This window comes from Thermoanaerobaculia bacterium, assembly GCA_018057705.1.
GTDB lineage: Bacteria > Acidobacteriota > Thermoanaerobaculia > Multivoradales > JAGPDF01 > JAGPDF01.
On record JAGPDF010000032.1, the window covers coordinates 1 to 42,138 of the forward strand.

Annotated in this window: 55 protein-coding genes and 2 tRNA genes; 8 read left to right on the forward strand and 49 right to left on the reverse strand. The window is 64.4% G+C overall.

Annotation, left to right across the window (positions count from 1 at the left end; all coding sequences use genetic code 11):
- Positions 1 to 817, forward strand: an 817-nt coding sequence (locus KBI44_11495; protein MBP9145101.1) for a hypothetical protein, incomplete at its 5' end; no start/stop codon positions are given.
- 6 nt (positions 818 to 823) lie between these two features.
- On the opposite strand, the gene KBI44_11500 is transcribed toward KBI44_11495, so the two are convergent.
- From KBI44_11500 to rpsL, 37 genes are all read right to left on the reverse strand, one after another.
- Positions 824 to 1,222 carry a PIN domain-containing protein gene (locus KBI44_11500; GenBank protein ID MBP9145102.1) on the reverse strand — a complete coding sequence of 133 codons (399 nt, stop codon included), beginning with the start codon at positions 1,220 to 1,222 and terminating at the stop codon, positions 824 to 826.
- A gap of 3 nt (positions 1,223 to 1,225) precedes the next feature.
- The gene (locus KBI44_11505; protein ID MBP9145103.1) at positions 1,226 to 1,513 is read right to left on the reverse strand and encodes an AbrB/MazE/SpoVT family DNA-binding domain-containing protein; all 288 of its coding nucleotides are present in this window, start codon (positions 1,511 to 1,513) and stop codon (positions 1,226 to 1,228) included.
- A gap of 372 nt (positions 1,514 to 1,885) precedes the next feature.
- Complete coding sequence (rplQ, locus tag KBI44_11510) at positions 1,886 to 2,509, reverse strand: 50S ribosomal protein L17 (GenBank protein ID MBP9145104.1); 624 nt, start codon at positions 2,507 to 2,509, stop codon at positions 1,886 to 1,888.
- 12 nt (positions 2,510 to 2,521) lie between these two features.
- Entirely contained in the window at positions 2,522 to 3,526 is a 1,005-nt protein-coding gene (locus KBI44_11515) for a DNA-directed RNA polymerase subunit alpha (protein ID MBP9145105.1), read from the reverse strand.
- A 32-nt stretch (positions 3,527 to 3,558) separates the two neighbouring features.
- Positions 3,559 to 4,188, reverse strand: coding sequence for a 30S ribosomal protein S4 (gene rpsD / locus KBI44_11520; GenBank protein ID MBP9145106.1), 630 nt, complete (start codon positions 4,186 to 4,188; stop codon positions 3,559 to 3,561).
- 139 nt (positions 4,189 to 4,327) lie between these two features.
- Entirely contained in the window at positions 4,328 to 4,741 is a 414-nt protein-coding gene (gene rpsK, locus KBI44_11525; GenBank protein MBP9145107.1) for a 30S ribosomal protein S11, read from the reverse strand.
- A gap of 12 nt (positions 4,742 to 4,753) precedes the next feature.
- A complete protein-coding gene (rpsM, locus tag KBI44_11530; protein MBP9145108.1) occupies positions 4,754 to 5,137 on the reverse strand; it encodes a 30S ribosomal protein S13 in 384 nt (127 codons plus the stop codon).
- 9 nt (positions 5,138 to 5,146) lie between these two features.
- Positions 5,147 to 5,260: a 50S ribosomal protein L36 gene (gene rpmJ / locus KBI44_11535; GenBank protein ID MBP9145109.1), complete on the reverse strand. Its 114-nt coding sequence runs from the start codon at positions 5,258 to 5,260 to the stop codon at positions 5,147 to 5,149.
- Between the two features lie 35 nt (positions 5,261 to 5,295).
- On the reverse strand, positions 5,296 to 5,514 hold the full coding sequence (gene infA, locus KBI44_11540; GenBank protein MBP9145110.1) for a translation initiation factor IF-1: 219 nt from the start codon (positions 5,512 to 5,514) through the stop codon (positions 5,296 to 5,298).
- Positions 5,515 to 5,549: 35 nt separating this feature from the next.
- Positions 5,550 to 6,299 (reverse strand): type I methionyl aminopeptidase, encoded by a 750-nt coding sequence (map, locus tag KBI44_11545; GenBank protein MBP9145111.1) that lies wholly within the window; start codon positions 6,297 to 6,299, stop codon positions 5,550 to 5,552.
- Between the two features lie 2 nt (positions 6,300 to 6,301).
- On the reverse strand, positions 6,302 to 6,847 hold the full coding sequence (locus KBI44_11550) for an adenylate kinase (protein MBP9145112.1): 546 nt from the start codon (positions 6,845 to 6,847) through the stop codon (positions 6,302 to 6,304).
- 40 nt (positions 6,848 to 6,887) lie between these two features.
- Entirely contained in the window at positions 6,888 to 8,270 is a 1,383-nt protein-coding gene (gene secY / locus KBI44_11555) for a preprotein translocase subunit SecY (protein ID MBP9145113.1), read from the reverse strand.
- Positions 8,267 to 8,704, reverse strand: coding sequence for a 50S ribosomal protein L15 (gene rplO / locus KBI44_11560; protein MBP9145114.1), 438 nt, complete (start codon positions 8,702 to 8,704; stop codon positions 8,267 to 8,269). The genes secY and rplO overlap by 4 nt, the downstream gene beginning before the upstream one ends.
- Positions 8,701 to 8,892, reverse strand: coding sequence for a 50S ribosomal protein L30 (gene rpmD / locus KBI44_11565; protein ID MBP9145115.1), 192 nt, complete (start codon positions 8,890 to 8,892; stop codon positions 8,701 to 8,703). The genes rplO and rpmD overlap by 4 nt, the downstream gene beginning before the upstream one ends.
- An 88-nt stretch (positions 8,893 to 8,980) precedes the next feature.
- Positions 8,981 to 9,478 (reverse strand): 30S ribosomal protein S5, encoded by a 498-nt coding sequence (gene rpsE / locus KBI44_11570; protein ID MBP9145116.1) that lies wholly within the window; start codon positions 9,476 to 9,478, stop codon positions 8,981 to 8,983.
- 44 nt (positions 9,479 to 9,522) lie between these two features.
- Positions 9,523 to 9,882, reverse strand: coding sequence for a 50S ribosomal protein L18 (locus KBI44_11575; protein MBP9145117.1), 360 nt, complete (start codon positions 9,880 to 9,882; stop codon positions 9,523 to 9,525).
- 56 nt (positions 9,883 to 9,938) lie between these two features.
- Positions 9,939 to 10,478, reverse strand: a complete 540-nt coding sequence (gene rplF, locus KBI44_11580) for a 50S ribosomal protein L6 (protein ID MBP9145118.1) — start codon at positions 10,476 to 10,478, stop codon at positions 9,939 to 9,941.
- A 16-nt stretch (positions 10,479 to 10,494) separates the two neighbouring features.
- On the reverse strand, positions 10,495 to 10,902 hold the full coding sequence (rpsH, locus tag KBI44_11585) for a 30S ribosomal protein S8 (GenBank protein MBP9145119.1): 408 nt from the start codon (positions 10,900 to 10,902) through the stop codon (positions 10,495 to 10,497).
- Positions 10,903 to 10,912: 10 nt separating this feature from the next.
- Positions 10,913 to 11,101: a type Z 30S ribosomal protein S14 gene (locus KBI44_11590; protein MBP9145120.1), complete on the reverse strand. Its 189-nt coding sequence runs from the start codon at positions 11,099 to 11,101 to the stop codon at positions 10,913 to 10,915.
- A gap of 10 nt (positions 11,102 to 11,111) precedes the next feature.
- Positions 11,112 to 11,735, reverse strand: coding sequence for a 50S ribosomal protein L5 (gene rplE, locus KBI44_11595; GenBank protein MBP9145121.1), 624 nt, complete (start codon positions 11,733 to 11,735; stop codon positions 11,112 to 11,114).
- A 13-nt stretch (positions 11,736 to 11,748) separates the two neighbouring features.
- Complete coding sequence (gene rplX, locus KBI44_11600) at positions 11,749 to 12,072, reverse strand: 50S ribosomal protein L24 (protein ID MBP9145122.1); 324 nt, start codon at positions 12,070 to 12,072, stop codon at positions 11,749 to 11,751.
- Positions 12,073 to 12,098: 26 nt separating this feature from the next.
- The gene (gene rplN, locus KBI44_11605) at positions 12,099 to 12,464 is read right to left on the reverse strand and encodes a 50S ribosomal protein L14 (GenBank protein ID MBP9145123.1); all 366 of its coding nucleotides are present in this window, start codon (positions 12,462 to 12,464) and stop codon (positions 12,099 to 12,101) included.
- Between the two features lie 2 nt (positions 12,465 to 12,466).
- Positions 12,467 to 12,754 carry a 30S ribosomal protein S17 gene (gene rpsQ, locus KBI44_11610; protein ID MBP9145124.1) on the reverse strand — a complete coding sequence of 96 codons (288 nt, stop codon included), beginning with the start codon at positions 12,752 to 12,754 and terminating at the stop codon, positions 12,467 to 12,469.
- A complete protein-coding gene (locus KBI44_11615) occupies positions 12,755 to 12,949 on the reverse strand; it encodes a 50S ribosomal protein L29 (GenBank protein MBP9145125.1) in 195 nt (64 codons plus the stop codon).
- Positions 12,950 to 12,976: 27 nt separating this feature from the next.
- Positions 12,977 to 13,396 (reverse strand): 50S ribosomal protein L16, encoded by a 420-nt coding sequence (rplP, locus tag KBI44_11620; protein ID MBP9145126.1) that lies wholly within the window; start codon positions 13,394 to 13,396, stop codon positions 12,977 to 12,979.
- A 15-nt stretch (positions 13,397 to 13,411) separates the two neighbouring features.
- The gene (rpsC, locus tag KBI44_11625) at positions 13,412 to 14,062 is read right to left on the reverse strand and encodes a 30S ribosomal protein S3 (GenBank protein ID MBP9145127.1); all 651 of its coding nucleotides are present in this window, start codon (positions 14,060 to 14,062) and stop codon (positions 13,412 to 13,414) included.
- 2 nt (positions 14,063 to 14,064) lie between these two features.
- The gene (gene rplV, locus KBI44_11630; GenBank protein ID MBP9145128.1) at positions 14,065 to 14,493 is read right to left on the reverse strand and encodes a 50S ribosomal protein L22; all 429 of its coding nucleotides are present in this window, start codon (positions 14,491 to 14,493) and stop codon (positions 14,065 to 14,067) included.
- A gap of 12 nt (positions 14,494 to 14,505) precedes the next feature.
- Positions 14,506 to 14,805: a 30S ribosomal protein S19 gene (gene rpsS, locus KBI44_11635; GenBank protein MBP9145129.1), complete on the reverse strand. Its 300-nt coding sequence runs from the start codon at positions 14,803 to 14,805 to the stop codon at positions 14,506 to 14,508.
- A 15-nt stretch (positions 14,806 to 14,820) separates the two neighbouring features.
- The gene (gene rplB / locus KBI44_11640) at positions 14,821 to 15,648 is read right to left on the reverse strand and encodes a 50S ribosomal protein L2 (GenBank protein MBP9145130.1); all 828 of its coding nucleotides are present in this window, start codon (positions 15,646 to 15,648) and stop codon (positions 14,821 to 14,823) included.
- Positions 15,649 to 15,666: 18 nt separating this feature from the next.
- Complete coding sequence (locus KBI44_11645) at positions 15,667 to 15,957, reverse strand: 50S ribosomal protein L23 (GenBank protein ID MBP9145131.1); 291 nt, start codon at positions 15,955 to 15,957, stop codon at positions 15,667 to 15,669.
- The gene (gene rplD / locus KBI44_11650) at positions 15,954 to 16,577 is read right to left on the reverse strand and encodes a 50S ribosomal protein L4 (GenBank protein MBP9145132.1); all 624 of its coding nucleotides are present in this window, start codon (positions 16,575 to 16,577) and stop codon (positions 15,954 to 15,956) included. Before rplD ends, KBI44_11645 begins: the two co-directional genes overlap by 4 nt.
- Positions 16,578 to 16,644: 67 nt before the next feature.
- Entirely contained in the window at positions 16,645 to 17,274 is a 630-nt protein-coding gene (gene rplC / locus KBI44_11655; GenBank protein ID MBP9145133.1) for a 50S ribosomal protein L3, read from the reverse strand.
- Between the two features lie 49 nt (positions 17,275 to 17,323).
- A complete protein-coding gene (gene rpsJ, locus KBI44_11660; protein ID MBP9145134.1) occupies positions 17,324 to 17,641 on the reverse strand; it encodes a 30S ribosomal protein S10 in 318 nt (105 codons plus the stop codon).
- Positions 17,642 to 17,681: 40 nt separating this feature from the next.
- The gene (gene tuf, locus KBI44_11665; GenBank protein MBP9145135.1) at positions 17,682 to 18,887 is read right to left on the reverse strand and encodes an elongation factor Tu; all 1,206 of its coding nucleotides are present in this window, start codon (positions 18,885 to 18,887) and stop codon (positions 17,682 to 17,684) included.
- Positions 18,888 to 18,923: 36 nt separating this feature from the next.
- Positions 18,924 to 20,999, reverse strand: coding sequence for an elongation factor G (gene fusA / locus KBI44_11670; protein ID MBP9145136.1), 2,076 nt, complete (start codon positions 20,997 to 20,999; stop codon positions 18,924 to 18,926).
- Positions 21,000 to 21,167: 168 nt separating this feature from the next.
- Positions 21,168 to 21,638: a 30S ribosomal protein S7 gene (rpsG, locus tag KBI44_11675; GenBank protein ID MBP9145137.1), complete on the reverse strand. Its 471-nt coding sequence runs from the start codon at positions 21,636 to 21,638 to the stop codon at positions 21,168 to 21,170.
- A gap of 12 nt (positions 21,639 to 21,650) precedes the next feature.
- Entirely contained in the window at positions 21,651 to 22,025 is a 375-nt protein-coding gene (gene rpsL, locus KBI44_11680) for a 30S ribosomal protein S12 (protein MBP9145138.1), read from the reverse strand.
- 254 nt (positions 22,026 to 22,279) lie between these two features.
- Here rpsL and KBI44_11685 point away from each other — a divergent pair, with 254 nt between their 5' ends.
- Genes KBI44_11685 through KBI44_11705 form a run of 5 tightly spaced genes read left to right on the forward strand, consistent with a single transcriptional unit; the run spans position 22,280 to position 25,545 of the window.
- On the forward strand, positions 22,280 to 22,702 hold the full coding sequence (locus KBI44_11685) for a winged helix-turn-helix transcriptional regulator (protein ID MBP9145139.1): 423 nt from the start codon (positions 22,280 to 22,282) through the stop codon (positions 22,700 to 22,702).
- Complete coding sequence (locus KBI44_11690; protein ID MBP9145140.1) at positions 22,699 to 23,136, forward strand: arsenate reductase ArsC; 438 nt, start codon at positions 22,699 to 22,701, stop codon at positions 23,134 to 23,136. The genes KBI44_11685 and KBI44_11690 overlap by 4 nt, the downstream gene beginning before the upstream one ends.
- A 1-nt stretch (position 23,137) precedes the next feature.
- The gene (gene arsB / locus KBI44_11695) at positions 23,138 to 24,247 is read left to right on the forward strand and encodes an ACR3 family arsenite efflux transporter (protein MBP9145141.1); all 1,110 of its coding nucleotides are present in this window, start codon (positions 23,138 to 23,140) and stop codon (positions 24,245 to 24,247) included.
- Positions 24,244 to 25,281, forward strand: coding sequence for a permease (locus KBI44_11700; GenBank protein MBP9145142.1), 1,038 nt, complete (start codon positions 24,244 to 24,246; stop codon positions 25,279 to 25,281). The genes arsB and KBI44_11700 overlap by 4 nt, the downstream gene beginning before the upstream one ends.
- Before the next feature lie 33 nt (positions 25,282 to 25,314).
- Positions 25,315 to 25,545 carry a thioredoxin family protein gene (locus KBI44_11705; GenBank protein ID MBP9145143.1) on the forward strand — a complete coding sequence of 77 codons (231 nt, stop codon included), beginning with the start codon at positions 25,315 to 25,317 and terminating at the stop codon, positions 25,543 to 25,545.
- A gap of 94 nt (positions 25,546 to 25,639) precedes the next feature.
- Here KBI44_11705 and rpoC read toward each other — a convergent pair whose 3' ends face one another.
- From rpoC to KBI44_11760, 11 genes are all read right to left on the reverse strand, one after another.
- On the reverse strand, positions 25,640 to 29,821 hold the full coding sequence (rpoC, locus tag KBI44_11710; protein MBP9145144.1) for a DNA-directed RNA polymerase subunit beta': 4,182 nt from the start codon (positions 29,819 to 29,821) through the stop codon (positions 25,640 to 25,642).
- A gap of 37 nt (positions 29,822 to 29,858) precedes the next feature.
- Positions 29,859 to 34,112: a DNA-directed RNA polymerase subunit beta gene (rpoB, locus tag KBI44_11715; protein MBP9145145.1), complete on the reverse strand. Its 4,254-nt coding sequence runs from the start codon at positions 34,110 to 34,112 to the stop codon at positions 29,859 to 29,861.
- A gap of 184 nt (positions 34,113 to 34,296) precedes the next feature.
- On the reverse strand, positions 34,297 to 34,680 hold the full coding sequence (gene rplL, locus KBI44_11720; GenBank protein MBP9145146.1) for a 50S ribosomal protein L7/L12: 384 nt from the start codon (positions 34,678 to 34,680) through the stop codon (positions 34,297 to 34,299).
- Between the two features lie 79 nt (positions 34,681 to 34,759).
- The gene (gene rplJ, locus KBI44_11725) at positions 34,760 to 35,287 is read right to left on the reverse strand and encodes a 50S ribosomal protein L10 (protein ID MBP9145147.1); all 528 of its coding nucleotides are present in this window, start codon (positions 35,285 to 35,287) and stop codon (positions 34,760 to 34,762) included.
- 11 nt (positions 35,288 to 35,298) lie between these two features.
- Positions 35,299 to 36,000, reverse strand: a complete 702-nt coding sequence (locus KBI44_11730) for a 50S ribosomal protein L1 (GenBank protein MBP9145148.1) — start codon at positions 35,998 to 36,000, stop codon at positions 35,299 to 35,301.
- Positions 36,001 to 36,163: 163 nt separating this feature from the next.
- Positions 36,164 to 36,589: a 50S ribosomal protein L11 gene (gene rplK, locus KBI44_11735; GenBank protein MBP9145149.1), complete on the reverse strand. Its 426-nt coding sequence runs from the start codon at positions 36,587 to 36,589 to the stop codon at positions 36,164 to 36,166.
- A 17-nt stretch (positions 36,590 to 36,606) separates the two neighbouring features.
- Entirely contained in the window at positions 36,607 to 37,191 is a 585-nt protein-coding gene (gene nusG, locus KBI44_11740; GenBank protein ID MBP9145150.1) for a transcription termination/antitermination factor NusG, read from the reverse strand.
- A 20-nt stretch (positions 37,192 to 37,211) separates the two neighbouring features.
- Complete coding sequence (gene secE, locus KBI44_11745; GenBank protein ID MBP9145151.1) at positions 37,212 to 37,424, reverse strand: preprotein translocase subunit SecE; 213 nt, start codon at positions 37,422 to 37,424, stop codon at positions 37,212 to 37,214.
- Positions 37,425 to 37,445: 21 nt separating this feature from the next.
- Positions 37,446 to 37,522, reverse strand: a tRNA-Trp gene (locus KBI44_11750).
- A gap of 26 nt (positions 37,523 to 37,548) precedes the next feature.
- The gene (tuf, locus tag KBI44_11755; GenBank protein MBP9145152.1) at positions 37,549 to 38,754 is read right to left on the reverse strand and encodes an elongation factor Tu; all 1,206 of its coding nucleotides are present in this window, start codon (positions 38,752 to 38,754) and stop codon (positions 37,549 to 37,551) included.
- Between the two features lie 119 nt (positions 38,755 to 38,873).
- Positions 38,874 to 38,948 (reverse strand) — tRNA-Thr (locus KBI44_11760).
- Between the two features lie 564 nt (positions 38,949 to 39,512).
- Between KBI44_11760 and KBI44_11765 the strand changes: the two genes are divergently transcribed.
- Entirely contained in the window at positions 39,513 to 40,232 is a 720-nt protein-coding gene (locus KBI44_11765; GenBank protein MBP9145153.1) for a PD40 domain-containing protein, read from the forward strand.
- Between the two features lie 64 nt (positions 40,233 to 40,296).
- On the opposite strand, the gene KBI44_11770 is transcribed toward KBI44_11765, so the two are convergent.
- On the reverse strand, positions 40,297 to 41,634 hold the full coding sequence (locus KBI44_11770) for a hypothetical protein (protein ID MBP9145154.1): 1,338 nt from the start codon (positions 41,632 to 41,634) through the stop codon (positions 40,297 to 40,299).
- 103 nt (positions 41,635 to 41,737) lie between these two features.
- Here KBI44_11770 and KBI44_11775 point away from each other — a divergent pair.
- Positions 41,738 to 42,138: hypothetical protein (locus tag KBI44_11775; protein ID MBP9145155.1), on the forward strand; the 401-nt coding region annotated here is incomplete at its 3' end.

Here is a 42,138-nt window from a genome sequence, read left to right on the forward strand (position 1 = left end):
CCCGCGACCCGACATGCGCGCGAACCGGGCGGCTCCCCTCCTCGCTCTTCTCCTCCTCCTCGCCGCTGGAAGGAGCTCGGGCGAAACCCTTCCGGCGTCCACCTGGCCGGAAAAGCTCAGTAAAGAGGATCTGGCCTGCCTCGAGCTGCTGCGGCCCGGAGACCGATTGCTTCACCGCAGCGAGTCGTTCTCGGAGCGCGAGGCGCAGATCCGAGCCGCTTGGCTCGTCTGCCAGAAGCCCGAAGTCGACGGCCGCTTCTTCGCTCGCTCGGTTCGCCTGCGGCTCTCCATCTCCGAGCCCAAGGACGACGGCGAGAGACTCACCTTGCTACGGGAAGCCCAGCGCCGGCTCGAGGGTCTGCGCAGCCCCTCGCCGGAGCACTTCAGGATCCTCGGCGAGTTGGGTTCGGCGGCTTGTCTACGCAAGGACCTGGATACATCGATCGCCTACTTCGAGTCCGCGCGACAGATGCGGGAGGCGGTTTACGGAGAGGTCAGCCTCCAAGCCTCCGAAGGAATGATGACTTTGGCACGGGTCCACGCCAACGGCTGCGAAACCGGCAACGCCAACCCGCAGCGCGCTCGTATGTACGCGGAAGTAGCGGTCACCAACTTGAGCCGGTGCGGCGACTCTTGTCGGCCTGCCTATCTGGACATGGTGCAGTCTTACGCCGGTGTGCTCGAAGAGCTCGGACTTCGCGAGGGGGCCGCCGAGATCCGCACTTTATTCCTGGATGAATGGGGCGAGACCGCCGGAACCGGCGCGACTCGTGAGCGATACGACGAGCCGTTGCCGGAGGTTCCCGCGCCAGAGTAGGTCGACCTATTCCGACTGCTTGAGGTACTCGGCGGGACGCAGCACGAGCAGACCGGCGAGGCGCTTGCCGTACCACGCGCCGAAAGCGCGACGATCGCCCGAGAGCAGATGGGTGGCGCCGGCCGCCATCGCCGCGCGCAGAACGGGGCGGTCGCTCTCGGGAAGTTCCTTCTCCATCGTGGGGTCCAGCGGCGCGGCCGGGTCGCCGACCGGCTCGACGCCTTCGAGGAGCGCTTCCAGGCGGTCGCGAGCTGCTGCGTTGTCGAGGTTTCGCCGCGCCTCCTCGATCACATAGCCAGAGGCCAGAAGGCGAGCGCCCGGCCGCCTCCAGAGCTCCGTCAGCCCGCTCCCCGGAGCGTAGGCCGCCGCGAACAGGACGTTGGCATCGAGAAAGACCCGATCCACGGGTCAGCGGCGTTCGTGGGCGATGGCGTCGGGGTCGAGCCCGAGCTCGCGCACCAGATTTCTGGCGCGCTCATAGTCCTGGGCATCGACGGCATTCTCCAGGAGGAGTTCCGCCCGCCGCACCGGCGAGTAGATCTCGATCGGCATCGCCGCCGCCGGCCGCAGGCGGACGCCACCCTCCGCATCCTCTTCGAGGAGGACCAGAGAGCCCTCGGCCAGTCCGAGGCGCTTGCGCATCGATGCCGGTAGTACCAGGGTCCCGCGCTTGCCGATGATTGCAGTGTCGGCCATGCCTTCCTCCGAGAATCAGAATAGCAGACTTTCTGCTCTTCTGCCCATCTCTGAATCTCGGACCCTTCGCGCTCCGGCACTCCGTCGCTCGGGCGGTGATGGCCGGGCACTCCGGCACTCGAAATCCAAAGCGGGCTCCTATTTGAAGCGTGGTCGCCCACTTTGGATTCCGAGCACCCGAGCGCCCTTGGCGGAACGAGGAGCTGGAAGGCTGCAGGAACAGGATTGCTGCCCGTGGGCATGGACCGAGGGACAGCAACGTGCCCTCAGATGCGCATCGTGTCCCGGCATTGTGTCCCGCGGACAAAAAAATAGGCCGGCGAGTGGCGCCGGCCTGGGTGCTGCAGGAGAGAAGAAAAAGGGACTGCTTGTTTAACCGCCACCAACCTTCTTGGGGGCGGAGGTCTTCTTGGGGGCGTTCGGGGCCTTGGTGGTCTTCGCCTTGGGGGCGGCGGCGCCGCGGCCCGCGGCCTTCTTGTCACCGGCCGAGCGCTTGGTGCCCGGCACCTTCTCGGCCTTTTCCTTCTTCGGCTTGGCGGCCTTCTCCTCGCCGGCCTCGCCCGCTGCTTCCGCGTCGCCGCCCTTGGCCTTCTTACCCTTGGCGTCGGAAGGTGCAGGAGCTGCGGACTTCTTCTTCATCTCGAAATCGACGAACTCGAGGACAGCCATCTCAGCGCCGTCACCCTGGCGCGCGCCGAGCTTGACGATCCGGAGGTAGCCGCCCTCGCGGGTCGCGAAACGCGGGGCGATCACATCGAACAGCTTCTGGATGTGGTCGCGGTCGAGGAGCCAGCGGCCGACGATGCGGCGATCGTGCACCGAGCCGTGCTTCGCCTTGGTGATCACCTTCTCGGCGATCGGGCGGAGCTCCTTGGCCTTCGGCAGGGTCGTGACGATGCGCTCCGTCATCACCAGCGATGCGAGCTGGTTGCGGAACATCGCCACGCGATGGGAGGCCGTGCGGCCGAGCTTTCTGTGAGCCATGTTGTGACGCATTGTCGATTCCCCTTACGCCCCGAAGCCCGCGCTGGAAGACCCGCCGGTACCCGCGGCGCCGGCCGATCCGGACATGCCGAAAGCGAGGCCGAGACGAACCAGCAGTTCCTGCAGCTCTTCGAGCGACTTCTTGCCGAAATTCTTGATCTCGAGGATCTCGCGCTCCGACTTCGAGACCAACTCGCGAACCGTTTGGATATTGGCGTTCTTCAGGCAGTTCGCGGTGCGCACCGAAAGGTCGAACTCTTCGAGGTTCTTGGCGAGGACCGCATCCATGCCGGTCAGGTCCTGACCCGCACCTGCGCCGTCGCCGCGCAGCGTCTCTTCGGCGGCAATGAAGATCGCCAGATGATCCTTGAGCAGCGTCGAAGCGAGCGAAACCGACTCCTCGGGCGTCACCGTGCCGTTGGTCCAGACGTCGAGCGTCAGCTTCTCGTAGTCGGTGATCCGGCCGAGGCGCGCAGCCTCGACGCGGTAGTTCACGCGCTTCACGGGGCTGTGCACGGAGTCGAGCGGAATCCACCCGAGGCCGAGAGCCTCGTCGTAGTTCTTGTCCGCGGTCACGTAGCCGCGTCCGCGGCGGATCTGTACCTGGAGGCGCAGACGGCCTTCCCCGTTCACCGTCGCGATGTGCACGTTCGGATCGCAGATCTCGACCGAAGGATCACCGACGAGGTCGCCCGCCTTGACGTCGCAGGGGCCCTTGATGTCGATGGTCAGGATCTTCTCTTCCTCGCTGTGCAGCTTCACCGGAATCTGCTTCAGGTTCAGGACGACGTTGGTCACGTCCTCCTGCACGCCGGGGATCGAGGAGAACTCGTGCAGCACGCCCTCGATCTGGACCGAAGTGATGGCCGCCCCCTCGATCGACGAGAGCAGGCAGCGGCGCAGGGCATTTCCGACCGTCGTGGCGAAACCGCGCTCGAACGGCTGAGCCGAGAACTTGCCGTAGGTTCCGGTCAAGGTCTCCGTCTCGATATCAACGCGCTTGGGGCGCTGGAATCCTTTCCAAAGCATCATGTGGCTCCTTGCAATTCGATAACGCCGCGTTAGCGGCTGTAGAGCTCGACGATCAGCTGCTCCTGGATCGGAAGCTTGATGTCCTCACGGCTCGGAAGCGACTGCACCTTGCCGGTAAAGCTCTCGGACGACAGCGTCAGCCATTCCGGAACGCCCCTGCCGGTCGCCGATTCCAGGCTGGCGCGGATCAGCTCGTTCTTGCGGCTGGACTCCTTGACGGAGATGGTCTGGCCGGCGCGCACCTGATAGGACGGGATCGTGGTCTTCTTGCCGTCCACCAGAATGTGGCCGTGGCGGACGAGCTGGCGAGCCTGGTTGCGCGAAGTCGCGAAGCCGAGGCTGAAGGCGACGTTGTCGAGGCGACGCTCGAGCATCACGAGGAGATTCTCGCCGGTGATCCCCTTGCGGCGATCGGCCTCGGCGAAGTAGAGCCGGAACTGGCGCTCGAGGACTCCGTAGATGCGCTTGACCTTCTGCTTCTCGCGCAGCTGGAGGCCGTATCCGACCGCACGGCGGCCGCGGCGCTGGCCGTGCTGGCCGGGTGGATAGGCGCGCTTCTCGATCGCGCACTTCTCCTTGAAGCAGCGATCCCCTTTCAGGAACAGCTTGATGCGCTCACGCCGGCAGAGCCGACAGACGGGACCGGTATACCTTGCCATGGAAACTCTCCTGCGCTCGTCTTCTCTCCGCTGCTACGGAGACTCCTGTTCAAGGAAGACGCTCTGCGGCGAGACAGCACACCTGCCTCGCCGAGGCACTCCTGGATATTCAGCTCGCGGCCGTGAGCAGTCCGGCCGGTCAGACCCGCCGGCGCTTGCGCGCCCGGCAGCCGTTGTGAGGGATCGGAGTTACGTCGCGGATCGACTTGATGTCGATGCCGCTGGCCTGCAGGGCGCGGATCGCCGATTCGCGACCCGAGCCCGGGCCGCGCACCTGGACGTCGACCGAGCGCATGCCCATGTCCTTCGCCTGGTTGCCCGCACTCTGCGCGGCGACCTGGGCTGCGAAGGGCGTGCCCTTGCGGGAGCCCTTGAATCCGATTCGACCCGCGGAGGACCAGGTCAGGATGTTCCCTTCCGGATCCGAAATCGCCACGAGCGTGTTGTTGAACGACGCCTGAATGTGCGCCAGGCCGTGAGGCACGACGCGCTTGTCCTTCTTCTTGGCGCCCTTCTTTTCCTTGCCCGCCGGTGCTGCTGATTCTTTTGCCATCTCGATCCCTCGTTACTTCTTGGTCAGCTTTTTCTTGGTGGAGACTGTCGCCTTGCGCGGTCCCTTGCGGGTGCGGGCGTTCGTGTTCGAGCGCTGGCCGCGGACCGGCAATCCCCGGCGATGGCGAATGCCGCGATAGCTGCCGATTTCCATGAGGCGCTTGATGTTCTGGGAGACCTCCTTGCGCAGGTCGCCCTCCACCCGGCCCTCTTCCTGGATGATCTTGCGGATCCGCTGCGCTTCCTCTTCGGAAAGATCGCGAACCTTCGTCACCGCGTCGACTTCGGCGGCCACGAGGATCTTCCGCGACCGGGCGCGGCCGATGCCGACGATGTAGGTCAAGCCGATCCAGACCTGCTTGTTCTGGGGGAGGTCCACTCCTGCAATACGCGCCATCGTCGTCCCCTACCCTTGCCGCTGCTTGTGCTTTGGGTTGTCGCAGATCACCCGCACGACTCCCGCGCGGCGCACGATCTTGCACTTCGGACAGATCCGCCTGACTGAAGACCGAACTTTCATGTCGCTACCTCTCGTTGCCGTTTCTGAAGCCGGCGTTACTTCAACCTGTAGACAATGCGCCCGCGCGAAAGGTCGTAGGGCGAGAGCTCGACCAGCACCTTGTCGCCGGGAAGGATCCGGATGAAATGCTTCCGCATTTTCCCTGAAATATGAGCCAATACCTGGTGCTTGTTCTCCAGCTCCACCTTGAACATCGCGTTGGGGAGCGGCTCAATCACCGTTGCTTCCACTTCGATCGCGTCTTCCTTGGACAAACTATCTTCCTCTTCTTTTCCCGACAGCCGGCGCTTCAGACCGCGCCGACGCCGAGGATCCGGGCGCCGTGCTCGGTGACCGCCACCGAATACTCGAAATGGGCCGACAGCGAACCGTCCGCCGTGCGCGCTGTCCAGCCGTCCTTGTCCACCATCACCGCCGGGGTACCTGCGTTCACCATCGGTTCGATGGCGATCACCAGCCCCGGCTTCAGCTTGGGACCGCGACCCGGCTCCCCGAAGTTGGGAACCTGTGGATCTTCGTGCAGCGCCGTCCCGATGCCGTGCCCGACGAAGTCTCGCACCACGGAAAACCCTTCCGACTCGACGTAGACCTGAACTGCATGTCCGATGTCGGAGAGGCGCTTGTTCGGACGGACTTCCTCGACAGCCAGCTCGAGGGCCCGTTTCGTAACCGCCATCAGCCGGAGCGCCGCGGGAGGGACTGTCCCGACAGCGTAGGTTCTGGCAGCGTCCCCGTAGTATCCCTTATAAACGACCCCACAATCAATCCCGATGATGTCGCCGTCCCGAAGGACGGTCTCGTCCGGGATCCCGTGGACGATGACCTCGTTGATCGAGGTGCAGAGCGTCGCCGGGTAGCCCTTGTAGTGCAGGAAGGCCGGCACTCCGCCGGCCTCCCGGATCAGTTTCTCCGCGTAGCGGTCGAGCTCCCGCGTCGTGACGCCGGGCCCGACCTTCTCCGCGAGCCCGGAAAGCACGAGGTGGACGATCCGGTTGGCCTCGTCCATCAACTCCAGCTCGCCCGCGGTCTTCAGGACCATGCTCAGGCCTGAACTCCCAGCTCCTGCAGGATCGCCGCGGTGACCGCCGGCATGGAACGCTCGCCGTCGATCCTTCGCAGGAGACCCCGTTGGCTGTAGTGCGCCACCAGAGGCTCGGTCTTCTCCCGGTAGACCCGAAGGCGTTCCCGAACGACCTCTTCGCGATCGTCGGCCCGCCGGCGCGCGACCGCTCGTTGGACCAGGACCGTCTCCGGCACCTCGAGCAGGACCACGGCGTCGAGTTGCACGCCGAGCGCTTCGAGAATCCGGTCGAGCGTCTCCGCCTGACCGGTCGTCCGCGGGTAGCCATCAAGAAGGAACCCACCGGCGGCGTCCGGGCGCGAGAGGCGCTCCCGGACGACTTCCGCCATCAGGCCATCGTCGACCAGGGCACCGGAGGCCATGATGCTCTCCACCTTGCCTCCCAGGGCCGAGCCCAAGGCCACCGCGTCCCGCAGCATGGCGCCGGTCGAGATCGCCGGAACGCCGAGAGATACCGCCAGGAAGTCGGCCTGCGTGCCCTTCCCGCTCCCCGGCGCACCCAGCATGACCGCGCGCAGTCCGCCCTGAAGAGAACGATCAGCCGTTTCAGCCACGACGTCCCTTGATCCTTCCGCGCTTCAGGAAGCCGTCATAGTTGCGCATCACCAGCTGGCTCTCGACCTGCTGCAGGAAGTCCATGGCGACACCGACCACGATCAGCAGCGACGTGCCGCCGAAGTAGAACTGGATACCCATGCCCTCGGTGATGAACTTCGGCAGGTACGGATCGATGGCTGGCCCGATGAACGGCAGGTTCTGCATCTTGATGCCGTTGAGGAGGAAGTCGGGCAGGATCGCCACCAGGGCGAGATAGGCCGCTCCCACCAGAGAAATCCGGGTCAGGATCCGATCGATGTACTCGGCCGTCTTCTTGCCGGAGCGGATGCCAGGGATGAAACTCCCGTACTTCCGCATGTTCTCCGCCAGATCGCTCGGATTGAAGATGATCGAGATGTAGAAGTAGCTGAAGAAGATGATCCCCACCACATAGAGCAGGTAGTGAAGCGGCTGGCCCCAGGCCAGCTGATCGGCGATCTTCTGCAACCAGGGCGCCTGGAACATCTGCGCTGCGGTCGCCGGAAGTGCCATCAGGGAGCTCGCGAAGATCACGGGAATCACGCCCGCCGTGTTCACCCGCAGGGGGAGGTAGGTGCTCTGTCCGCCGTAGACCTTCCGTCCGACCATCCGCTTGGCGTACTGGACCGGAATCCGCCTCTGCGCGCGCTCCATATAGACGATGAAAGCCACCACGAGCACCATGAACGCGATCAGGATCAGAATGCCGATGATCGAGAGCTCGTTCGACCGGATGCCTGCCACGGTGCTGGCCACCGCGCTCGGCAGGCCTACCACGATGCCGGCGAAGATGATCAGGGAGATACCATTGCCGATGCCGCGTTCGCTGATCTGCTCACCGAGCCACATGATGAAGGCACAGCCGGTGGTCAGGGTCAGGATGGTCAGCAGACGAAACGCCCAGCCCGGACTCGGCACGAGAGCGGCTCCGCCGGGGGTGGTCGTCTTCTCGAGGAAGAGCGCGATGCCGGTCGACTGAATGACCGAAACCAGCACCGTGCCGTAGCGCGTGTACTGGGTGATCTTCTTGCGGCCGAGCTCGCCCTCCTTCGAGAGCTTCTCGAGGTAGGGCCACACCACCGTCAACAGCTGCAAAATGATCGACGAGGTGATGTACGGCATGATCCCGAGCGCGAAAACGGCCACACGCTCGAGGCTTCCTCCGGTGAACGTGTTCACGAACCCGAGGAAAGTGCTCTGCATGGACTCCATGAACTCGAGAAGTGCCTGCGGATCCACCCCCGGCGTCGGAACATGACAGCCGATCCGATAGACCGCGAGCAGCCCGAAGGTGAACATCAGGCGCTTGCGCAGATCGGGGATCGCGAAGATATTGCGCAGGCTCTCGATCACGAAGCGAGCTCCTCACAGCGTCCGCCGGCAGCCTCGATCTTGGTGCGCGCCGACTTGCTGAACTTGTGGGCGGTGACGGTGATCGCCACCTGCAGCTCACCGTCGCCGAGCACCTTGACCAGCTTGCCGGGATGGACGAGTCCGGCGCCGGCCATCAGCTCGGGCGTCACGGCCTTGCCGAGCGCCGCGAGCGATCCGACGTTGATCACGGCGTACTCGACCCGAAACTCGTTCGTGAAGCCGCGCTTCGGAACGCGCCGGACGAGCGGCATCTGGCCACCTTCGAAACCGGGTCGGGCGCTGTAGCCTGAACGCGACTGACCGCCCTTGTGGCCCTTGCCGGCGGTCTTGCCGAGGCCGGAACCGGGGCCGCGACCGACACGCTTGCGCGAATGCTTGCTGCCTGGGGCTGGGGGAAGCTCGTGCAGTCTCATTTTGCGTCCTCGACCAACTCGACGAGATAGGGAATCTTGGCGATCATGCCGCGCACTGCCGGCGTGTCTTCGCGAACGACTTCGTGACGGATACGCCGCAGTCCGAGGCCGCGCAGCACCTCGCGATGGGTCTCGCGGGCGCCGATCGTGCCCTTCACCTGGCGGATGCGAATCGTCTTCTTCTTCATGCTTGAGCTACCTCTCTCGAACCTGCACTACTTTCGGTTCAGCTGACACCGACGCTGCGGTGAAGCAGCGAAGCGGCGAAAAGGTGAATCAAGGAGCCGGCGTCGCCGCGACTTCCGCCGGAGCGCCCTTGCGCGGCTTGCCCTTCAACATCAGCAGGGCCGCGAAAGTGGCCTTGACGACGTTGGCCGGATTCGCCGATCCCAGCGACTTGGTCAGGATGTCCGCGATACCGGCCGCTTCGACCACCGCGCGAACCGGTCCGCCGGCGATGACGCCGGTTCCGGCCGAGGCCGGCTTGATCAGGACGCGACCCGATCCGAACTCACCAAGCGCCTCGTGCGGGATCGTGTTCCCCTTCATCGGGACCTGGATCAGCCGCTTCTTCGCGACCTCGATGCCCTTGCGGATCGCCATCGGAACTTCCTTCGCCTTGCCGGCGCCGTAACCCACGCGGCCATTGCCGTCGCCGATCACCACCAGCGCGGAGAAGGAGAAGTTCTTGCCGCCCTTGACGACCTTGGTCACCCGGTTGATGTGGACGACCTGCTCAACAAATTCGCTTTCCTGCTCGAAATCCCTGGCCAAAGCTGTTCTCCTCGTCTCTTCGTCGGCGCGTGGCGGGTGGCGGCTTAGAACTGAAGGCCCTTGGCGCGTGCCGCCTCGGCCAGCTCCTTGACCTTGCCGTGGTAGAGGTATCCGCCACGATCGAACACAACCTGCTGAATTCCCTTGGCAAGCGCGCGCTCGGCAACCGCTTCGCCGACCGCCTTCGCCGCCGCCATCGTCGCCGCGCCCCCTTCGATCGCCCCCTTGAGCGCGGGCTCGAGCGAGGCGGCCGAGACGAGCGTATGACCGGTCTCGTCGTTGATCACCTGGGCATAGACGTACTTCGAGCTCTTGTAGACCGACAGACGCGGCCGCTCGGGAGTCCCCGCCAGCTTCTGGCGAAGCCGCTGATGAGCCCGCTTCTTCCGCGCCGTTTTCTCCATGACTTTCTTGCGTACCAGATCCGCCATCGTGCTCCCCTTCCTGCTTCGCTCGCGCCTTACTTGGCGCCGGCCTTGCCGACCTTGCGACGAATCACTTCGCCGGTGAACTTGATTCCCTTGCCCTTGTACGGATCTGGCGGACGCAACCGGCGGATCTCGGCGCAGACCTGGCCGAGGAGCTGACGATCCGCTCCGGTCACCATGATCTTGACGGCCTTCTCGATCTCGATCTTGATTCCCTCGGGAACCTTGAAGACGACCGGATGCGAGTAGCCGAGCGCGAAATGCACCTCGCTGCCGCGCAGCTCCGCCTTGTAGCCGACGCCGGTGATCTCCAACCCCTGGCTGAAGCCTTCCGAGACGCCTACGACAGCGTTCGAGAGCAGAGCGCGCATGAGACCGTGCTTGGCGCGCTCCGGGCCGGACTCACCGGACCTGCCAACGGTCACGACGCCGTTGTCGACCTTCACCGGGAAACCGTCCAGGAGCGCCTGGGTCACATGACCCTTGGGGCCTTCGGCGGTGAACTTCCCCTCGGAAACCACGATCTTGACCCCTTTGGGGACTTCGATCGGCCTTCTTCCCACTCGCGACATGACTAGAGACCCTTTCTCACCAGACCTCGCAGAGGACTTCGCCGCCGAGCCGCCGATCACGCGCCTGCCGGTCCGAGAGCAGCCCCTGGTTGGTCGAGATGACACCGATGCCGCGGCCGTTCAGAACCGGCTTGATGTCGTCCGCGCCACGATAGACGCGGCGTCCCGGCTTGCTGATGCGCTGCAGGTGACTGATCGCCGGCGCGCCTTCGTCGTCGTACTCGAGAAAAACCCGCAACACCGAGACCGGCTGACTCTCCGGCGACTCCACCAGCTTGAAGTTCCGGATGAAGCCCTCTTCCTTCAAGATCCGGCAAACTTCGGTCTTGAGTCGGGACGTCGGAACATCGACCCGGTCGTGCTTGGCCAGATGGGCGTTTCGGATTCGCGCGAGAAGATCCGAAACCGGATCCATGTTACTCATAAGAATCTCCTTACCAACTCGCCTTGATCACGCCCGGGAGGTAGCCCTGGCGAGCGAGATCACGGAAACAGATGCGGCAGAGTCCGAACTTCCGCATGAAGCTGCGCGGACGGCCGCAGCGCTTGCAACGGTTGCGCTGACGAAGCTTGTTGAACTTCAGCGTAATCTTGGTCTTGGCAATTCTGGCGTCAGTCGCCACGCGTTCCCCCTTAGTTCCTAGCGAACGGAACGCCGAGGCCGCGCAGCAGATGCAGCGCCTGCTCGTCGTTCTCAGCGGTCGTGACGAAGGTGATGTTCATCCCCTTCGGCCGCTCGACCTTGTTCATATCGATCTCCTGGAAAATCAGGTGATCGCGGATTCCCATCGTGTAATTGCCACGCCCGTCGAAGCTCTTGGTCGGCGCACCCTTGAAGTCACGCACGCGGGGAAGAGCGATGCTGACGAAACGGTCCATGAACTCCCACATCCGCGTGCCGCGCAGCGTCACGCTGCAGCCGATCGGCATGCCTTCGCGCAACTTGAACTGCGCGATCGACTTCCGGGACCGCCGAACGGAGGGACGCTGGCCGGCAATCGCCGCGAGCTCGTTCACGCCATCGTCGAGGATCTTGATGTTCTGGATCGCCTCGCCGAGCCCCATGTTGATGACGATCTTCTCGAGCCGCGGAACGGCCATGCCGTTCTCGATGCCGAACTCCTGCTTCAGCTTCGGGACGACGTCGTCCTTGTACTGCTTGCTCAGCCGGGGCGCGTAGCCCGGAGGAGTCGGCCTCACCGGACCCTTGTCCTGCGCATCTTCCTTCGCTTCGCCCTGCTTCTTTGGTTTCGCCATGATCATTCGACTCCTAGTTCAGAGTAGCGCCGCTCTTTTTGGCGACGCGTACTCCGGTCCCGTCCGCCTGGCGGAGGCGCCCTACGCGCGTCGGCTTGCCGCTGTTGGGATCGATCAGCATGAGGTTCGAAAGCCGGATCGGTGCCTCCTTCTCGAGGACGCCGCCCTGGATCCCCTTCTGCGCGTTCTGGCGGGTGTGGCGCTTCACCATGTTCACCCGTTCGACGATCGCAAGCTCGCGCGCAGGGAACACGCGGAGGACCTTGCCCTTCGATCCGCGATCCTTGCCTGAGATCACCAGCACCTGGTCGTTCTTCTTGATCTTCGTCTTCTTCATCGCTTGTCTCCGCTCGCGCGGCTCCCTCAGATGACTTCCGGCGCCAGAGAGATGATCTTCATGAACTTCTTCTCTCGGAGCTCACGTGCAACCGGCCCGAATACGCGGGTTCCGATCGGCTCGCGGTTGTCGTTGATCAAAACCGCCGCGTTCGTGTCGAAGCGGATGTAGCTGCCATCGCGTCGCTTCTGGGCGTGGACGGTGCGAACGATCACGGCCTTCACGACTGCGCCCTTCTTGACCGTACCGTCGGGAGTCGCCTCCTTGACCGATGCGGTGATCACGTCTCCCAGATGACCGTACTGGCCGAGGGCGCCACGCAGGTGAATGCATGAGACCTTCTTGGCTCCGGAGTTGTCCGCCACCTCGAGGATGGTGCCCATCTGGATCATGACTAGATCTCCCCGGCCTTCTTGAGGACTTCGCTCACCGACCACCGCTTCAGCTTCGAAAGCGGGCGGGTGGCAACCAGACGAACCCTGTCACCCACGGTGCAGACGTTCTTCTCGTCGTGGGCATAGAACTTCGACGTCCGCTTCTGGTAGCGGTGATAGAGGCGATGGGTGATCGTCTTCTCGACTTCGACGACGACCGTCTTGTCCATCTTGCTGCTGACGACCACGCCGATCTTCTCCTGCCGTCGTCCACGGGTCGTCGCTGCGGTTTCGGTCACGGTGCTCATTTATGCCTCGCTCTGCTTCTCGCGGATGATCGTCAGCACCCGAGCCAACTCGCGCTTGGCGGTTCTGATCTTGGCCGGCTTCTCGAGCTGACCGACGACCTTCTGGAGCCGGAGCGCGAAGAGCTGCTCGGCGAGCTCGCCCTCCCGGATCTGAAGGTCGGCGACGGTCTTCTCTCGCAAATTTGGTTTCTTCATGCGTCGCTCCTTGATTCCCTTAGGGCTCTACCTGAGCTCGCTGTGGCGCGAGACGAACTTCGTCAAGATGCACAGCTTCTGCGCCGCGAGCTTCATCGCTTCCTGCGCAATTTCCTGGCTCACACCCTCGAGCTCGAACAGGATGCGTCCGGGCTTGACGACGGCGACCCATCCCTCCGGCGGCCCTTTGCCCTTGCCCATTCGGGTCTCGAGCGGCTTCTTCGTGTACGGCTTGTCGGGAAACACACGGATCCACATCTTTCCGCCGCGCTTCACGTGCCGGCTGATCGCGATACGCCCCGCTTCGATCTGGCGCGCAGTCACCCAGGCCGGCTCGAGCGCCTGCAGCCCGAAGTCGCCGAAGGCGATGTAATCGCCGCCCTTGGACATGCCCGCGCGACGTCCGCGATGCTGTTTTCTGAACTTGACCTTCTTCGGCATCAACATGTATCAGTTCCTCGCTTACGCCGTAGCCCGGCGGCTCTTCTCTTTGAGCAGATCGCCCTTGTAGACCCAAACCTTGCAGCCGATGACTCCATAGGTCGTCCGCGCTTCGGCGAAGCCGTAGTCGATGTCCGCCTTGAGGGTGTGCAGGGGGAGACGCCCCTCCTGGTACCACTCGGTGCGCGCGATCTCGCTGCCGCCGAGGCGGCCGGCAACCATGATCTTCACGCCCTTGGCGCCGAACCGGAAGGCAGACTCCATGGCCTTCTTCATCGCCCGGCGGAAGGAGACACGGCGCTCGAGCTGTCCGGCGATCGACTCCGACACCAGCTGGGCATCGAGCTCGGGACGCTGAATCTCCTGGATGTTGATGTGGATCTCGCGGCCGGTCATCTTGGCGAGGTCGTCGCGGAGCTTGTCCACCTCGGCGCCCTTCCTACCGATGATGATTCCCGGACGCGAGGTGTAGATGGTGACCCGCATCTTGTCCGCGGCGCGCTCGATGTCGATCTCTGACACCCCGGCATGGCCGAGGCGCTTCTTCAGGTCGGCGCGGAGCTTCAGATCCGAGTGCAGAAGCTTCGAGTAATCACCTTCCGCGTACCAGCGGGAGTGCCAGGTCTTGTTGTAGACCAGCCGGAATCCGTACGGATGCGTTTTCTGACCCACGCTTACTTCCCTCCCTTGGCGGTGCGCTTGGCGGCCTTCTGCGACTTGGCAGGCGCCTTGGCGGCGGGAACTCTGGCAACGGCGCCCGAACCGGCCTTGCGCGTATCCAGCTTGATCGTCACGTGGCTCTGACGCTTGAGGATCCGGAACGCGCGACCCATGGTGTTCGCCTGGATGCGCTTGAGCGTCGGCCCGCCGTCGACGAAGACTTCCTTGACGTAGAGCTTGCCGACATCGACGTTCTGGTCGCGGTTCTCGGCGTTGGCCACCGCGGACTTCAAGAGCTTCTCGATCGGCCTCGCGGCCGACTTGTTGGTGGTCCGCAGGACGACGGCGGCCTCTTCCACGTCCATTCCGCGGATGAGATCGACGACGAGCCGGACCTTCTGGGGCGACGCCTGGAGGTGGCGCAGATGCGCGATGGCTTCCATTACCCTACCCCCTTACGCCTTCGGCCTGGGGGCGACGGACTTCTCCGCCGCCTTCTTGCCGCTGTGTCCGCGGAACGTCCGGGTCATGGAGAACTCGCCCAGCTTGTGGCCGACCATGTTCTCGCTGACGTAGACCGGGATGAACTTCGTCCCGTTGTGGACCGCGAGAGTGTGCCCGACCATCTCGGGAATCACGGTGGAACGCCGGGACCAGGTCTTGATGACCCGCTTCTCGCCGCTCGAATTCATCGCCACGACCTTGTCGTGGAGATGCTTGTCGATGAAGTAGCCCTTCTTCAGTGAACGCGCCATGCCGACTCTCCGTTCCTACTTCTTGTCCCGGCGGCGAACGATCACTTGATCAGTCCGCTTGTTGTTTCTGGTCTTGTAGCCCTTGGTCGGCACACCCCAGGGAGTGACGGGATGCCTGCCGCCAGAGGTCTTTCCCTCGCCGCCGCCCATCGGGTGATCGACCGGGTTCATCGACACCGCGCGGTTGTGGGGCTTGCGGCCGAGCCAGCGGCGCCGGCCCGCCTTGCCGTACGAAACGTTCTCGTGCTCGAGGTTGCCCACCTGGCCGATGGTCGCGTAGCACTCGATGTGCACTCTGCGAACCTCGCCGGAAGGCAGCTTCACCTGGGCCTGCGAGGCTTCGCGCGCCATCAGCTGCGCTCCGGCGCCGGCGGAACGGACCATCTGCCCGCCCTTGCCGCGCTTGAGCTCGATGTTGTGGATCACCGTGCCGAGCGGAATCAGCCGCAGGGGCAGCGAATTGCCGAGGTTGATCTCGGCCTTCTCGCCGGAGACCACGACCATCCCGACCATGAGGCCTTCGGGGGCGAGAATGTAGCGCTTCTCGCCGTCGGCGTAGTGGATCAGCGCGATGCGAGCCGAGCGGTTCGGATCGTACTCGACCGACGCGACCGTGCCGGGAACCCCGTGCTTGTCGCGCTTGAAGTCGATCGCCCGATAGCGACGCTTGTGCCCGCCGCCGCGGAACCAGTTGGTCAGCTGCCCCTGGTTGTTGCGGCCGCCGGTGCCCATCTTGCCGCTGGTCAGCGACTTGAGCGGACGGCTTTCCGTGATCTCGCCGAAGTCCGGGAAACTCTGGAACCGGCTCGATGCGTTCGTAGGTCTGAGTTGACGAATACCCATCTTCCCAAGCTCTCTTTCTTACGCGCCTTCGAAGAAATCGATGGTCTTCTCACCGGGAGCCAGACGGACGAAAGCCTTCTTCCAGTCCGAACGGCGGCCGGCGAAACGGCCCTGGCGGCGCACCTTGCCGTGCATCTTGGCGACCCGCACTTCAGCAACCTTGACCTTGAACTGAGCCTCCACTGCGCGCTGAATCTCGATCTTGTTGGCCCGCATATCGACTTCGAGGGTCAACACGTTCGTGCTCTCGCGCTGCAGACTCGACTTCTCGGTGATCAGGGGACGCCGGATGATCTCCTGGATTCTCATGCTCCCAGAACCTCCACGAGGCGCGCGAGCGCCTGCTCGCTGACCACGAAATACGGCCTGTCGACGACGTCATAGACGTTGACCGCCAACGCGTCGACGGTCTTCCATCCCGGATGGTTCCGCGACGCCAGATCCAGATTCCGGTTGTCGCGCGCGTCCACCACCAGGATCTTGCCCTCGGCGCCCACCTTGGTGAGGATCGCCTCGAGCTCCTGAGTCTTGTGGCTCGGGACGGCCAGGTTCTCGAGGACGATGATGCGGCCCTCCTTCGCCTTGCGCGAAAGCACCGACTTGAGAGCGTTCTTCTTCTCTCCCGTCGACAGATCCTGGCTGTAGTCGCGCGGGACCGGTCCGTGGACCGTGCCGCCCTTGCGCCAGAGGGGGCTGCGGATGCTTCCGATCCGCGCCCGTCCCGTGCCCTTCTGCTTCCAGAGCTTCTTGCCGGCGCCCGACACCTCGCTCCGCGTCTTGGTCTTGTGGGTCCCGGAACGCAGGCCCGCCAGGTACGCATGCACCGCAAGGTGGATCAGGTGCTCTTTGTAGGGGTAGGAGAAGATCTCCGCGGGGAGATCGAGCTCCTTCACCTGCTTGTTGTCGAAGTTCTTGACCGCGATCTTCATCGCTTACCAACCTCTCGCTTTACCATCTTGAGCCCGTCCGAGCCAGTCCTGACCACTTGGAAGCCGCTCAGCCGCGCTTCGCGCGCTTGAGCGCGACGTAGCCATTTTCGCCGCCCGGCACCGAGCCGCGCAGATAGATCAGATTCTTCTCTTCGTCGACCTTGACCACCAGAAGGTTCTTGGTCGTGATCCGCTTGCCGCCCATGCGCCCCGTTCCCTTCATGCCGGGATAGACGCGCGACGGGAAGGACGAGCCGCCGATCGAGCCCGGGGCGCGATGGAACATCGAGCCGTGGGTCGCGCGACCACCCTTGAATCCGTGGCGCTTCATCACACCCTGGAAACCCTTGCCCTTGCTGGTGCCGACGACGTCCACGAAATCCTTCTCCTGGAACATCGAGCACTTGACCTGGTCTCCGGCCGCCCAGGCCTCGTCGGCCGTGATCTCGAACTCCGCGAGCTTCCGAGTCGGAGTCGCACCGGCCTTCTTGAAGTGTCCCTGCTGCGGCTTGGTGACGTGCCGCGGGGGCTTCACCTCGACCAGGCCGAGCTGAACGGCATCGTAGCCGTCTTTCGCGGCGGTACGCCGCGTCACCACGACGCACGGACCGACTTCCACCACGGTGACCTGCACCGTGTCTCCATCCGCTGTGAATATCTGGGTCATCCCCAGCTTCTTTCCGAGCATTCCATCCATGGTCCGACCCTCTCGCTCTCGCCCAGTTCCTGGTTTCGGTGGATTCGGGTTACTTGCCGAACGCCTTGATCTCGACGTCCACCCCAGCGGGCAGCTCGAGCTTCATCAGGGCGTCCACCGTTCCACTCGTGGGCTCGTAGATGTCCAACAGACGCTTGTGCGTACGAATCTCGAACTGCTCCCGCGACTTCTTGTCGACGTGCGGCGAGCGGTTCACGGTGTAACGCGAGATGTGCGTCGGCAGCGGAATCGGACCGACGACCCGGGCTCCGGTCCGACGGGCCGTATCGACGATCTCGTAGGTCGAGGTGTCGAGGATGCGGTAATCGAACGCCTTCAGGCGGATGCGGATCTTCTCGTTCAGCATGTGCTAATCCTCAATTTTTCTCGACTGGTACCAGGTCCGCTTACTTGACCACTTCGGTGACGGTGCCCGCGCCGATGGTGCGGCCGCCTTCGCGGATCGCGAAGCGCACGCCCTTCTCCATCGCGATCGGAGCAATGAGCTCGATCGAAAGGTTCACGTTGTCGCCGGGCATCACCATCTCCGTGCCGGCCGGCAGCGTCCCCACTCCCGTCACGTCCGTCGTACGGAAGTAGAACTGCGGACGGTAGCCGTTGAAGAACGGCGTGTGACGACCGCCCTCCTCCTTCGTCAGCACGTACACCTCGCCCTTGAACACCGTGTGCGGCGTGATCGAACCCGGCTTCGCCAGCACCTGCCCGCGCTCCACGTCGTCCTTCTTCGTGCCGCGCAGCAGCACTCCGACGTTGTCGCCCGCCTCGCCGCGATCCAGGAGCTTGCGGAACATCTCGACGCCCGTCACGATCGACTTCTGCGTCGGCCGGATGCCCACGATCTCGATCTCGTCCTGCACCTTCACGATGCCGCGCTCGATCCGGCCCGTCACCACCGTGCCGCGACCCGAAATCGAGAAGATGTCCTCGATCGGCATCAGGAACGCCTTGTCCACGTCGCGCTCCGGCATCGGAATGTAGGTGTCCAGAGCCTCGTACAGCTTGATGATCGACTCCGCGCCCAGAGGACCCGGATCGCCCGTCAGAGCCTTGATCGCCGCGCCGCGGATGATCGGAGTGTCGTCGCCCGGGAACTGGTACGACGACAGCAGGTCGCGAACCTCCATCTCCACCAGGTCCAGCAACTCCGGATCGTCCACCATGTCGCACTTGTTCAGGAACACCACGATGTAGGGCACGCCGACCTGACGCGCCAGCAGGATGTGCTCCCGCGTCTGCGGCATCGGGCCGTCCACCGCCGAAACCACCAGGATCGCGCCGTCCATCTGCGCCGCTCCCGTGATCATGTTCTTCACGTAGTCCGCGTGACCGGGGCAATCGACGTGCGCGTAGTGGCGGTTCGCCGTCGAGTACTCGACGTGCGACGTCGCGATCGTCAGAATCTTCGTGGGGTCACGACGGCCCTGCGACTCGGAAGCCTTCGCCACCTCGTCGTACGGCACATACTTGCCCCAGCCCTTGTCAGCGGCGACCTTCGTCAGCGCCGCAGTCAGCGTCGTCTTCCCATGGTCCACGTGACCGATCGTTCCAACGTTCACGTGCGGCTTGGTGCGGTCGAACTTTTCCTTGCCCATGACTGATCTCCGTATCGTCCCGAAAAGGCGCCGGCCTCAGCCGGCGGCCTTCGCGATAACTTCTTCACTGACGCTCTTCGGCGCCTGCTCGTAAGAGGCGAACTGCATGGTGTAACTGGCGCGGCCCTGCGACATCGATCGCACGTCCGTCGCGTAGCCGAACATCTCGGAGAGCGGCACCTTGCAGGCGATCACCTGCACGTTGCCGCGCGGCTCCATGTGCTGCACGCGGCCGCGCCGCGAGGTCAGGTCGCCGATGATCTCGCCCATGTACTCGTCGGGCGTGACCACTTCGACCGCCATGATCGGCTCGAGGAGGACGGGCTTGGCCTTCTTCGAGGCGTCCTGGAAAGCCATGGAACCGGCGATCTTGAAGGCGATTTCCGAGGAGTCGACGTCGTGATAGCTGCCGTCGTAGAGCTCCACCTCGACGCCGGAGATCGGATAGCCGGCGAGCGGACCGTTGTCCAGCTGCTCGCGGATTCCCTGCTCGATCGGCTTGATGAACTCCTTGGGGATGACGCCGCCGACGATCTCGTTGTTGAAAATGAACTCGGCTTCGGTGGTCGGTCGCAGACGGATCTTGGCGTGACCGTACTGGCCGCGACCGCCGGTCTGACGCACGAACTTGCCCTCGCCCTCGGCCTCCTGGGTGATGGTTTCCTTGTAGGCCACCTGCGGCTTGCCGACGTTGGCGCCGACGTTGAATTCACGAACCAGACGGTCGACGATGATCTCGAGATGCAGCTCGCCCATGCCCGAGATCAGCGTCTGGCCGGTGTCGGGCTCGGTGTGCACGTGGAATGTCGGATCTTCCTGCATGAGCTTGCCGAGGGCGAGGCCGAGCTTCTCCTGGTCGACCTTGGTCTTGGGCTCGATCGAGACCGAGATCACGGGCTCGGGGAAGTTCATCGCCTCGAGAACGACCGGGTGCTGCGGATCACAGATCGTGTCGCCGGTCGTCACGCTGCGCAGACCGACGGCGGCGGCGATATCGCCCGCCCAGACCTCGGAGATCTCCTCGCGCTTGTTGGCGTGCATCTTGAGAAGACGGCCGATGCGCTCCTTCGAGTCCTTGGTGGCGTTCAACACACCGGTGCCCGATGCGACGTGCCCCGAGTAGACGCGAAAGAAGGCGAGCTGCCCGACGAACGGGTCGCTCATGATCTTGAAAACCAGACCCGCGAAAGGCTGCCCCTCTTCGATCGAACGCTCGACGGTCTTCTCGGTGCCCGGCTCCAGCCCCTGCACCGGCGCGATGTCGTCCGGCGAAGGCAAGTAGTCGACGACGGCATCGAGCAGCGGCTGGACGCCCTTGTTCTTGAACGCGCTGCCGCAGACGACCGGCTGCAGACGATTGGTGATCGTCGCGATGCGCAGGGCCGCCTTGAGCTCCTCGTTGGTGATCTCCTCGCCGGAAAGGTACTTCTCCAGGAGCTTGTCGTCGGTCTCGGCGATCGCCTCGACCATCTTCTCGCGCAGCTCTTTCGCCCGCTCCCGGTACTCTTCCGGAATATCGACGAGCTCGTAGGCGGCGCCCATGGTCTCGTCCTTGTAGGCGATGCCCTGCATGCGAACGAGGTCGATGATGCCCTTGAGATTCTCCTCGCGACCCCACGGGAACTGAATGACGACCGGCGACGCGGCGAGCCGCGAGACCATCATCGACACGCAGCGATCGAAGTCGGCGCCGATCCGGTCCATCTTGTTCACGAAAGCGATGCGGGGCACCTTGTAGCGGTCGGCCTGGCGCCAGACGGTCTCGGACTGGGGCTCGACGCCGGCCACGGCGTCGAACACGGCGACAGCGCCGTCGAGCACGCGCAGCGAGCGCTCGACCTCGGCAGTGAAGTCCACGTGACCGGGAGTATCGATGATGTTGATCCGATACTTGTTCCAGAAACAGGTCGTCGCCGCCGCGGTGATGGTGATCCCGCGCTCCTGCTCCTGGACCATCCAGTCCATGGTGGCAGTACCTTCGTGGACTTCACCGATCTTGTAGTTGACCCCGGTGTAGAACAGGATCCGCTCGGTGGTCGTGGTCTTACCAGCATCAATGTGAGCCATGATGCCGATATTGCGAGTCATCGACAGGGGTGCTTGTCTCGCCATAATCCTTGCGCCCCGAAGGAACGCTCGATCTCTCGTCTATCGTAAGCGGCATAAATGGAGCTTGAGGGAGCTCCGCGCCGCTTCAGCTTCGTCTTACCGCCGGCTACGATCGAAGATCAGCGATCTGCGATCGACGATCGGCCGGCATCACTTCACCCGCGAGGGCGCCTACCAGCGGTAGTGCGCGAAGGCCTTGTTGGCCTCGGCCATGCGATGGGTGTCTTCCTTCTTCTTGATCGCGCCACCGCGATTCTCGGCGGCGTCCAGCAGCTCACCCGCGAGCTTCGCCTTCATCGTCTTTTCGCCGCGCTTCGTCGCGCTCTGAATCAGCCAGCGGATCGAAAGCGCGAGCTTGCGGCTCGGGTTGACTTCGACCGGCACCTGATACGTCGAACCGCCGACGCGCCGCGACTTGACCTCGACAGCGGGCTTGACGTTCTCGATCGCCCGCTTGAACACCTTGACCGGATCGTCGGAGGTGCGCTCTTTCACCGTCTCGAGGGCATCGTACAGGATGCGCTCGGCGACCGTCTTCTTGCCCTGGCGCATCACGACATTGACGAACTTGGTCACCAGCTGCGAACCGTAAAGCGGGTCCGGCAGAACGTCTCGCTTCGGTACTTCCCGTCTCCTGGGCATCGATCGACTCCGTTACGACTTCGGCCGCTTGGCGCCGTACTTCGAGCGCCCCTGCCGGCGGTTCTGTACACCCACGGAGTCGAGCGTTCCGCGGATGACGTGATAGCGCACACCAGGCAGGTCCTTCACACGACCGCCACGGATCAGGACGATGGAGTGCTCCTGAAGGTTGTGCCCGACGCCCGGAATGTAGGTCGTGACTTCGATTCCGTTGGTCAGGCGCACCCGGGCGACCTTGCGCAGCGCCGAGTTCGGCTTCTTCGGGGTCTGGGTGTAGACGCGGACACAGACTCCCCGGCGCTGCGGCGCCTGCTGCAGAGCCGGGCTCTTGGTCTTGCTGATGACGCGCTGGCGACCCTCGCGGACCAGCTGATGAATCGTCGGCATGCGAACAGACTCCTGATTTCTTCGATCCTCGAAACCGAGACGCGCCGGTGGCCGGGACACAGCCCGACCACTTGCTACGACTCGCACTGCCCGACTGGTCCTGGGGACTACAGCGGGGGGAGAGGAAAAGTACCATCTCCGACAACCGTCCGTCAAGCGAAGTGGGACGACTCTTTTGCAGTTTTCAGCGAGCCGGCCGGCCCACCACCCTTTCAGGGGGTTGTGGAGCCCTCGAATTGCCTATAATTCGTGACATGACGAATCGACGAAGTGACGACTCGGCCCACCTCGATGAGCTCGTCGAGACGGCCAAGGGCCTCGCCCATCCCGCTCGCCTCCGTATTCTGGCCATGCTGCATGAAGGCGAGCTCTGCGTCTGCCAGATGACCGCCGTGCTGGAGCTCGCCCCTTCGACCGTCTCGCAGCACCTTTCGGTGCTCAGCCGGGGTGGGCTTCTCGCCGACCGGAAGGAGGGCAAGCTGGTCTTCTACCGCCTGCGGACGGACGGCGCCGCCGCCGCCCTGCTGCCTCCGCTGCTCGCCCTGTTTGCACACGGCGCGGTTGCCGGGACGGATCGAGCGGTCGTCGCCCGCCTGCGCGAGATTCCGATCGCCACGATCTGCGCCGCCGAGCTCGGCCTGGCGGCGATCGACGTCCGCAAGGCTGTGGCATCGTGACCCGCGGTGTCCTCTTCCTCTGCGTCGCCAACTCGGCCCGCAGCCAGATGGCCGAAGGGATCGCCCGGCAGCTCGCCGGCGAACGCCTGCGGGTCCAGAGCGCCGGCTCGGCGCCCTCGCAGGTCAACCCGCTCGCCATCCGGGCACTGGGCGAGATCGGCGTCGAAACCTCGGGTCAGCGCTCGAAGTCGGTCGACGAGATCGATCGGGCCACGGTCGACACCGTGATCACCCTCTGCGCCGAGGAGGTCTGCCCCGTGTTTCTCGGCACGGTTCGTCGCCTGCACTGGCCGCTGCCCGATCCCGCCGGACACGACGAGGGGGAGGAAGCGAGCCTCGAGCGCTTCCGGTCGGTACGCGACGAGCTCAGCCGGCGCATTGCGGCCTGGCTGCAGCAGGAAGGGCACTCTCCCGCAACGAAGGCAGGAGACTGAAATGGAACCGAGCGTCTTCAAGAAGCTGTCACTGCTCGACCGCTACCTGACGGTCTGGATCTTTCTCGCCATGGGCGTCGGCGTCGGAGCCGGGTTCCTGTTCCAGGCTTCGGTGCAGCGTTTCAACGCCGCGTTGACCGTCGGCGAACACACCAACCTGCTGATCGCCGCCGGCCTGATCCTCATGATGTATCCGCCGCTCGCCAGGGTGAAGTACGAGCTCATGCCGAAGGTCTTCGCCGATCGGAAGATCCTCGGCCTGTCGCTGCTGCAGAACTGGGTCGTCGGCCCGGTCCTCATGTTCCTCCTGGCCATCGGCTTCTTCGGCTTCGTCGCGCCGGCGTTGTTCGGCCCCTCCGAGCAATGGAGCCATTACATGGTGGGCCTGATCCTCGTCGGCATCGCCCGCTGCATCGCCATGGTGCTGGTCTGGAACCAGCTCGCCCGGGGCAGCAGCGAGTACGCGGCCGGCCTGGTCGCCCTCAACAGCGTCTTTCAGATCGTCACCTTCGGCCTTTACGCCTGGGTCTTCATCACCGTCCTGCCGCCGCTCTTCGGGATGGAGGGCGCCGTCGTCCCCGTGACCATCGGCGAGATCTTCGCCAGCGTCATGATCTACCTCGGCATCCCGTTCGCCGCCGGCATTCTCAGTCGGCTGATTCTCGTGTCGTGGAGGGGCGCGGCCTGGTACGACCGCGAGTTCATTCCGCGGATCTCTCCCATCACGCTCGTGGCGCTTCTCTTCACCATCGTGGTGATGTTCTCGACCCAGGGCGAGCGGATCATCGCCCAGCCGCTGGACGTGCTGTGGATCGCGGTTCCGCTGGCCGCCTATTTCTCCATCATGTTCCTGCTCAGTTTCTTCATGGCGTGGAAGGTCGGCGCCGACTACCCTCGCGCCGCGACGCTGGCGTTCACAGCCACGGGCAACAACTTCGAGCTCGCGATCGCGGTGGCCATCGCCGTCTTCGGCATCTCCTCACCGATCGCCTTCGCGACCGTGGTCGGGCCGCTGGTCGAGGTGCCCGTGCTCATCGGCCTGGTCCACGTGAGTCTCTATTTGAAGCGCCGCCTCTTCAGTGAGGTTCCGCGCGTCGCCGGAGCCGCATGACGACTCTCGCCCTGCGCTTCCCGCAGAAGCACCCCCGCGCCCTGCTGCTGCTCGCGGGCGGAGCCTGGTTCGCACTGTACCGGATCCTCGTTCCAGGCTCCGAAGCGCTCGTGGCCGCTCTACCGGTCGATCGCGCCAGCCATCTGGGCGGTGCCCTGCAGTTCTTCTTCTACGACACTCCCAAGGTCCTCCTGCTACTCACGGGCGTCGTCTTCGTAATGGGGATGGTCAACTCCCATTTCACGCCGGAGCGAACCCGAGCCCTGCTCGCCGGTCGCACCGAAGGCGTCGCCAACGCGATGGCGGCGGGGCTCGGCATCGTGACGCCGTTCTGTTCCTGCTCGGCTGTGCCGCTCTTCATCGGCTTCGTCCAGGCCGGGGTGCCGCTGGGGGTCACCTTCTCCTTCCTGATCTCGGCGCCGATGGTCAACGAGGTGGCGCTGGCCCTGCTCTTCGGCATGTTCGGCTGGAAGATCGCCACCCTCTATCTCGGCCTCGGTCTCGCGGTCGCGATGATCGCGGGCTGGGTCATCGGCCGCCTGAAGATGGAGGCCTACCTCGAGGACTGGGTGCGCAACATGCCGCGCGTGGAGGCGTCCGCGGACGATACGGTTCTCACCCTGGGCGATCGGATCGCAGCCGGCTTCACGAGCGTCCGCGAGATCGTCGGCAGGGTCTGGCCCTACATCCTGGCCGGTATCGCCATCGGCGCCGCCATCCACGGCTGGGTGCCCGAGACCTTCATGGCCAGCTTCATGGGCAAGGGGGCCTGGTGGTCGGTGCCGCTGGCCGTCCTCATCGGCATACCGATGTACTCCAACGCCGCCGGAGTGATCCCGGTCGTGCAGGCGCTGCTCGCCAAGGGTGCGGCTCTCGGAACCGTGCTCGCCTTCATGATGAGCGTCATCGCGCTCTCGCTCCCCGAGATGGTCATCCTGCGCAAGGTCCTCAAGTGGCGCCTGATCGCCACCTTCGTCGCCGTCGTCGCCACCGGCATCCTGATCGTCGGCTACCTGTTCAACGCGGTTCTCTGATTCCCGGCTCGTCTCGCACAGGAGAGATACACCATGAGAGAGATCAAGGTCTTGGGCACCGGCTGCTCCAACTGCAGGAATACCGTCAAGCTCATCGAAGAGATCGCCCGCGGAAAGGGCGTCGAGATCCACCTGGAGAAGGTCGAGGAGATCCGGCAAATCATGGCTTTCAACGTCCTGGCGACTCCCGGCGTCGTGCTCGACGGCCAGGTCGTTCATGCCGGGGGCGTGCCGTCGCGCAGCAAGATCGAAAGCTGGTTCTAAAGGAAAGGGCGGCTGCTGAAGCCGGAAACAGGGACTCAAGAGTCCCCGTTCCCGGGCCAGAAGCCGCCCGCGCCTGCATGCCCTGCTGCTGACGCTACTCCGTTTCCGCGACCTCCTGGGGCAGGGCGCGGATCTCGTCGTCGCCGAAGTCGAAGTACATCTCGTCGTCCGCCGGGTGGGTGATCTCCGGCAGATCTTCCGCGATGTGGAAGTCGTGGTACGGCGCCATGCCAGTACCCGCCGGGATGAGCCGGCCGACGATGACGTTCTCCTTCAGGCCGCGCAGGTAGTCGACCCGGCCGGAGATAGCCGCCTCGGTCAGCACCCGCGTGGTCTCCTGGAAGCTCGCGGCCGAGATGAAGCTGTCGGTCGAGAGGCTCGCCTTGGTGATGCCCAGAAGCAGCGGCCGGCCGATCGCGGCCCGCCCGCCTGCGGCGATGACGCGCTCGTTCTCTTCCTGGAAACGCCACCGGTCGACCTGCTCGTCGACCAGGAACTCGGTGTCGCCGACTTCCTCGATCTTCACCGAACGCATCATCTGCCGGACGATGACCTCGATGTGCTTGTCGTTGATCTGCACGCTCTGCGACCGGTAGACCTCCTGGATCTTGTCGGTCATGTAGCGCTGCAACTCCTTCTCGCCCAGCACCTGAAGAACGTCGTGCGGGTTGATCGGGCCGTCGATCAGCGGGTCGCCGGCATGAACACGCTCGCCGTCCTGAACGTTGACGTGCACCGAGCGCGGCACCAGGTACTCGCGATTCTCCTGCGTGTCCCCTTCGACGGTGACGCGGCGCATGCCCTTGTGGATCTCGCCCAGCCGGACGGTACCGTCCACCTCGGTGATGATCGCCGGCTCCTTCGGACTGCGGGCTTCGAAGAGCTCCACCACCCGCGGCAGACCGCCGGTGATGTCCTTGGTCTTGGCCGCCTCGGCGCGCGGGATCTTCACCAGCACGTCGCCGGCCGTGACGATCTGCCCCTCGTTGACCATGAGGTGCGATCCCGACGGCAGGATGTAGCGTCGGTCGGTCCCGGCGCCCTTCACCACGATCGCCGGGATGCGCTTCTCGCTGGCCGAAGCCTCGACGATAATGCGCTGCGAGAGGCCGGTGACCTTGTCGGTCTCTTCGCGGACGTTCTCACCCTCGGCGATGTCGCGGTACTCGATGGTGCCGCCGATCTCGGAGAGGATCGACGACGTGAACGGATCCCATTCGACGAGCTCCGTGCCGGTCTCGACTTCCTGTCCGTCCTGGACGTGAAGCCGCGATCCGTAGGCGAGCGCGTAACGCTCCTTCTCGCGACCCTTGGAGTCGGTGATCAGGAGCTTGCCGTTGCGGTTGACGACGATCAGGTCGCCGGTCTTGGCGTCGACCGTGGAGACGTTGAGGAAGCGCACCGTTCCGGGATTCTTGGCCTGATGCTTCGACTGCTCCGACACCCGCGAGGCCGTACCGCCGTAATGGAAGGTACGCATCGTGAGCTGCGTTCCGGGCTCGCCGATCGACTGCGCGGCGATGACGCCCACCGCCTCGCCGATCTCTACCTGCCGGCCCGACGCGAGGTTGCGTCCGTAGCAGGCGATGCAGACTCCGCGGCGCGTCTCGCAGGTCAACACCGAGCGGATCTTCACGCGCTCGATGCCGGCCCCCTGAATCGCGTTCGCGAGCTCCTCGGTGATGTCGGACCCGACCTCGATGAGAACGTCGCCGGTCATCGGATCGTAGATGTCCTCCTGGCTGACGCGACCGACGATCCGGTCCCGCAGGGCCTCGAGGATCTCTCCACCTTCCATGATCGCCGAAACGTGAATGCCGTCGATTGTGCCGCAATCCGGCTCGTTGATGATCACGTCCTGCGCGACGTCGACCAGACGGCGCGTCAGGTAGCCGGAGTCGGCCGTCTTCAGCGCGGTGTCCGCGAGGCCCTTGCGGGCGCCGTGGGTCGAGATGAAGTACTGCAGAACCGAGAGGCCTTCGCGGAAGTTCGCCGTGATCGGAGTCTCGATGACCTCGCCCGAGGGCTTCGACATCAGTCCGCGCATGCCGGCCAGCTGTCGCACCTGCTCACGCGAGCCTCGCGCGCCGGAGTCGGCCATCATGTTGATCGGGTTGAACTCGTCGCGCTCCTTCTCGACCTTCTTCATCTCGCGGAACATCTCTTCCGAGACCTTTTCCGTGACGCGATGCCAGATGTCGATGATCTTGTTGTGGCGCTCGCCCTGGGTGATGACACCGGCGGAGCGCTGCTTCTCGATCTCGAGAACCTCCGTCTTCGCCTGGTCGAGCATCGACTGCTTGGCCGCCGGGATCACCATGTCCTCGACGCCGATCGAGATGCCGGCCTTGGTCGCGTACAGGAAGGTGATCTTCTTCAGGTCGTCCAGCATCTTGACCGTCAGATCGTTGCCGTGCTTGATGTAGCAGTATCCGACGAGATCCTGCAGGCCGCGCTTCTTCAACAGGCCGTTGATGAACGGGATCTCTTCGGGCAGGTTCATGTTGAGGATGACCCGGCCGACGGTGGTCTCGATCAGAGCCTTGTCCATCGTCTCGACTTCGGCGTGAACGACGTCCTGGTTGTCGACCTGCGTCTCGAGGTTGGCGTACAGACCCGAGTAGCGGACCCGGATGATCGTGTGGGTCTCCACCACGCCTTCGTGCAGGGCGAGGAGCACCGAGTCGAAGTCGACGAACGACTTGCCCTCGCCCTTGGCGCCCTTCTTGGACATCGTGAGGTAGTAACCGCCCAGCACGAGGTCCTGCGACGGCACGGCGAGCGGACGGCCGTGCGCCGGCGACAGAATGTTGTTCGCCGCCAGCATCAGGACGTGACACTCGATCTGCGCCTTGGGCGAGAGCGGGACGTGCACGGCCATCTGGTCGCCGTCGAAGTCGGCGTTGAAGGCCGCGCAGACGAGCGGATGGATCTGGATCGCCTTGCCCTCGATCAGCTTCGGCTGGAACGCCTGGATGCCGAGACGGTGGAGAGTGGGCGCCCGGTTCAGCATCACGGGGTGGTCACGAATGACCTCCTCGAGAGCGTCCCAGACTTCGTCCTCCTCGCGCTCGACCATCTCCTTCGCCGCCTTGATCGTGCCGACGAAGCCCTTGAGCTCGAGCTTGTTGTAGATGAACGGCTTGAAGAGCTCGAGCGCCATCTTCTTCGGCAAGCCGCATTCGCGCAGCGAGAGCTCGGGGCCCACGACGATGACCGAACGGCCCGAGTAGTCCACGCGCTTGCCCAGGAGGTTCTGGCGGAAGCGGCCCTGCTTGCCCTTCAGGGTGTCGGAGAGCGACTTCAGCGGGCGGTTGTTCGAGCCCTTGAGGACCCGGCCGCGACGGCCGTTGTCGAACAAGGCATCGACCGCCTCCTGGAGCATCCGCTTCTCGTTGCGGACGATGACTTCCGGCGCCCGCAGTTCGAGCAGCTTCTTCAACCGGTTGTTGCGGTTGATGACGCGGCGATAGAGATCGTTCAGGTCGCTGGTGGCGAATCGTCCGCCGTCGAGCGGCACGAGCGGCCGCAGCTCCGGAGGGATCACCGGCAGCACGTCGAGGATCATCCACGACGGCTTGTGGCCCGAGCGCCGGAATGCGTCGACGACCTTCAGGCGCTTCGCCGCCTTCAGCCGGCGGATCTGACTGGTCTCCGTACGCATGACGACGCGCAACTCTTCGGAGAGGTCGTCCACTTCGATCCGGCGCAGCAGCTCCTTGATCGCCTCGGCGCCCATCTTGGCGACGAAACCGCCGTCGCCGTACTGGTCACGGAGCTCGCGGAAGCGCTCTTCGGACAGGAGCTCCTTCTCCTTGAGCTCGGTGTCGATCGGATCGATCACCACGTAGCTCTCGAAGTAGAGGATGCGCTCCAGGTCGCGCAGCGAGATGTCGAGCAGGTGGCCGATGCGGGAAGGCAGCCCCTTGAAGAACCAGACGTGCGACACCGGGCTCGCGAGCTCGATGTGGCCCATGCGCTCGCGGCGCACGCGGGACCGCGTGACCTCGACGCCACACTTGTCGCAGACCACGCCGCGGTGCTTCATGCGCTTGTACTTGCCGCACAGGCACTCCCAGTCGGTGATCGGACCGAAGATCTTGGCGCAGAAGAGCCCGTCACGCTCCGGCTTGAAGGTCCGGTAGTTGATGGTCTCGGCCTTGGTGACCTCACCACGGCTCCAGGCACGGATCTTCTCCGGCGACGCGATCGAGATCTTGATCGCGTTGAAATCCTTCAACGTTCTCGGCTTGTCAAAACTGCGAAGGGGTTGCAATATCGTTCCTCCTCAAACTCTCGCGAGTGGAACCAAATCAGATTTTCAGAAGCTCGACGTCGAGACAGAGACTCTGGAGCTCACGGACCAGCACATTGAACGACTCGGGCAGACCCGGCTCCTCCGGAACTTCTCCCTTGACGATCGCTTCGTAGACCCGGCTGCGGCCTTCGACGTCGTCCGACTTCACGGTCAGCAGTTCCTGCAGCGTGTAAGCGGCGCCGTAGGCCTCGAGGGCCCAGACTTCCATCTCTCCGAAACGCTGGCCGCCGAACTGCGCCTTGCCGCCGAGCGGCTGCTGCGTGATCAGCGAGTACGGTCCGATCGAGCGCGCGTGAATCTTGTCGTCGACGAGATGGGAGAGCTTCAGCATGTAGATGTAGCCCACCGTCACGTGCTGCTCGAAAGGCTCGCCGGTCATGCCGTCGAAGAGCAGCGTCTTGCCCGAGTGCGGCAGGCCCGCCTCGTCGAACAGCGCCCGCATGTCCTCTTCGGTGCAACCGTCGAACACCGGCGTCGCGAACTCGAGGCCCAGGACCTTGCCCACCCAACCGAGGTGGGTTTCGAGGATCTGACCCACGTTCATTCGGCTGGGTACGCCGAGCGGGTTGAGGACGATCTCGACCGGAGTGCCATCGGGAAGGTACGGCAGGTCCTCCTCCGGCAGAATCCGCGAGATCACGCCCTTGTTGCCGTGGCGGCCGGCCATCTTGTCTCCGACCTGAAGCTTGCGCTTCATGGCGACGTAGACCTTGACCAGCTTGATGACGCCGGGCGGCAGCTCGTCGCCCTTCTGCAGCAGCTCGATGCGCTGCTTGTTGACGCGGTGCAGGATCTCGATGTGCGAGTCCGTCTTGCGGTAGACCAGCTCCACGCGGTCGGAGAGCTTCTTCTCGGCGAGCGGCAGCCGGATGACTTCCTGGCGGGAGAGCGACAGCAGGGCTTCCCGCGTGATGCGGTCGCCCTTGTCCAATACCTTCTCGCCGGTGCGCGACTTGACGGCCGCCGTCACCACCTGCCCGAGCAGGATGTCGTTGATCTTCTTGTTGCGCTCCTCCGAGAAGATGCGGACCTCGTCGCGGGCGTTCTTCTCGAGCCGGTCGATCTCCTGGTTCTCGATCTCCTGAGCGCGAATGTCCTTCTCCACTCCCTTGCGGGAGAAGATCTTGACGTCGACGATCGTGCCCTCGATGCCGGGCGGAACCTTGAGCGAGGCGTCGCGAACGTCGCCGGCCTTCTCGCCGAAGATCGCCCGCAGGAGCTTCTCTTCCGGGGTCAGCTGGGTCTCGCCCTTGGGCGTCACCTTGCCGACCAGGATGTCACCGGCCTTGACCGTGGCGCCGATGCGGATGATCCCCGCCTCGTCGAGATCCTTGAGCGCGGCCTCCGAGACGTTCGGGATGTCGCGCGTGATCTCTTCCGGTCCGAGCTTGGTGTCCCGAGACTCGATCTCGAACTCCTCGATGTGGATGGAGGTGAAGTAGTCCTCTTTCACCATCTTCTCGGAGATCAGAATCGCGTCTTCGAAGTTGTATCCCCGCCATGGCGTGAACGCCACGAGGACGTTCCTGCCGAGCGCCAGCTCGCCCATGTCCGTGGACGGACCGTCGGCCAGAACGTCGCCCTTGCGGACGCGGGTTCCCTGCTTCACGACCGGACGCTGGTTGATGCAGGTGTTCTGGTTCGAGCGCCGGAACTTGGTCAACTGGTAGATGTCGGCGCCGAATTCCTTCTGCTCGCCGGTCTCGATGTCCTCACCCTCGACGCGGACGATGATGCGCTCGCCGTCCACCAGGTCGACGATTCCGCCGCGCTGGCAGAGAACCACGGCGCCAGAGTCTCTGGCGACGGTGCCTTCGAGGCCGGTGCCCACGATCGGCGCATCGGCTACGAGCAGCGGAACGGCCTGGCGCTGCATGTTGGAACCCATCAGTGCGCGGTTGGCGTCGTCGTGCTCGAGGAAGGGGATGAGCGCCGCCGCCACCGACACCAGCTGCTTCGGGCTGATGTCCATGTAGTCGACGCGATCGCGCTCGACGGTGACGAAGTCGCCGCCGGCCCGGGCGATCACCCGGTCGTCCCGGAAGATTCCCTTGTCGTCGGTGCGCTGGTTCGCCTGCGCGATGATGTACTTCTCCTCTTCCCAGGCGGTGAGATAGAAGGCCTGAGGTTCGGGCTCGATCAGACGCTTGCCGGCCTTCGCCAGGCGCGCGTTCTCACCGAGGAGGTCGTCCTCGGTGATCAGCTGGCCGAGCTTGAACTTGCCGTCGCCGACCTTGACGACCTTGTAGTGGTTGAGCACGCGCCCGTTCTCGACCTTCTTGTAGGGGCTCTCGATGAACCCGTACTCGTTGATCCGGGCGTATGTCGCGAGCGACGAGATCAGACCGATGTTCGGGCCTTCCGGCGTCTCGATCGGGCAGATGCGGCCGTAGTGGGAGGCGTGGACGTCGCGAACCTCGAAGCCAGCGCGCTCCCGTGAGAGGCCGCCCGGTCCGAGGGCCGAGAGACGGCGCTTGTGGGTGACTTCGGAAAGCGGATTCGTCTGGTCCATGAACTGCGACAGCTGGGACGAGCCGAAGAACTCCTTGATCGCCGCAATGACAGGCTTGGAGTTGATCAGGTCGTGCGGCATCGCCGAATCGATGTCCTGATGGACGGACATCTTCTCCTTGATCGCGCGCTCCATGCGCACGAGGCCGATGCGGAACTGGTTCTCGAGCAGCTCGCCCACCGCGCGCACCCGGCGGTTGCCGAGGTTGTCGATGTCGTCCACCCGTCCGATGTCCTTGTGCAGCCGCAGCAGATACTCGATGACGCGGATGAAGTCCGACTCCGACAGGGTCTTCTGATCGACCGGAACCTCGGAATCGAGCTTGATGTTGAACTTGAAGCGCCCGACGCGCGAGAAGTCGTAGCGCTTGGCGTCGAAGAACATGCCGTAGAACAGCGACCGCGCCGAGTCGAGCGTCGGAGGATCGCCCGGGCGCATGCGGCGATAGATCTCGAGCAGGGCTTCCTTGGAGTTGCGCGTGTTGTCCTTGGCAAGCGTGTTCGACAGCACGGCGCCGCACAGATCCCACTCCGGGAAGATGACCTCGACGCCGGTGTGGTTCTTGCCCTTCAGGCGCTCCGAAATGTCCGCCGGTACGAGATCGTTGGCCTCGAAGAGGACTTCGCCGGTCTCGAGGTCGACGACGTCGGCGGCGAAGAGCGCGCTCTCGAGGTCTGAAGTCTTGACCTTCGTCTGGACGGGCTTGCCCTGCTCCAGTTCGGCGACCATGGCTTTCGAAAGGGTGACGCCGGCGAAGACCGGGTAGGTTTCCCGGCGGCCGCGCGTCTGCCGGTCACGATGCCGCTCCCGCTCCAGCACCGTCGGCGGGATCGTCAGCGTGAACTCCGAGGGGTTCGAGACGTCGACGCCCACCGCCGCGTAGAACTGGCGCAGGATCGACTCGTCGGTCTCGAGGCCCAGGGCGCGCAGGAACACGGTGCCGTGGAACTTGCGCTTGCGGTCGATACGGACCGAGAGCACTTCCTTCTGGTCGTACTCGAACTCCACCCACGATCCACGATAGGGGATGATCTTCGAGAGATACGTGCGCGGGCCTTCCTTGGTGAAGAACACTCCGGGGGAGCGGTGCAGCTGGCTCACGATCACGCGCTCGGTGCCGTTCACGATGAAGGTACCGTGATCGCTCATCAGCGGGATCTCGCCGAAGTAGACCTCTTCCTCCTTGGCGTCACGCATCATTCGCGCGCCCGTCTCGGGGTCCTTGTCGTAGACGAACAGCCGGAACGTCACTTTGAGAGGCACGGCGAAGGTCATGCCGCGTTCCTGGCAGTCGGCGATCGAATAGTCGAGATGCAGATCGACCGGGTTGCCGCAAGTGTCGCACTTGGTGACCCGGTTCTTGTTCACGAAGCCGCACTGGGTGCAGGTGACCGTCTCTTCGTGGGGATGGTCGGTCATGACCCTGGAACCGCAGTTGGTGCAGGTGGTGCGAAGGAACTCCAGACCCTTCATCTCACCGCACTTGCACTGCCATTCTCCGATGGTGTACTTCACGAAATCGAGCGAACAGGTTTCGCGGAAGTCGGAGAACGGGAAGATGCTGGTGAACACCGACTGCAAGCCCTGATTCGCCCGCTCCTCGGGGAGCAGGTTCATCTGCAGGAATCGGTCATAGGACCGCTTCTGGACGTCGATCAGGTTCGGGATCGCGAGCGTGCTCTGAATCCGCGAGAAGTTTTTGCGGGTGCGGCCTACGGTCTTGGCTAGATTTTCCATGGGTTCGATCTTGTCCACCCCGTGATCCAAAGAGCTACATGCGGCAATTTAGGGCCAAAAAGAGTCGACACCCCGCCCCAGCCGCGAAATCGCGGCTTTGGCGGGGGTGCGCTCTACGGCCGGCAGGAACGCTGCTGGCGTCCGCGACGGCCTTGCGAAGAAGGGTGCGTGTCCAGCCACCCCCTTACTTGATCTGGACCTGAGCCCCCTGCTCTTCGAACTTCTTCTTGATCGATTCGGCTTCGGTCTTCGAGACGCCTTCCTTGATCTTCTGGGGGGCGCCCTCGACGAGGTCCTTCGCCTCCTTCAGGCCGAGGCTGGTGACTTCGCGAACCACCTTGATGACGTTGATCTTCTTGTCACCCGCGCTGGTCAGAACGACCTCGAACTCGGTCTGCTCTTCGGCCGGAGCCGCCGCAGCCGCGCCGCCGCCCGCCGCCGCCGCCGGAGCCGCAGCCGCGGCCGCCGACACGCCGTAGTGCTCTTCGAGCGCCTTGACGAGGTTGTTCAACTCGAGCACAGACATGCCGTCGATCTTCTGGATGAACTCTTCGACCTGGATAGCCATCTCTTCCTCCGTCGTCTCGGGCCTTCGAGCCCGAAGTCCTGATTATTCTTGCGGCGCGGGGAGCACCCCCCGGCCCGGCTTACTCTTTTTTCTTCGCGACCTGGTCCAGCACGATGGCAAGGCGCTGTGGCCCGGACGCCGCGAGGACTCGAACGAAACGCTGAATCGGCGACTGCATGAGGAAGAGCAGCTTCCCCAGCAGCTCCTGACGGCTCGGCAGGGAAGCGATCTCCTTCACCTGCGAGGCATCGATCGGCCGCCCTTCGACCAGGCCGCCCTTGAACTCGAGGACCGCCGGGGCATCCTTGGCGAAATCGGTCAGGACCTTGGCGAGCGCGACCGGATCCGCCAGGCTGTAGGCCACCGCGGTCGGACCGTTGAAGTGCTCCTTGACCTGCTCGAGCGGCTTGCCGGCGACCGCGAGACGGGCGAGTGTGTTCTTGATGACCACGTACTGCCCGCCGGACTTGCGAACGCGGCTGCGCAGGTCGTTGACCTGGTTCACCGTGATGCCCTTGAATCCCACCACGAAGGCATGCTCCGCCGAGGCCATGGCCTCTTCGTAGCCTCCGAGGATCTCTTCCTTGGTATTTCGCGTCAGTGGCATGTCGAGCTCCCTTACTCCTCAGCGCCCGCGAGGGCGTTCTCGTCGACGCGGATCCCGGGACCCATCGTGGACGACACCGTCGCTGACTTCACGTACTTCCCCTTCGCGGCCGGGGGCTTGGCCTTGATCACGGCGGCGACGAGCGCGTTCGCGTTCTCCGAGAGCTTTTCCGGACCGAAGGAGCGCTTGCCGAAGGGCGCGTGGATGATGCCGGTCTTGTCGACGCGGAACTCGACCTTACCGGCCTTGATCTCCTCCACCGCCCGCTTCACGTCGGGGGTCACCGTGCCGGTCTTCGGATTGGGCATCAGGCCGCGCGGGCCGAGCACCTTGCCGAGCCGCCCGACGACGCGCATCATGTCGGGGGTCGCGACAACCGAATCGAAGTCCAGCCAGCCGCCTTCGATCTTCTTCGCCAGCTCTTCGCCACCGACGTAGTCGGCGCCGGCCTCCTCGGCCTCCTTGATCTTCTCGCCCTGCGCGAAGACCAGGACGCGCGCCGTCCGTCCGAGCCCGTGCGGCAGCAGGACGGTTCCCCGCACCATCTGGTCGGCATGTTTCGGGTCGACGCCGAGCCGCATCGCGATCTCGACCGTTTCGTCGAACTTGGCGTAGGCCGTCTCGGTCGCCAGTTTGATGGCGTCCGCCAGCAGATAGAGCTTGGGCTCCACCTTGGAGGCCGAGCTGCGGTACTTCTTTCCGTGCTTGCTCATTCCTGGTTCCCTCTGGTCCGAACGGCCGTTTTTGCGGCCTCCCAGATCCGTCTGGCCAAGCCCTCAGTTGGGCGAAGCCGGTTTCCCGAGAACTCGACGACTGTCGAGTTCGTTCCAGATCTCGAACTCGACGGCTGTCGAGCTCCTTCAACCAACTCGCAGCTCAGCCCTGGACTTCGATGCCCATGGAGCGGGCGGTGCCCTCGATGATGCGGACGGCGGCTTCGATGGTGCCGGCGTTGAGATCGGGCAGCTTCGACTTCGCGATCTCCTCGACCTGCTGTTTCGAGACCTTTCCGACCTTGTTGCGGTTCGGCACGCCGGATCCCTTCGGGATGCCCGCCGCCTTCATCAGGAGAATCGCCGCAGGCGGCGTCTTGGTGATGAAAGTGTAGCTGCGGTCGGAATAGACCGTGATCACCACCGGAATGATCAGACCTTCCTGGGCCTGGGTTCGGGCGTTGAACGTCTTGCAGAAGTCCATGATGTTCACGCCGGCCTGTCCGAGCGCCGGGCCCACAGGGGGAGCCGGCGTCGCCTTGCCCGCCGGAATCTGCAACTTGACGTACCCGGTAACTTTCTTCGCCATGATTCAACCTTTCCCGACTAGAGCTTCTGGACCTGCAGGAAATCGAGCTCGACCGGCGTGTGCCGCCCGAAAATCGTCACCATGACCTTGAGCGTGTTGCGGTCCAGGTTGACGTCGTCGACCACACCGGTGAAATTGTTGAAGGGACCATCCACGATCTTGACCGGCTCGCCCTTCTCGAAGACATGCTTGGGCTTCGGCTTCTCCTTCGCCGTCACCACCTGCTCGAGGATCTGCGTCACTTCCTCGGCGGAGAGCGGCGTCGGCGTCTTGCCCATGCCGACGAAGCCGGTCACCTTCGGCGTGTTCTTGACCACGTGCCAGGTGTTCTCGTTCATCTCCATCTCGACGAGAATGTAGCCGGGAAAGAACTTGCGCTGCGTTTCGCGCTTCTTGCCGCCCTTGAGCTCGACGATGGTCTCCATCGGAATGCGGATCTCTCCGATCGACTCGCCATAGCCCAAGGCATCGGCACGCTGGCGCAGATGCTGCCGCACCCGCTCCTCGAACCCGGAGTAGGTGTGGACGATGTACCAATGGCGGCTCGCCGGCGGGGAATCCGCCTTGGCGCCGCCCACCTTCTCGGCATCGCCCAAACCCATGAACGAGAAGGTGGGGGCCGTCACGAGCCCACCATTTTGAAGAGCTGGACGATGATCATGTCCGCCAGCCAGAGGTAGATGGCGAAGACGACGCTCGTCACCAGTACCACGATCGTCGTTCCCACGACCTCGTCACGAGTGGGGAACGAGACCTTCTTCATCTCGGCCTTGACCTCGCCGATGAACCGAGGAATCGAAGCGAAGAAGTCCTTGACCTTTTCCAACCAGTTCATTTCGCTCCCACAATCCATGCTTGGCAGGCCAGGAGGGATTCGAACCCCCAACATCCGGTTTTGGAGACCGGCGCTCTACCAGTTCGAGCTACTGGCCTAGAAATCGTCCACATCAGTACGATGCTTACTTGACCACTTCGGTGACGGTGCCCGCGCCGATGGTGCGGCCGCCTTCGCGGATCGCGAAGCGCACGCCCTTCTCCATCGCGATCGGAGCAATGAGCTCGATCGAAAGGTTCACGTTGTCGCCGGGCATCACCATCTCCGTGCCGGCCGGCAGCGTCCCCACTCCCGTCACGTCCGTCGTACGGAAGTAGAACTGCGGACGGTAGCCGTTGAAGAACGGCGTGTGACGACCGCCCTCCTCCTTCGTCAGCACGTACACCTCGCCCTTGAACACCGTGTGCGGCGTGATCGAACCCGGCTTCGCCAGCACCTGCCCGCGCTCCACGTCGTCCTTCTTCGTGCCGCGCAGCAGCACTCCGACGTTGTCGCCCGCCTCGCCGCGATCCAGGAGCTTGCGGAACATCTCGACGCCCGTCACGATCGACTTCTGCGTCGGCCGGATGCCCACGATCTCGATCTCGTCCTGCACCTTCACGATGCCGCGCTCGATCCGGCCCGTCACCACCGTGCCGCGACCCGAAATCGAGAAGATGTCCTCGATCGGCATCAGGAACGCCTTGTCCACGTCGCGCTCCGGCATCGGAATGTAGGTGTCCAGAGCCTCGTACAGCTTGATGATCGACTCCGCGCCCAGAGGACCCGGATCGCCCGTCAGAGCCTTGATCGCCGCGCCGCGGATGATCGGAGTGTCGTCGCCCGGGAACTGGTACGACGACAGCAGGTCGCGAACCTCCATCTCCACCAGGTCCAGCAACTCCGGATCGTCCACCATGTCGCACTTGTTCAGGAACACCACGATGTAGGGCACGCCGACCTGACGCGCCAGCAGGATGTGCTCCCGCGTCTGCGGCATCGGGCCGTCCACCGCCGAAACCACCAGGATCGCGCCGTCCATCTGCGCCGCTCCCGTGATCATGTTCTTCACGTAGTCCGCGTGACCGGGGCAATCGACGTGCGCGTAGTGGCGGTTCGCCGTCGAGTACTCGACGTGCGACGTCGCGATCGTCAGAATCTTCGTGGGGTCACGACGGCCCTGCGACTCGGAAGCCTTCGCCACCTCGTCGTACGGCACATACTTGCCCCAGCCCTTGTCAGCGGCGACCTTCGTCAGCGCCGCAGTCAGCGTCGTCTTCCCATGGTCCACGTGACCGATCGTTCCAACGTTCACGTGCGGCTTGGTGCGGTCGAATTTTTCCTTGCCCATGGCGCCCCGATTGCCTCCTCAGACGGCCGTGCCCGCGGACGGGCGGTTCGTATACAGACTCAAGTACTGCTTGCAGCTCCATCCACCCGAGTGAATCCGGCAAAACCCCGGCGAATCAATGGAGCCCACGATCGGGCTTGAACCGATGACCTCTTCCTTACCAAGGAAGTGCTCTACCGCTGAGCTACGTGGGCGCAGACTCACGCCGGACCCGCGCCGCATCAGCCTGACGGCGGCAGCCGATCAGCGGCGCAACCTGAAGATCTCGCATCTCTCCTGTTGATTCGCTGCCTTTTGCACCCCAACTCCATGCCGCCGCGTAATTTGCGACGGAAGCTGGGTGGACCGCGAATTCTGGCATCTCGGGGATTTCTTGTCTAGCCCCCGTGTAAGCAATTTTTCGACCCGATCGGGCCCGGAGGGCGCTTTTCCTTCAAAATCGGCCCAGAATCTGTCCGTCCGGAGGCTGGCCCCCGCTGGGGATGGCCTCGAGAAGGATATCCCGTGCCGATCCTTCGGACCACCCCCCTGCCCGTCCGAAGTCACCCTGCCTGTGAACCAGCTCGCTGCGGATCTGCCCGACAGGGTGCAGCCTCACGCACCCACCGCCCCGGGGCGGGGCCGGAGGCCGGACGCGCGCCCGGAGGGGGGACCCCTTGGACGGTCAGCCGAGCGCAAACGTACTGCTCGCGAGGAGGAGCTCTCACCTTGAAGAATCTTGAACAGCGCAGTTGGGTGGACGTCCGGCGGAGAGTCGTATGACGGGACGGCAGGCCTGGCTTCCGATCGCCGGCCTCTGGCTCGCTCTCGGGTTCGGCCCGTTCGGCCCGGTGGCGGCGCGCGCCGCCTGCCCGCAGGGGCATGGGCCCTTCGGTACCACGCTGCTGACGCCCGACAGGGCTTACCTCGTCTGTATCGTCGACGCGTCGACGCCCGGCAAGTACGAGCTCTACAGCGCGCCCACCGCCGGAGGCCCGGCCGTCCGCCTGTCGCCCGACCTCGGCGCCGACCGCGACGTGATTCTGGTGGCCATCTCGCCCGACAGCCGGAGGGTCGCCTTCTCAGCCGACCCGATCAGCTGGACCAAATACGAGCTCTACACCGTCGCCATCGGCGGCGGCCCGGCCACGAAGCTGAACGGCTGGCTGCCGCACGAGCATGACGTCGACGATTTCGCCTGGAGCTCGGACGGCCGCCGCGTCGTCTACCGCCAGGGACGAAACACGGTCGGCTCCTGGCACCTCTACTCCTCGCCTGCCACGGGAGGCTCGTCCGTGCGCCTCTCGCCCGAAATGCCGATCGGGGGCGCCGTGCAGCGGCCCTTCCAGATCCTCGGCGGCGGCCTGGTGCGCTACTCGGCCAACCTCGACGGCGGCGGCATCTTCGACTGGTACGTCGCCCCCGACTCGGGCGGCATGACTCTTCAGGAGGTCTTTCGCGAGGACTTCGAAACCGGCACCGCCGCATCCTGGCGCTGACGCCGGCAACGGCGACGGGCCGGGAAGCCGGTGGGTAATGGCCCCGCGACGCCTGGCGCCGCGACTAGGGACAGAAGTCGCCGCCCCCCACTGTCGTGCTCCAGGGGCAGGTATCGCCGGACTCGAAGCCGTCGCTGAAGGGCACCGGCGCGAGCCGCTGTGCGAAAACCCCGGCTTCGAGGCCGTCCTGCCCCGGGTCGCTGATCCAGACCGCGACGAATTTCTCGCCGGTCCCGGCCGCGATCACAGGCGCGAACTGGGCCGAGGAGGTGTAGGTGTTCACCTGGAACTCCCCGGCCACGGCACTGCCCGACGCGTCGAATCGCCGGGCGAAGACTCCATGGGAGGAACCGTCCTGGCCCGGGTCGCCCCAGGTCACGACGAAGCTTCCGGCGGCATCGACCGCGACCGCCGGATTCCACTTGTAGCCCGGGGCGGAAGTGCTGACCGAGAACTCGCTGCCCACGGGACTTCCCGTCGCGTCGAAGCGTTGGCCGACGATCTCACTGCCCTGGCCGCCCGTGCTGCGCGCCCGGTTCCAGACCACGACGAAGTCGCCCAAAGGACCCATCGCGGCCGCCGGCGCGACCTGCCAGTTCGACGTGTAGGTGTTGACCTGGAATTCGCCGCCCACCGGGGTGCCGGCGGAGTCGAAGCGCTGACCGAAGATGCCGTAGTTCGAACCGTCCTGGCCATAGCTGTCCCAGACCACGACGAAACTTCCGGGCGTTCCCGCAGTGCTCGCAGAGCTTGCGGCGCTCGCAGCACTCGAAGCCACGGCCGGCCGGCCCTGGGCATCGAAGGTCGCGGAGTTCACCTGGAACTCGCCGCCCAGCGGAGCGCCGTCGGCGTCGAAACGCCGCGCAATCACCTCATCGTCCTGCCAGACCACGACGAAGTTGCCCAGACCGTCCGCTGCGACTGCAGGGAGCACGGCCGCTTCTCCCGTCGTCGAACTGTTGACCTGAAACTCGCCGCCGGCAGGTTGGCCCGCCGCATCGAATCGCTGAGCGAACAGGTTGGAGTCGGCGCTCTCAGGGGCGACGCGCTTCCAGACCACCAGGAAGTTCCCCGCCTCATCGGCGGCAACATCGGGCGAGTCCTGGTCGAGCGAGGTAAAGGTGTTGACCTGGAACTCGCTCCCCGACCGCGCCCCGACGGAATCGAAGCGCTGGCCGAAGATGCCGAATCCGGAGCCATCCTGGGAGTCCCCTTTCCACACCACGACGAAGTTTCCCGCCGCGTCGGAGGCGACCGCCGGATAGTCCTGGTCGCCGGTCGTGAAACTGTTGACCTGGAACTCGGGGCCGACGAGCTGGGCGACTGCGGGTTGCGCGACCCCGACGGCGAGGAGCACGAGCATCGCCCGGAGGAGTGGGCGTCTGCGGAGGGAGAACTTCATCGCAATCGCCAAGGTAGCACGCCGCGAAACGACCGGCTGCGCAGTTTCCGACAGCAACCTCGCGAGCGTACACTAAGCTCCGTCCGCATCTGGAGAAGCGCCCTTGTCGACCCCGAAGGATCGAGCGGCCCCTGGCCCCTCCGCCGCCGCCCCCGAGCGCCCCTGGGAGCTCGAAACCCTCGACCCGGCGCCGCTCGCGCAGGCGCCCACTCTCGCTGGCGGCTCGCCAGCCCCGGTCCGGCCAGCCGGCGCACCCGGCGACGGACCCTGGATGCTCGGCGCCTACCGCATTCTCGGCAAGCTCGGCGAAGGGGGGATGGGGATCGTCTACGAGGCGGAGCAGCAGCACCCGCGGCGGCGGGTGGCGCTCAAGGTCATCCGCGGTGGCCGCTTCGTGGACGAGCCGCACATCCGGATGTTCCAGCGCGAGATCGACACCCTGGCGCGCCTCAAGCACCCGCACATCGGCGCCATCTACGATGCCGGGCGGACCGAGCAGGGGGA

Coding starts and splice junctions, on each gene's coding strand:
- rplJ (MBP9145147.1), bottom strand. CDS start 35,287: ATGCCACTGACGCGAAATACCAAGGAAGAGATCCTCGGAGGCTACGAA.
- arsB (MBP9145141.1), top strand. CDS start 23,138: ATGGAACCGAGCGTCTTCAAGAAGCTGTCACTGCTCGACCGCTACCTG.
- map (MBP9145111.1), bottom strand. CDS start 6,299: ATGGTCCTGAAGACCGCGGGCGAGCTGGAGTTGATGGACGAGGCCAAC.
- rpsK (MBP9145107.1), bottom strand. CDS start 4,741: ATGGCAAAAGAATCAGCAGCACCGGCGGGCAAGGAAAAGAAGGGCGCC.
- rplB (MBP9145130.1), bottom strand. CDS start 15,648: ATGGGTATTCGTCAACTCAGACCTACGAACGCATCGAGCCGGTTCCAG.
- rpsD (MBP9145106.1), bottom strand. CDS start 4,188: ATGGCAAGGTATACCGGTCCCGTCTGTCGGCTCTGCCGGCGTGAGCGC.
- KBI44_11505 (MBP9145103.1), bottom strand. CDS start 1,513: ATGGCCGACACTGCAATCATCGGCAAGCGCGGGACCCTGGTACTACCG.
- rplF (MBP9145118.1), bottom strand. CDS start 10,478: ATGTCGCGAGTGGGAAGAAGGCCGATCGAAGTCCCCAAAGGGGTCAAG.
- rpsS (MBP9145129.1), bottom strand. CDS start 14,805: ATGGCGCGTTCACTGAAGAAGGGCTACTTCATCGACAAGCATCTCCAC.
- rplV (MBP9145128.1), bottom strand. CDS start 14,493: ATGGAAGCCATCGCGCATCTGCGCCACCTCCAGGCGTCGCCCCAGAAG.
- rplL (MBP9145146.1), bottom strand. CDS start 34,680: ATGGCTATCCAGGTCGAAGAGTTCATCCAGAAGATCGACGGCATGTCT.
- rplN (MBP9145123.1), bottom strand. CDS start 12,464: ATGATCCAGATGGGCACCATCCTCGAGGTGGCGGACAACTCCGGAGCC.
- KBI44_11550 (MBP9145112.1), bottom strand. CDS start 6,847: ATGCTGGGTGCGCCGGGGAGCGGGAAGGGCACGCAGGCCGACTTCCTG.
- KBI44_11765 (MBP9145153.1), top strand. CDS start 39,513: ATGACGGGACGGCAGGCCTGGCTTCCGATCGCCGGCCTCTGGCTCGCT.
- secE (MBP9145151.1), bottom strand. CDS start 37,424: ATGAACTGGTTGGAAAAGGTCAAGGACTTCTTCGCTTCGATTCCTCGG.
- rpoB (MBP9145145.1), bottom strand. CDS start 34,112: ATGGAAAATCTAGCCAAGACCGTAGGCCGCACCCGCAAAAACTTCTCG.
- rplC (MBP9145133.1), bottom strand. CDS start 17,274: ATGGATGGAATGCTCGGAAAGAAGCTGGGGATGACCCAGATATTCACA.
- rpsJ (MBP9145134.1), bottom strand. CDS start 17,641: ATGCTGAACGAGAAGATCCGCATCCGCCTGAAGGCGTTCGATTACCGC.
- rplE (MBP9145121.1), bottom strand. CDS start 11,735: ATGGCGAAACCAAAGAAGCAGGGCGAAGCGAAGGAAGATGCGCAGGAC.
- rplD (MBP9145132.1), bottom strand. CDS start 16,577: ATGAAGATCGCGGTCAAGAACTTCGACAACAAGCAGGTGAAGGAGCTC.
- rplX (MBP9145122.1), bottom strand. CDS start 12,072: ATGAAGAAGACGAAGATCAAGAAGAACGACCAGGTGCTGGTGATCTCA.
- rplO (MBP9145114.1), bottom strand. CDS start 8,704: ATGAGACTGCACGAGCTTCCCCCAGCCCCAGGCAGCAAGCATTCGCGC.
- tuf (MBP9145152.1), bottom strand. CDS start 38,754: ATGGGCAAGGAAAAATTCGACCGCACCAAGCCGCACGTGAACGTTGGA.
- KBI44_11770 (MBP9145154.1), bottom strand. CDS start 41,634: ATGAAGTTCTCCCTCCGCAGACGCCCACTCCTCCGGGCGATGCTCGTG.
- rpsQ (MBP9145124.1), bottom strand. CDS start 12,754: ATGAGCACCGTGACCGAAACCGCAGCGACGACCCGTGGACGACGGCAG.
- nusG (MBP9145150.1), bottom strand. CDS start 37,191: ATGGGTTTGGGCGATGCCGAGAAGGTGGGCGGCGCCAAGGCGGATTCC.
- KBI44_11730 (MBP9145148.1), bottom strand. CDS start 36,000: ATGAGCAAGCACGGAAAGAAGTACCGCAGCTCGGCCTCCAAGGTGGAG.
- rplK (MBP9145149.1), bottom strand. CDS start 36,589: ATGGCGAAGAAAGTTACCGGGTACGTCAAGTTGCAGATTCCGGCGGGC.
- rpmD (MBP9145115.1), bottom strand. CDS start 8,892: ATGAAGAAGAAGACGATTCGCATCCGCCAGGTGAAGGGCACGATCGGC.
- KBI44_11645 (MBP9145131.1), bottom strand. CDS start 15,957: ATGAGAATCCAGGAGATCATCCGGCGTCCCCTGATCACCGAGAAGTCG.
- KBI44_11615 (MBP9145125.1), bottom strand. CDS start 12,949: ATGAAGAAACCAAATTTGCGAGAGAAGACCGTCGCCGACCTTCAGATC.
- KBI44_11705 (MBP9145143.1), top strand. CDS start 25,315: ATGAGAGAGATCAAGGTCTTGGGCACCGGCTGCTCCAACTGCAGGAAT.
- KBI44_11575 (MBP9145117.1), bottom strand. CDS start 9,882: ATGGAGAAAACGGCGCGGAAGAAGCGGGCTCATCAGCGGCTTCGCCAG.
- rpsM (MBP9145108.1), bottom strand. CDS start 5,137: ATGGCGCGTATTGCAGGAGTGGACCTCCCCCAGAACAAGCAGGTCTGG.
- KBI44_11515 (MBP9145105.1), bottom strand. CDS start 3,526: ATGCTTTGGAAAGGATTCCAGCGCCCCAAGCGCGTTGATATCGAGACG.
- rpsG (MBP9145137.1), bottom strand. CDS start 21,638: ATGCCCAGGAGACGGGAAGTACCGAAGCGAGACGTTCTGCCGGACCCG.
- tuf (MBP9145135.1), bottom strand. CDS start 18,887: ATGGGCAAGGAAAAGTTCGACCGCACCAAGCCGCACGTGAACGTTGGA.
- rpsH (MBP9145119.1), bottom strand. CDS start 10,902: ATGAGTAACATGGATCCGGTTTCGGATCTTCTCGCGCGAATCCGAAAC.
- KBI44_11685 (MBP9145139.1), top strand. CDS start 22,280: ATGACGAATCGACGAAGTGACGACTCGGCCCACCTCGATGAGCTCGTC.
- rpmJ (MBP9145109.1), bottom strand. CDS start 5,260: ATGAAAGTTCGGTCTTCAGTCAGGCGGATCTGTCCGAAGTGCAAGATC.
- rplP (MBP9145126.1), bottom strand. CDS start 13,396: ATGTTGATGCCGAAGAAGGTCAAGTTCAGAAAACAGCATCGCGGACGT.
- KBI44_11700 (MBP9145142.1), top strand. CDS start 24,244: ATGACGACTCTCGCCCTGCGCTTCCCGCAGAAGCACCCCCGCGCCCTG.
- rplQ (MBP9145104.1), bottom strand. CDS start 2,509: ATGCGTCACAACATGGCTCACAGAAAGCTCGGCCGCACGGCCTCCCAT.
- rpsL (MBP9145138.1), bottom strand. CDS start 22,025: ATGCCGACGATTCATCAGCTGGTCCGCGAGGGTCGCCAGCGCGTCATC.
- fusA (MBP9145136.1), bottom strand. CDS start 20,999: ATGGCGAGACAAGCACCCCTGTCGATGACTCGCAATATCGGCATCATG.